Consider the following 43,552-nt stretch of genomic DNA (forward strand, 5'->3'; position numbering starts at 1 on the left):
GTGTGACGAACCGGTCTAGATTTTGGAGAGAGACCGATGAAATATTCACCACTACTCGCTGTAGCGATTTCAGCACTGTTCATTGTTGGGTGTGACGACGATGACGAACCCACAACGCAACTTCAAGCCGTCCATGCATCTCCTGATGCTCCACTAGCGAATGTGTTAATTGACAACCAAGCTCGTTGGAGCGGTGTGGATTATGCACAAGCCTCTGGTTATGCGGCGGTTAACCAAGGTCAGACATCTGTCCAGGTCGATGTACAACTCCCCGGTGATGCAGTGGCTACTGTTATCCCACAAAGCCAATTCGACTTGAGCGGTGATTTGGATTATACCGTTATGGTCGTTGGTGACGCTGATGGTTCGAACAACCCTGTGGAGGCCTTAGTAGTGACTCGTCCTGCTGAAGGGACCGCAACGAGTTCGACCCTAGACGTACAAGTAGTTCACGCTGCGACGGGTGTTGGCGATGTAAATCTGTATGTGACAGGACCGACTGATCCACTAGGTGCACCACTGGGGACCTTAGCGTACAAAGATTTCACCGATGTTCTAAATATCCCTGCAGGGCAATACCGTGTGAGACTGGAAACGGTCAGTGGTAATGCTATCGCATTCGACTCAGGGGAGATTACTTTACCCGCAGGCAGCGAATTGACGATTGCCGCTGTGCCGAGAGCTGATTCGAATAGCGCCTCACCTGTGAAGTTAATGGTTATGGACGGTAGTGGATCTTCGTTAATCTATGACATGGCTGAAACCGCAGAAGTAAGAGTAGGGCATTTAGTAGATGGCGCTCCAGATGTAGATGTTTTTGTCAACGGAGCAGCATTTGCACCGCTAACTGATTTGATGTTCAAGGAGATCCGTGGGTTTCTCGATTTAGCAGCTGGAAGTTATGACATTGACATCTTCGCTGATGGCACAACGACTAATGCATTGATTGATGCAGATGGGGTGGCTGTGTTTGCTGGCATGGATTACAGCATTTATGCGGTAGGGACCGTAACACCGCTGAATCTAGAGCCTTTGGTAGTTCCTGAAAACCGTCGTCCGGTGGCGACCAGTGCAGTGTTAAATATTACTCACGCTGCTGCTAACCCAATTGCTGCATCTGTGGACATCTACTTAACAGAAAATGTAGGCATCGCTGGAAGTACGCCAGCGCTGAGTAATGTGAAGTTTAAAGACTATGCTAATGGTATCTATGTGGCAGCAGGCTCTTACTTTGTGACGATTACCGTTGCGGGCCAACCTTCGGTGGTGGCTATTGATTCTGCGCCTGCTACTTTAGCTGATGGTGTTGTATATCAAGTCGTGGCGATAGATGACTCGGCTGGCACGGGCTTTAACCTTATCGTGAGTGACACAACAGACTAGTGTTTCCAAGGTTACTAGTGACAAAGAAAAAGAGGGTAGCTTGATGCTACCCTCTTTCTACTCTGTTTTCTTTTTCTCTTATTCGTGGTTGTTTTTCGCTTTTTCTAGTAAATCTGTGAAAAAGTGGCGCAGCGAATAGAGCATGATCAGACTTGGTATCACCATAAGTGCAGTCAGTATAAAGAAGGTTGACCAATCATTGAGGTAATCAACCAACTCACCACTGAAGGAAGCTAAAGTGGTACGGCCGAAGTTTCCAAGTGAAGCTAGCAAGGCGTATTGTGTTGCTGAAAACGCTTGGCCTGTTAATAACGTTAGGAAAGAGACAAACGCAACGGTAGAAAAGGCCGTTGTGAAGTTATCGACAATGATGGTTGCCAAGAATAAGGTTTCACTTGGGCCAGTCTGAGCGATCCACGCAAACATTAGATTGCTTGCCGCCATTGCCACGCCGCCGATCATTAGTCCGCGTACAATGCCGAACTTCACATTGAAGACACTGCCTACCAAAGTGAAGAATATCGTCGCACCCCAACCAATTAATTTGGAGTAGTGGCCGATCTGTTCGTTACTGAAACCTATCTCTTTATAGAAGGTGATCGACATTCGACCTAAGAAGGCTTCGCCTATCTTAAACAGGAATACAAACAGCAATAGAGTAATGGCAACTTGAACTCCGTTTCTTTTGAAGAAATCATAAAACGGTTCAATTACCGTTACACTGAACCAAGCGACAAGCTTTGAGCCAACTACTTTATTGTGTCGCTGCTGTGCTTGTTCTTGTAGGGCTTCACGTTGTGTATTTGGCTCTCCGACAAAAAGAGTAAACAGCATTAACACGACAACGACACCTGCCATACCGTAGTAAACACCATTCCAACCGATTGAGTCTGCGTTAATAAAGGCCAGGTAGCCTGGTAGAGAATAGCCCGTCCACCAACCAACTACTGCCATTGCAGAAGCTTGTGGCAGTTTTGAAGCTTCAGATTTTGGGAAGGTATCAATACGAAATGCATCAATTGCGATGTCTTGCGTGGCTGAGGCAATGGCAATCGCGAGCGCTAACATTGAGGTAAACGCTAAATTCTCAGCCGGATTGACGCCTGCGATAAATAAGGTGCCGATCAAAACAATGCTTTGGCAGAAAAAGATCCAACTGCGGCGCTGGCCAAGTATTGCATGAAGCAGCGGCAGTTTTACTCGGTCTACCAAAGGAGCCCATAAAAAGTTAATGGCATACACAGCAAATACACTACCAAAGTAGCCAATAGCAGCACGGGTTAAACCTGCGTCTTTAAGCCAACCAGACATGTTGGAGCCAATAAGAACCCACGGAAAGCCGCTTGAGCAACCGAGCATGAACACCCACAGTAGGCGCTTATCGAGATAGCTACGGAAAGTCTGCATCCAAGAAAGAGAGGGAGTGCCTGATGACATAGGGCGTCCTTGTATAGAAAAACGCCCTTAAGAAATAAGGGCGTTACTTTAGATTACTTAAGAAGGGTCACTTTCGTGATGACGATTGGATCGACAGGGATATCTGACATACGGCCCATTCGCTTAGTTGGTATGGTTGCCATCTTTTGAATAACGTCAAAACCGTCGGTGACTTTACCAAATACCGCGTAACCTGGATTACCGCCTTTTGCGTTCAGGAAGTCGTTGTCTGCGTAGTTAATGTAGAACTGACGAGTTGCAGAGTCTGGCGCGTTAGTACGAGCCATCGCGATGGTTGCTGTGTCGTTCTTCAGACCATTACTGCCTTCATTCTTGATAGGTGCATACGTTGCTTGTTGCTGCATGTCTTGGTTGAAGCCGCCACCTTGCGCCATAAAACCAGGAATAACACGGTGGAAGATAGTACCTTCGTAACTGCCGTCTGCTACGTATTTTAGAAAGTTCTCAGAACTAATTGGTGCTTGCTCTTGGTTTAGCTCGATCGTGAAGTCACCTAGCGTCGTTTCCACGTTTACTTTAGGACCAGCCCACACGCTTACGCTCACTAACATGAGTGCGATAGAAGATAGAATACGACCCATTAGAAACGTTCCTTCATGTAAGTTTGTAGTTCTTGGTCATTAGCGATCTCTTTAAGCACTAAGTCGATAACGTCGTTAAGTACCATTGCGATATCGTCGTTTGATGCACTTAATGCACCAGTGCGAGTTGCTGTACCATTGAACGTCTTAACCAGTTTGCCTTCTGGTGTTTCAGCCGTAATTTCAAGTGTTACTTTACCGTCCATTTGGTTTTCCATAATGGTGTGTTCTACGGTAACTAGTGCTTCTTGAATCTCTAAAACAACAGAGTTTTCGCTGTTTACGCTGGCACGAAAGCCTTGAGACTCAAATTGCTGTGCGATAGCGTTTTCTAGAGAAATACGCATGTTCTGCTTAGCGTGAATTGGTTGAATGTTAGCGCGGCCGCTATCAACAAGTGCAACATACTGAGCAGCACGAACATCTTTACTGGTTAATGTGTATGTTTTGCCTTGTACTAGGTTGCTTGAGCTTAGTGAAGCTTCTGGCATTACATTTATCTGTTCTTGCTGAGGGGCTGAACATGCTGTCAAAGCCATAATAGAAGCAGCCAAAATCAGTTTTTTCATTCCTTTATCCTTTCTAAATTCACACCAGAAGCTCGGTATCTTAAATTCTTGTGAAGCAGTCTCCTGCTTATTTGTTAAAATTCGCAGGTTCTCTTGTTGCTTGTAATATCTCAAATTTTTGGTTTAGTTCAAGCGTTTCAACGTTAGCTTCACCAAATAATCTTGCGAGTTTGACATCGTATCCGAGGTGTCGGTTGCCAATAACAATTAATTTGCCTCCATTGCTAAGAACATGCTTTGCATCACAGAACATTTGCCATGCAATGTGATCAGTAATTGCCTGTTGTTGATGGAATGGAGGGTTACACATGACTAGGTATGTGCTGTTTTTCTTAAAACCGTCTAAACAGTTGTTAGCAATGAACTGGAAGTTGCCATCTTCACCAAGGTTATCTTTTATGTTTTGGCGTGCTGATTCTACGGCCATGAAGCTCTCATCAACACAAGTGATGCGAGCTTGAGGGTTCAACTGGCCTGCTTTAACACTTAAAACACCATTACCACAGCCAAGGTCGATAATATGACGTAGCTCAGGATCTTGAGGTATATGCTCTAGCATATAGCGCGCGCCTTGATCGAGTGCTTCCCCTGAGTAAACATTTGGTAAATTCTTTAGTCGGATATCTTCACCGTCGACATCCCATTCTACAAAAGGCTCAACTTTGTGAATTGGCTGGCAGCTTGGTGATGAGAACACCAAGCGGTGCTTTTTCTTCGCCAGTGACGTTTTGGTTTCACCCAAGTATTTTTCAAACAGGTTCAGCGTTGATGTGTGAATCTCTTTTACCTTGTTGACACCGATCACTTGGCAACCTTCTGGTAAAGCTTGGCGCAACTGACTCAGTTGCCACACTAAATGGCGGTTGGTCTTTGGTAGCTGCATCAGTACCAGATCAATACCGTGAGGGATATCATCCATGGTGTTTAAAAAGTTGACTCGATTACACTGATTGCGCTGTAAGTTTTTCAGGCCGCCACGATGAGAGATAAATGAGTCGCTCATCATGGTCACATCGTGATCTTTTGAGAACCAAGCGGATAGGGCACCAAAGCTGTCGTTTAAGATCAGAATGTGTTTGCCAGGTTCAAGGTTCATCTCTTCAACATGGTTAATAATGTATTCGTCGCCCGCATCCCAAGCTTGAAGCGTTTCATTTGAACGTTTAGGGAAACGATGTAAGGTCAAAGTTCTATCGTGAAGGGTAAGTTCAGTTTTCATTACTTGGGATACTTATATGAGAAATAACAAAGATATTGTCTCAAATGCGGGCTGAACAAGATAGAGAAAACTCGCCCAAACCTATGCTGTTCGCGATTAAATACTCAGACAGTAGCCTTGTTAGGGTTTATACTCACCCCACAGATAATGCCAACCCGTTATTAAGGAATCACAATGATCCAAGAAGTTATCGAAACAAAATTGCACAATGAGTTTTCACCAAGTCACTTGAATGTGGTTAATGAGAGCTACATGCACAATGTTCCGGCCGGTTCTGAGAGTCACTTTAAAGTGATTGTTGTGAGTGATGCGTTTGAAGGCTTGCGTCTTATTGCTCGTCACCGAGCGGTAAATAAAGCACTTTCAGAAGAGCTAGCGAACAATATTCACGCTTTATCTATTCATACTTATACAAAAGATGAATGGTTGAAGCAGCTCGATAACGTGCCAGACAGCCCAATGTGTATGGGTGGGGGCAAGTAATAAATTTAATACATATAAAAAGAGGTGGCCATGCCGCCTTTTTTATCGCCTAAATCATCTGTTTTTTGCCGTTATATCACTCAAACTGATGGTAAGTTAAACGTCTAAAAATACCTACAATGAGTAATGTTTTTATTAACAGTGTTTCAACATAACTCATAAAATAATAGTTTGTGACAGAGTGTTAATCTCTTGTTTAAAACACCTTTCAAAAGCCAATTTATCTGTGCGGCTCGTCAAATTTATACATATTTAAGAGTCCATATGCTTCAAATCTCACCAAATAAACGCGCTATTCAAGTTATTGGTCATGGCATCAAGATGTCAAAAAATGCTAGAATACGGCACCTGATAAATCTCACATGATTTGTGTGAGAATTTTATTAAGATAATGTTGCGATTTTGGTATCTCAAATTTACCAAGACCGGACACTGTAATGTCGTGTCTAAGGGCGATCTTAAAACGTCCTGAATTTACGCAATTAAAAGAATCTTTTTCCCGATAAAGTAGTGCAAGTGCGTATGATTACAATAAAGAAGGGTTTGGATCTTCCTATCGCAGGAACTCCATCCCAGGTGATTAATGATGGTAAGTCCATCACTAAAGTCGCCTTGCTTGGCGAAGAGTACGTTGGTATGCGTCCTACGATGCATGCTCGCGTTGGTGATGAAGTGAAGAAAGGCCAAGTTCTTTTTGCTGATAAAAAGAACCCAGGTGTTGTATTTACTTCTCCAGCAAGCGGTAAAGTTATTGAAGTGAACCGTGGTGCTAAGCGTGTTCTTCAATCTGTAGTGATTGAAGTAGCAGGCAATGAGCAAATCACGTTCAATAGCTATGAAGCTAACCAACTAGCAGGTCTTGACCGTGAAACGGTTAAAGCTCAGTTAGTTGAGTCTGGCGCATGGACCGCTTTGCGAACTCGTCCGTTCAGCAAGGTTCCAGCAATCGATTCTGAAACTCAGGCTATTTTTGTAACTGCTATGGATACTAATCCGCTAGCAGCTGAGCCAGAATTAATCATTAACGAGCAGTCTGATGCTTTCGTTGCTGGTTTAGATCTTCTTTCAACTCTGACTAACGGTAAAGTGTACGTTTGTAAAAAAGGTACTAGCTTACCTCGTTCAGCTCAGTCTAATGTTGAAGAACATGTTTTTGATGGCCCACACCCTGCAGGTCTTGCAGGCACGCATATGCATTACCTATACCCGGTAAATGCAGAAAACGTAGCGTGGAGCATTAACTACCAAGATGTTATCGCATTCGGTAAGCTTTTCCTTACTGGTGAGCTTTATACCGATCGTGTTGTTTCTCTGGCTGGTCCAGTGGTAAACAACCCGCGTCTAGTTCGTACTCAAATTGGTGCTAGCCTTGAAGAGTTGACAGACAGCGAGTTAATGCCAGGCGAAGTTCGTGTGATTTCTGGTTCTGTACTAACTGGTACACAAGCAACCGGTCCACATGCTTACCTTGGTCGTTACCATCAGCAAGTTTCTGTTCTACGTGAAGGTCGTGATAAAGAGCTATTCGGCTGGGCTATGCCTGGTAAGAACAAGTTCTCTGTTACTCGTTCATTCCTTGGTCACCTGTTTAAAGGTCAGTTGTTCAACATGACAACGACTACAAATGGTAGTGATCGCTCAATGGTTCCAATCGGTAACTACGAGCGCGTAATGCCTCTAGATATGGAACCTACATTGCTGCTTCGTGATCTATGTGCAGGCGACGTTGATAGTGCACAAGCACTAGGTGCGCTAGAGCTAGATGAAGAAGATTTGGCATTGTGTACCTTTGTATGTCCAGGTAAGTACGAGTACGGTCAACTACTTCGTGAATGCCTAGATACGATTGAGAAGGAAGGGTAATTTTCATGGGCCTTAAAAAGTTTCTTGAAGACATCGAGCATCATTTTGAGCCAGGTGGCAAACACGAGAAGTGGTTCGCGCTTTACGAAGCAGCGGCTACAGTGTTCTACACGCCAGGTCTTATCACAAAGAAAAGCTCGCACGTTCGTGATAGCGTTGACTTAAAACGTATCATGATCATGGTTTGGTTCGCGGTATTCCCAGCAATGTTCTGGGGTATGTACAACGCGGGTGGCCAAGCTATCGCTGCACTTAACCACATGTACGCAGGCGCTGAACTAGCATCTGTTATTGATGGTAACTGGCACTACTGGCTGACTCAAATGCTTGGCGCCTCCTTAGGAGCCGATGCTGGTGTTGGCAGTAAGATGCTACTTGGTGCGACTTACTTCCTACCTATCTACGCGACGGTATTTATCGTTGGTGGTTTCTGGGAAGTTCTGTTCTGTATGGTGCGTAAGCACGAAGTAAACGAAGGTTTCTTTGTTACTTCTATCTTATTCGCGCTTATCGTTCCGCCAACACTTCCTCTATGGCAGGCAGCTCTAGGTATTACCTTTGGTGTTGTTGTTGCTAAAGAGATCTTCGGTGGTACGGGTCGTAACTTCCTAAACCCTGCGCTTGCTGGCCGTGCGTTCCTATTCTTTGCATACCCTGCACAGATTTCAGGTGACGTAGTTTGGACTGCTGCAGATGGTTTCTCTGGTGCAACTGCTCTTAGCCAATGGGCTCAAGGCGGCGGTAGCGCACTAATGAACGTGACATCTGGTGAAGCAATCACTTGGATGGACGCATTCATTGGTAACATCCCAGGTTCTATCGGTGAAGTATCGACTCTAGCACTTATGATTGGTGCTGCGATGATCGTTTACATGCGTATCGCTTCATGGCGCATCATTGCTGGTGTAATGATCGGTATGATCGCTGTATCTACGCTATTCAACGTGATCGGTTCTGATACTAACGCAATGTTCAGCATGCCTTGGCACTGGCACCTAGTTCTAGGTGGCTTCGCATTCGGTATGTTCTTCATGGCGACAGACCCAGTATCAGCGTCATTTACCAACAAAGGTAAGTGGTGGTACGGCATCCTAATCGGCGCAATGTGTGTAATGATCCGTGTAGTTAACCCTGCATACCCAGAAGGCATGATGCTTGCGATTCTATTCGCAAACCTATTTGCTCCTCTGTTTGACCACGTTGTAATCGAGAAGAACATTAAGCGGAGACTAGCTCGCTATGGCAAGTAATAACGATAGCATTAAAAAGACGCTGTTTGTTGTTATCGCATTGAGCCTAGTGTGCTCAATCATCGTTTCAACAGCTGCAGTTGTTCTTAAACCTAAGCAACAAGCTAACGCGGTTCTGGATCAACAAACTAAGATCTTAGAAGTTGCAGGTGTTGACCTTGAAGGTGACATCCCAGCGCTGTACGCAGAGAACATCGAACCTCGTCTAGTTGATTTCGCTACTGGTGATTTCGTTGACGGTGATGCTGCTGCATACGACCAACGTAAAGCGGCAAAAGATCCAGCTCAGTCAATCAAGCTTTCTGCTGAAGATGACATTGCTAAGATCCTTCGTCGTGCTAACACAGGTACTGTATACCTTGTGAAAGACGGTGCTGAAACTACTAAAGTTATCATCCCTGTTCACGGTAACGGCCTATGGTCAATGATGTACGCATTCGTTGCGGTAGAAACTGATGGCAACACAGTTTCTGGTATCACTTACTACGAGCAAGGTGAAACTCCTGGACTTGGTGGTGAAGTTGAGAACCCAACTTGGCGTGCTCAATTCGTTGGTAAGAAATTATTCGACGAAAACCACAAGCCAGCTATCAAGGTAGTTAAAGGTGGTGCTCCTGAAGGTACTGAGCACGGTGTTGATGGCCTTTCTGGTGCAACACTGACCAGTGTTGGCGTTCAACATACATTTGACTTCTGGTTAGGTGATATGGGCTTTGGTCCGTTCCTAGCAAAAGTTCGTGACGGAGGTCTGAACTAATGTCTAGTGCAAAAGAAATTAAAAAGAGCATTTTAGCGCCAGTATTGGATAACAACCCAATCGCGCTACAGGTTCTTGGTGTGTGTTCTGCTCTTGCGGTAACCACTAAGCTAGAAACAGCATTTGTTATGACTATCGCGGTAATGTTTGTTACTGCTCTGTCTAACTTCTTCGTTTCTTTAATCCGCAACCACATTCCTAACAGTGTGCGTATCATCGTTCAGATGGCAATTATCGCATCATTAGTAATCGTGGTAGACCAAGTGCTAAAAGCATACCTATACGATATCTCTAAGCAGCTATCTGTATTCGTAGGCCTAATCATTACTAACTGTATTGTAATGGGTCGTGCTGAAGCATTCGCAATGAAGTCTGCACCAATCCCATCTCTAATCGATGGTCTTGGTAACGGTCTTGGTTACGGTTTCGTTCTTATCACTGTTGGTTTCTTCCGTGAGCTTCTAGGCTCTGGCAAACTATTTGGTATGGAAGTACTACCTCTAGTGAGCAACGGTGGTTGGTATCAGCCAAACGGCTTGATGCTTCTAGCACCTTCTGCATTCTTCCTAATTGGTTTCTTGATTTGGGCAATTCGTGTGTTCAAACCAGAACAAGTAGAAGCGAAGGGGTAAGGTAGTCATGGAACATTATATTAGTCTGCTAGTTAAATCGATTTTCATCGAAAACATGGCGCTTTCTTTCTTCCTAGGTATGTGTACATTCCTAGCGGTATCTAAGAAAGTTAAAACTTCTTTTGGTCTTGGTGTTGCGGTAGTTGTAGTACTTACAATCGCTGTTCCTGTGAACAACCTTGTTTACACAAACATTCTGAAAGAAAACGCGCTTGTTGAAGGTGTCGATTTAAGTTTCCTTAACTTCATCGCATTCATCGGTGTTATCGCGGCACTTGTACAAATCCTAGAGATGGTTCTAGACCGTTTCTTCCCACCTTTGTACAACGCACTAGGTATCTTCCTTCCACTGATCACAGTTAACTGTGCAATCTTTGGTGGTGTATCTTTCATGGTAACTCGTGACTACAACTTTGCTGAATCTGTTGTTTACGGCTTCGGTTCTGGTGTGGGTTGGATGTTAGCTATCGTTGCTCTTGCGGGTATCCGTGAGAAGATGAAGTACTCTGACGTACCTCCAGGTCTACGTGGCCTTGGTATCACGTTCATTACTGTTGGTCTGATGGCGTTAGGCTTTATGTCTTTCTCTGGTGTTCAACTGTAGGGTAAGCACCCAGTAATAAGGAATAACAAATGCAAAGCATTATTCTTGGCGTAGCGATGTTTACCATTATTGTATTGGCTCTAGTGCTAGTGATTCTATTCGCTAAATCTAAGCTAGTACCATCAGGTGACATCACTATTTCAGTAAACGGCGACCCTGAAAAGGCGATCGTTACTCAACCTGGTAGCAAGCTACTTGGTGCCCTAGCTGGCGCTGGTATCTTCGTATCTTCTGCTTGTGGTGGCGGTGGCTCTTGTGGTCAGTGTCGTGTAAAAGTTAAGTCTGGCGGTGGCGACATCCTACCAACTGAACTTGATCACATCACTAAAGGCGAAGCTCGCGAAGGCGAACGTCTTGCATGTCAAGTTGCTATGAAAACTGACATGGAGATTGAACTAGACGAAGATATCTTTGGTGTTAAAAAGTGGGAATGTACTGTTATCTCGAATAACAACGAAGCTACTTTCATCAAAGAACTTGCGCTAGCAATCCCTGAAGGTGAAGAAGTTCCGTTCCGCGCGGGTGGTTACATTCAGATTGAAGCTGAACCACATCACGTGAAATACGCAGATTACGATATTCCTGAGGAATACCGTGGTGACTGGGATAAGTTCAACCTATTCCGTTACGAGTCTATCGTTAAAGAACATTCAATCCGTGCTTACTCAATGGCTTCATACCCAGAAGAGAAAGGCATCATCAAGTTGAACGTTCGTATCGCGACTCCGCCGCCAAACAACCCTGATGTTGCTCCTGGTGTGATGTCTTCATACATCTGGTCTCTTAAAGAAGGCGACAAGTGTACTATTTCTGGTCCATTTGGTGAGTTCTTTGCTAAAGACACAGACAATGAAATGGTATTCATCGGTGGTGGTGCAGGTATGGCGCCTATGCGTTCTCATATCTTCGACCAACTTAAGCGTCTTAAGTCTACTCGTAAGATGTCTTACTGGTATGGCGCACGTTCTAAGCGTGAGATGTTCTACATTGAAGATTTCGATGGCCTAGCGGCTGCAAACGAAAACTTCGTATGGCACTGTGCACTGTCTGATCCTCAACCAGAGGACAACTGGGACGGTTACACTGGTTTCATCCACAACGTACTGTACGAAAACTACCTGAAGGATCACGAAGCTCCTGAAGATTGTGAGTACTACATGTGTGGTCCACCGATGATGAACGCTGCTGTTATCGGTATGCTGAAAGATCTTGGTGTAGAAGATGAAAACATCCTACTAGATGACTTCGGTGGTTAATCCACTTAAGTGATTGATATTATGGCTGACTCCTACGAGTCAGCCATTTGTTTTTCTAAGACAGCTTTTGACAACATACTGGCTTATATAAGAAAGAGTAAGGCATTCAAAATACCTATTTTTTACTCTTATTTTTCCTTATATAAATCCTCAACATTAGACAGGAGTAAGCAAGTGAGAATTTGGCTTGTTGCATTAACTTCTTTGATTTTTCTTGCGGGCTGTGAGCAGTCAAGAGAGCAAGTGCATTTGAGTGGCCCAACGATGGGCACGAGTTACAATATTAAATACATCAATGGTGATGAATTTCCTGAGTCTAATGAAGTTCATACAGAGATCGATCGCCTGCTTGAAGAAGTAAACGACCAGATGTCGACTTACCGTAAAGATTCCGAATTAAGCCGTTTCAACCAGCATAAAGGTGCAGATGCGTTCGAAGTATCTGAGCAAACAGCGACGGTTGTGAAAGAAGCGATTCGTTTGAACGGTCTTACTGAAGGAGCACTGGATGTAACGGTTGGTCCATTAGTTAACTTATGGGGCTTTGGTCCTGAAGCCCGTCCTGAAGTTGTGCCATCAGATGAAGAGCTGGCGGCTCGCAAGGCTAAGATTGGTATCCATCACCTTAGCGTTGAAGGCAACATGTTGAAGAAAGACCTACCTAACCTGTATGTCGATCTATCCACGATTGCAAAAGGTTGGGGCGTTGACGTCGTCGCTGACTACCTTGATTCTATTGGTATTCACAACTACATGGTTGAAGTCGGTGGCGAAATTCGTCTGAAAGGTTTAAACCGTGAGAACGTGGGCTGGCGTATCGCGATTGAGAAACCAAGCGTTGACGAGCGTAATATCCAAGAGATCATCGAGCCGGGTGATATGGCTATCGCAACCTCTGGTGATTACCGTAACTATTTTGAACGTGATGGTGTTCGTTACTCACACATCATCAACCCTGAAACAGGAAAGCCTCTTCACCATAAAGTGGTTTCTGTAACTGTTTTAAACCCGTCTTCAATGACTGCAGACGGCTTATCTACAGGCCTTATGGTCTTAGGTGAAGAGAAAGGAATGGAAGTCGCAAACCAACATAACATCCCTGTGTTCATGGTGGTAAAAACAGCAGATGGCTTTAAAGAAGTTGCTTCTGAAGCATTTAAGCCATACTTAGGTAAATAAGGTAAGCGAGATAATTATGAATACATTTCTGATTACATTTGGTGTTTTTCTAGCTGTGATTACAGCAATGTCTATTGGCTACATCATTCAAAAGAAAGTAGTTAAAGGTAGCTGTGGTGGCTTAGGTGCAGTTGGTATTGATAAAGTATGTAACTGCCCAGAACCTTGTGATGCGCGTAAAAAGCGTGAAGCCCGTGAAGCTTACCGCGAAGAGAAACTGGCCGAGCGTCAGCAAAAAGAAGCTGCTTGGAATAAAGATCGTATTGCTTAATCAGCGATATTGATTGGGAGCGAATTAAGCTTTCCAAGAACAGAAGCCCAAGGTATGTGCCTTGGGCTTTTTTTGTTTTTCGCTAATTGGATTCATGCTTAGAAAGGTTCAGCTACTCGTTAACTAACTGAAGATTATTGCGAGCGCACACTAGCTGGTTTCGACCTTGTTCTTTAGCGGTATAAAGCAGTTCGTCGGCGGCTTTAATCTGTTCATCTAAAGAGCCCACTTGATCGGTTACCCCAATGCTCATGGTCACTTTAATGATTTGTGAATCATGCTCCACTTGGTGACTTTCAATTGCGTCTCTCATGGATTCCAACGCTTCCACAAACTGTTCAAATGGGCCGCATGATTGAATGCAAAACTCTTCTCCGCCAAACCTAACGGGCAAGTCGTCTTTAAAGTGTTGTTTGATAATTTTTCCAACTTCAATCAACACCGCATCACCACCATCGTGACCATAGGTGTCGTTCACTTTTTTAAAGAAGTCGATATCCATCATTGCAATATTGCGTTCTTCACAACCCTTGCACGTCTGGTTAAATAGATAACGACGGTTCCACAGGCCAGTAAGTGCATCCTCGTTTGCATGGCGAAACAGTTCGCTCGTCGCTTCTTTCATATCGAGGAGTTGATGAATTCGGCAGAAGAATTCTTCTTGATTAAAGGGCTTATAGAGGAAGTCATTGGCGCCAGCTTTAAGGAAACGAGCGGTCATGGTGCGGTCATCACTGCCTGATAAGCCAAGGATAGCGAGTTGGTTACGGTCGTGGTGCACTCGAATGTCACGAGTCATCGAAATACCGTCTTTATTTGGCATATCGTGGTCAGTGACCACAACGGTGATATCAGGATCGTTGTGCAGCAGTGCGAGCGCTTGCTCTCCATCTTCTGCCTGAACGGTTTGAATATATTGGTGTTCAAGAAGTTGAACGACATATCGGCGAACCACAGCAGAATCATCAACAACCAGAGCTTTATGGTGTCGATTATTCGAGATTCGTTTTACAAGCGGTAGCAAGTAACTGACCGATGACATGCTGTCTTTGAGGATGTAATCCAACACACCTTTAGCCAGAACTTGTTCTCGTAGGGTGTTGTTGAACATGCCGGTAAGCACGATGATTTTTTGTTGATAGCCGAGCACTAAATCAATGATCTCACCATCTTGGCCGTCAGGTAGGCAGTAGTCGAGCACGGCGCACAAGAAATCCGTCTCTTGCTCTAAGATAGCTTTGGCTTCAGCCACAGATTCTGCGAGCGCAACTTCATAACCATCGTTTTTAAATTGCTGGTAAAGGTAGTTTCTGAATGCGCGACTGTCCTCTACTACTAGTATTTTTTCACTCAAAAGCTATCCCTACTTATAGACTAAATACTCCTAACAATACTATCAGAAGAGTAGGTGGCGATTGAAGCTAAACCTGTTGAGCTGGACTCCAGATCATTTTAAAACCAACAATTATCCATTATACTGTTCATAGATACAGTTGTAAGGTTGAGTTACTGGTTGATGTGTAGTGCGGACCAAGAGAAAGTGAGAAAAATAATCCATGTCGATATGGACTGTTTTTACGCGGCTGTAGAAATGCGAGATAACCCGGCCTACCGTAACCGACCGTTAGCCGTCGGCGGGCATGAAAAGCAGCGTGGTGTGCTCAGCACATGCAATTACGAAGCGCGTAAGTTTGGTGTTCGTTCGGCCATGCCGACAGCTAAAGCGCTACAACTCTGCCCTAACTTGTTAGTGGTGCCGGGAAGAATGTCGGTTTATGTCGAGATATCTAAAAAGATCCGTGAGATTTTCTCTCGGTATACTGCCGTGATAGAGCCGTTGTCGTTGGATGAAGCATTTCTTGATGTGACGGACTCAAAGCAGTGTCATGGCTCTGCAACACTTATCGCTGAATCTATTCGTCGTGATATCTGGAATGAACTCAATCTAACAGCGTCTGCCGGTATTGCTCCGATAAAGTTCTTGGCGAAAGTGGCTTCGGATATGAATAAGCCTAACGGGCAATTCGTTATCCCTCCACAAGACGTGCAAGCGGTGATCGATGAACTACCACTTGAAAAGATCCCTGGCGTCGGCAAGGTGAGTATTGAAAAGCTTCACCAAGCGGGCTTTTTCACCTGCAAGGATATAAAAGAGTCTGACTATCGCGATCTACTACTTAAATTTGGTCGTCAGGGCGCCTCACTGTGGAAGCGCAGTCATGGTATCGATGAGCGAGAAGTCATTGTCGAGCGTGAGCGAAAGTCTGTTGGGGTTGAAAGAACCTTTACCCAAAACATATCGACTTACGCTGAGTGTTGGCAGGTTATAGAAGACAAACTGTTTCCTGAACTTGAAACTCGATTGGAAAAGGCTAGCCCAAGTAAAGCGATCATCAAGCAGGGTATCAAACTCAAATTCGCTGATTTCCAGCAAACCACTATTGAGCACATTCATGCTTCTCTAGATCGCGAGCACTTCAAAGAGCTGTTAAGTGAAATACTCAAAAGGCAGCAAGGGCGAGAGATACGCTTACTGGGTTTGAGTGTGATGTTGCAGCCTAAAGACCAAATGCGTCAGCTGAGCTTTTTCTAAAGACAGAGGTTGGCGAGTGCTTTTCATTAAGACCGACTAAGCTTCACAGCCTAGTCGGTTTTTATCGTTTTGAGTTATCTTGGAAGCTGTTTTACGCGCGCTAAGGTGTCGGCGAAAGGTTGTTGCTCTAGCTTTCCGTAGCCAGCCATTTTGCTGGCTTTAAGCTTGGTTGAAAGTGGGGTGGCGATTCCACAGAGAAAGCGAGTGATGGCTTCATCGGTAATCAGTTGTTGGCTTGCAGAAATAAACTCATGAATCCATGTCATGACTGTCTCATCATCGACCGATTCAACATCAACGCTTGGTAAGGTTGCTACTTGACCGCGGCATACAGAGCAGTGACCGCAGGCTTTTGGCGCTTCATTGTCTGCAAAGTAGCTTGCTAGGCGAGAGCTTAGGCAGGTGTCAGCCTCAAAGAAGCTCAGCATTTGATTGAGACGATTTATCTCGCTGTTCTCTTTTGCTTTAAACAACTCTGTAAGCCGCTCAGATAACTGCATCATCTCTTCAGAAGTATTGTGGATCGCGTAAACGTCGGTGATCTGTTTACTTTCCAACTCAATCCAGCCTTGCTCATTAAAGTAATCGATAGCGGCAATCACGCGTTGACGATCAGCTTGGAAGTGAGTCCAAAGTGCTTCGAAGTCGACTTGGCACCAGACTCTCGCTTGTGGTGAGCATTGAAAAATCGCTTCAACAAAGTTACGACGTTCGCCTTGGAATTGCTCGCAGATCTGCTGCTTAGGGCGAATGAACTTAAATTTGTAATCCGCAAAGTAGCTGTATTTAGGTTCAATGACGCCTTCAATCTCAAGGTAAACCAGTAACGTTTTGAGTGGCAACTGGCGAATGTTAGATTCACGCGAAAGCTGGTTAAGCATGATTTCCCATTGATTTGCGCCAGACGGCCCAATATTTTGGTTTTCGTAGATCTCTCTCAATACTGCTTGGATGGATATGTTGTCCGGCGTATCGCCAAACACGAAGTTCTCAAGCGTGCTCAAGCCGTGTTTGTTAGCCAGTAAAATACACTCAGAAGCTTGTCCATCACGGCCAGCTCTTCCTATCTCTTGGGAGTAGTTCTCTATCGATTTTGGTAAGTCAAAATGAATCACTCGGCGGATATTTGATTTGTCCACGCCCATGCCAAATGCAATCGTCGCCACAATACAGTGTACGTCATCATTCATGAATTGCTGTTGAATAGCATCTCTGTTTTCTGGTTTAAGACCGGCGTGATACGCCACAGCATTAACCCCGGCATTACGGAGTTGTTGAGCAACCATCTCTGCCGTTTGCTGCAGAGTAACATAGACAATGGTGGGTGCTTGCGCCGCTTGGTTGACCACATTACACAAGCTTTCTAACTTGTTAGCTTGTTCGCATGGCTGAATAGATAGGTCGAGGTTTTTACGGTAGAAGCCTGTCACCACAACACGATCTTCATCGATATCGAACTTAGACTTCATATCTTGAATAACGGATGTTGTGGCTGTCGCTGTGAGCAGCAGTACCTGAGGAATGTTAAGCTGCTTTTGATATTGAGGCAGCTTGAGGTAGTCTGGTCTGAAGTTGTGGCCCCATTCAGAAATACAGTGTGCTTCATCGACCACAAGTAACGAGATAGGCACTTGGGAAATAAACTGGCGAAAGCGTTCGTTCTTCAGTCGTTCGACTGAGATCATCAGGATCTTTGTGTCTCCGTTGCGTACGGATTGCATCACTTGCTGGGTGGTTTGTCTGTCTTGGCTCGATTCGATTGCAGCCGCGCTGATGCCTTTGCTGTGTAGGAAAGCGAGTTGATCTTTCATCAAGGCGAGCAGTGGCGATATCACTAAGGTTAAATGGGGCAACTCTAGAGCGGGTAGCTGATAACAGAGTGATTTTCCGGAACCTGTCGGGAATATCGCCGCTGTCGAGTGACCAGATAGAACATTATCAATGACTTGCTTCTGTCCGTTTCTCAGTGAATCGAATCCGAATACTTGTTTTAGCTTCTGCTCAATCATTTGTGTTCTACCTGAATTAATAAGTGTTGTCTTGATGCTAAAGCGAGCGCTGATTGACGATAGCGTCGCTTGAGGTATCAAATCTCTTGCACCTGATTGTACCTAATTCTATTCTGTAGCTCCTATAGAAAAGCACCCCAATAGTATGAATAAGTCTGAGCTCCGCCAAATAATCTTAGAGCAACTTGAATCTCGATTACGTATCGCGCAGTCCGCTACACAGCGTGCCATTGATGCTGCGACTGATGAAGAGACAGTTCCTGAACACAAGTACGACACGTTGGCGTTGGAAGCCTCGTACCTTGCTCACGGACAAGCGGTGAGAGTGCAAGAGTGCGAAGAGGATATTCAGTGTTACCGAAACCTAGTTTTACGTGACAGTGAGAAGGTAACAGTGAGTAGCTACGTTGTGGTGATTGACGAGCACGATCAATATAAGCATTTTTTCATGGGGCCAAGAGTCGGTGGGCTGTCTGTTACCTGGAACGGTAATGAGGTCTCTATAGTGACTTCGAATGCGCCGTTTGGTCGGGCTCTTATGGGGAAAGAAGTCGGCGACGAGATTGAGTTTAGCGTCGCTGATAAACCGTTTTGTTATGAAGTGGTTTCTATTGATTGAGCTCTGAGTGAATTGATATAAAACCTTGCCCTGACAAAGAAGCATAAACTCGGGGTATAGTAATCTGGCAGATTGATGAGAGGATGTTATGAAAAGCAATGTATTTATGAAAAACAGTGTATTAATTGCATCGTTAACAGCGGCGATCTCTGTTGTGAGCCTGCCAACGTTTGCAGCTCAATGTCGAGTTGATCTAAAGAATGAGTTGCGAATCGATGACCAAAAAGTCGAAATTCATCAGGTAAATGGTGATACCGCCGTGTTCGATGATAATAATAACCTCTATATTCATGGCGAGAAAGTTGAGCTTGATGCTGACCAACAAGCAGCGATTGAAAAATATCGCGAGAGTATGAGTGAGTACATACCGCGAGCTAAGCAGATGGCGAGCGAAAGTCTCGCATTAGCCAATGATGTGATTGACGATATTGCTGTCAGCTTGGACTCCCCAGAGTCGTTTGATAACGTAAAAGAGTCGATGAAAACGTTTTTCGCAGACCTAGAAGCCCGTTACTACAAAGATGGCGAGCTGGTTTTGCCTGCAGACAGCTTTGAGTCGATGGCCAATGGTTGGTCTGAAGACTTCGAAAAAGCTAAAGAGATCTTTAACCAAGAGTTTATCTCTAGTGCTTTTAATGCCATGTCAGAAAAGATGAAGCAAGAAGGTGGGCTCAACCTGACGGAATTGACGGACAGCATGGCTGAACTCAAGCTGAAAGTTGAAGAGCGAATGAAGCAGCATGCTAAGCAGATGGAAGAAGAAAGCGCAGAGTTCTGTGATTCTCTTGATGAGATGGCAGAACAAGAGCAAGAACTGCATGAAATCATTCCGAACCTAAAAGATTATCAAGTATTCACGATTTAATTCGAGTCTAGTGATGAATAGCAAGAGCACCAGTTGGTGCTCTTTTTGTTTGTATTGTTCACCCAATGATAAGTATCAATTTTGCGGTCTAATTCTGTTGATAATCCTTTGGTGTCTATATTTGTGGAATTATTGAACTGGAGTTTTGTTAATTTTGTGGTTCTAAATAGCGCATTGATTGTAAAAATTAGAGAATTGTTCATTTATTGGTTGTGTCTATCATTGCTTTTCATTACTGTACTTCTCAACTAGTTCACTGATTCTTTGTGCGAGCAATATGGACCAACAATCTTCCTCTTCAAGAGAGCTGTTTAGTTCTCGTTTAGGCTTTATTTTAGCTGCGGCAGGTGCTGCTGTTGGCTTGGGTAACATTTGGGGTTTTCCAACTCAGGTAGCGAGTAATGGCGGTGGTGCCTTTCTACTTGTTTACCTAATCATGATTTTCGTGGTTGCGTTCCCTATGCTGGTGGTTGAAATGGCGATTGGTCGTCATGGTCAAGCCAACCCAGTTGATAGTATGCGTTCACTAACGGCTAATCCGCTAGGCAAAAAAATCGGTGAATTTGTTGGTTGGATTGGATTAAGTGTCCCAAGTGCCGTACTGGCGTTTTACAGCATTGTTGGTGGTTGGTTAATCTGCTTCCTAATTGGTGCTGTCGCTGATCTTATTGGTCTAGAGGCTGCTGCTGATTGGTTCAAAGGCTTCAGTGTTGAGCGTAATGTATTTGGTACTGTAGCGTTCTACGTACTGACCATTCTTATTGTTCAGGGTGGTGTTAAACAAGGTATCGAGAAATGGTCGACGCGTTTAATGCCAGCACTGTTTGTTTTGTTCGGTTTATTGTTCGTGTACATCATGACTCAAGCTGGCGCAATGGAAGGCTTGAAGCATTACCTAGTGCCTGATTTTGAAAAGGTGTGGGATAGAAAGCTGATTCTAGCGGCGATGGGACAAGGCTTCTTCTCGCTAACGATTGGTGGCTGTTCAATGTTGGTTTATGGATCTTACTTAAGTAAGAAAGAGAACCTGCCAAAAATGGCGATGAACGTGACGCTGGTTGATACCGCAGTGGCTTTTATTGCCGGTTTAGTGGTAATGCCTGCAATGTTTGTTGCGATGCAAAAAGGCGTTCAAATCTATGCAGAAGATGGCTCGCTGTTAAGCTCTGACACGCTAGTATTCACGGTTCTACCTTTGATGTTTGATAGCTTAGGTGTGCTTGGTCAGATATTCGCAATTGTTTTCTTCTTGTTGCTAACCATTGCCGCGCTGACTTCTTCTATCTCAATGCTAGAAGGTCCGGTAGCGCTAGTGAGTGAGCGCTTCAATACCAGAAGAACGTCAACAAGTTGGGTGATTGGTGGTGCAATCGCACTGTTCAGTGTGGTAATTGTTTACAACTTTGCTGCGATGTTTGGCATGGTGGCGATGATAGCGACACAGTACCTGCAACCAATTGCTGCATTGATGTTCTGCCTATTTGGTGGATGGGTGTGGAGCCGAGCGTCAAAAGTAAAAGAGCTTGAACAAGGCTGCCCTGATTTTCAGCTGGGTTGGTTTGGTAAGGTTTGGCCGATGTATGTGAAGTTCGTGTGCCCAATCTTAGTGGCAACGGTAATCTGGGCTTCTTTCGGCTAATTAGACATTATTGTTCACTTGTTTATCGTCTAGACATCTGAATTTAACAAAGCCGCTCTCATTGAGCGGCTTTGTTGTTTTTGTGTAGAACAAGTTTGCTTTACTCGATAGAAAAAAGGCGCTGAACCGTTAGTTCAGCGCCTTTTCAATCTTGGTTTAAGCAATCAAGGTTACTTGATTTCCATACCTTGTGCTTGCAAGTCTGCATGGTAAGAAGAACGTACAAACGGACCACATGCTGCGTGAGTGAAGCCTAGCTCTAGAGCAATCTCTTTCAGCTCGTCGAACTCTGAAGGTGGCACGTAGCGTTCTACTGGTAAATGGTGACGGCTTGGCGCTAGGTATTGACCAAGAGTCAGCATAGTTACGCCGTGCTCACGAAGGTCTTTCAATACTTGAATGATCTCTTCTTTAGTTTCACCAAGACCCATCATAACGCCAGATTTTGTTGGGATGTCTGGGTGCTGCTCTTTAAACTTTTTCAGTAGATCAAGAGACCATTTGTAGTTCGCACCTGGGCGCGCTTTACGGTATAGGCGTGGCGCTGTCTCAAGGTTGTGGTTGAAAACATCTGGTGGATTGTCTTTCAGTAGCTCAAGTGCAACGTCCATACGACCACGGAAGTCTGGAACCAGCGTTTCGATGCGAATATTTGGGTTGAGCTCGCGGATCTCACGGTTACAGTCTGCAAAGTGTTGAGCACCACCGTCACGCAAGTCATCACGGTCAACTGAAGTGATTACTACATACTTCAGTTTCATGTCTTGAATTGTTTTCGCCAGTTTCTTCGGCTCTTCTGCTTCAGGAGCAACAGGACGACCATGGGCAACATCACAGAACGGGCAGCGACGAGTACAGATAGCGCCAAGAATCATAAACGTTGCCGTACCGTGGTTGAAACACTCGGCTAGGTTAGGGCAAGACGCTTCTTCGCAAACTGAGTGCAGGTTGTTTTTGCGCATTGCTGATTTGATTTCTTGGATACGATGGCTGTCAGAAGGAAGTTTAATCTTCATCCATTCTGGCTTACGTAGTACTTCTTTCTGTTCAGCAGGCATATTCTTTACGGGAATTAATGCCATTTTGTCAGCGTCACGATATTTAACGCCTTTTTCCATTTGGATTGGTTTGCTCATGATTTTATGCTTCTGCTGTAATGTTACTGGTGGCTTGAATGTCTACTTGGTCATAGCCGAGCAGCTCTACGAGCTCTTGTATTAACTGTTGCTCAACGTTCTCTAATTCACTTGGTCCGCCTAGTTGGCTTACCTGTGCCATCTCCATACCTTGGTAGCCGCATGGGTTAATGCGTAGGAATGGGGACAGGTCCATATCGACGTTCAGTGCTAGCCCATGGAATGAGCAGCCACGCCGAATTCGTAATCCGAGTGAACAGATTTTCTTGCCATCGACGTAAACACCAGGAGCGTCAGGTCGGGCCGCTGAATCTATATTGTAAGCTTTCAGAGTGTTGATTACGAGGTTCTCGATATGAGTAACCAAATCGCGTACTCCGAACTTCTTGCGGCGGATGTTAATCAGAAAGTAAGCCACTAACTGACCTGGGCCGTGGTAAGTCACTTGGCCACCGCGATCGCTTTGTATCACAGGGATATCGCCAGCATTTAATACATGCTCAGCTTTGCCTGCTTGTCCTTGAGTGAAGACAGGGTTGTGTTCAACCAACCATACTTGGTCTACGTCTTCTTCTGTGCGTTCGTCTGTGAACTTATGCATGGCTTTCCATACAGGTTCGTAATCCTGACGGCCTAATTTTTTTACGATTAGCTTGTTTTGCAAAGCGGCACTCCCTCAAGGATTAATAAAGTGAACGCATTATAAACGCGAAACATGATTCTAACTACAGACGGACTGCAAGGTTTTTCAACTTTCTTCGTATTTATTGAAAATTAAGTTGAATGAATTTGACCACGATAGGATGCTTTAAACAAAAACAGCGGCAATAAGCCGCTGTTTTCCATGCGCAATCGAAGATTACAGAACCATACGAACGATTTCGATCTCGCCTAGTTCTTTGTATAGCGTTTCTACCTGCTCAATTGAAGTCGCAGTGATATTGATAGAAACAGAGTGGTAGTTACCCTTTGCACTTGGTTTTAGTGTTGGGCTGTAGTCACCAGGAGCATGACGCTGGATCACTTCTAGCACTAGTTCAGTCAGTTCTGGCTTAGCGTGGCCCATTACTTTGTAAGTGAATGAACAAGGGAACTCTAAGAGGTCTTTTAGTTTTGCATCAGAATTGATGTTCATGATTAGCTCCAAAAGGCTAGACTCTCGCAAATTGGCGGAAGTCGATAAAAAGCGTGTTCGGTCAGTAGACTCGAGTAATAAGGCGGAATATTACGTGTAAATATCACTGAACTCAAGATCAACAAAAGCCGCACATGGCGGCTTTTGTTTCGCTAAAGAGTAAATAATGAACTTACTCATTAGGTTAGCTTTCCAACAAGCTAAGGTTTCGTTTAGAGCAAAACCTTGGACTTACTTAGAATAAGCCTTTGAATAGCAGTACTAGGTAATCCCATAGGCGGCTAAATAGGCTGCCTTGCTCTACGTCTTCAAGTGCTAGTAGTGGGTATTCCGCAACATCTTCACCATCAACTTGGTAGAAAAGTTTACCAACGACATCACCTTTGCTGATTGGCGCTTCTAGCTCTTTCTCAAGTACAAAGCTTGCTTTAAGGTCTTTAGCTTGGCCACGAGGTAGAGTTACGAAAGTATCTTCGTCGACACCTAGCGCTACTGTGTCTTTGCTACCCATCCAAATTTTCTCTTCTACGAAAGTCTCACCAGCGGTGTGTGGTGCCACTGTCTCGAAGAAGCGGAAGCCGTAGCTAAGCAGCTTTTTGCTTTCTGTTTTACGAGCGTTCGCATTTTTAGTACCCATCACAACCGCAACTAGGCGCATTTTGCCTTCTGTTGCTGAGCTTACTAGGCTGTAACCTGCATTGCTTGTGTGACCTGTTTTAATGCCATCAACGTTCATGCTCTTATCCCACAACAGACCATTACGGTTGTACTGAGTGATGCCGTTGTAAGTGAATTTTTTCTGTGAGTAGATACGGTACTCATCAGGAACATCACGAATTAGCGCCTGACCAAGCAGTGCCATATCGTAAGGCGTTGAGTATAGGTTTGGGTTGTCTAGGCCGTGCACGTTAGCAAAGTGCGTGTCTTTCATGCCGATCGAGCTTGCCCATGCGTTCATTAGGTCAACGAATGCGTCTTCTGAACCTGCAATGTGCTCAGCCATTGCAACACAAGCATCGTTACCTGATTGAATGATGATACCGCGGTTCAGTTCTTCAACTTTAACCGTTGTGCCAACTTCAACGAACATTTTAGATGAGTCTGGGAAGTTTTTAGCCCAAGCATTTTCACTGATTACAACATCGTCGTTTAGGTTGATGTTACCACGCTCAAGTTCTTGACCGATTACGTAGCTCGTCATCATCTTGGTTAAACTTGCTGGAGAAAGTTGAGTATTCATCTCTTTCTCTGCTAGTACTTTGCCTGAATGGTAATCCATCAGAACAAAACCTTTAGCGGCGATTTGTGGTGCATCAGGAACAACAATTGGAGCAGCGAATGACGATGTAGCTATTGTTGCTGAAAGCGCAACAGAAGTAGCAAAAATCGTTTTAACAAGTTTATTAGATTTAATCATTTTGAATGCAATTATTTGGTGAACTATTCATATCTTACCAGAATCACTCTGTCACACCAGAGCGCTGATTACCAGAGGTTACTATCAGATTAATTAGCGAGTTAGCGAGTGCTTCTTGATATAAGCAGAAGGGTAACCCATCAGCTTAACCTGTTCTAATTTCTCTTGAGTCAGAGCATAGTCATGAAATGGCCCAAGCATTAGTCTGTATTGACCATCATTTGGCTGCAAGAAGCTTGCTACTGCTAGCTTTTCGCTGAGATCTTTGGCTAACTTCTCCGTTCTGTCTTCATGTTGCGATGTTGCGACTTGAATAATAAATTGTGGCAAAGCTGCCTTTTTCTTAGCGTCAGTTGGCATCGCCACTTTGATTACTTCAATTTCAACATTTGCAGTGCCAGTCCTTAAGACATCAAGCTTGTAAGCTGCCGCATAACTGAGGTCAATGATTCGGCCTTCATGGAATGGGCCGCGATCATTAATACGCACAATCGTTGTTTTGTTGTTGTCGGTATTAGTGACTTTGACATAGCTCGGAATAGGTAATGTTTTGTGTGCCGCCGACATCGAATACATGTCGTAAATCTCGCCGTTAGACGTCAAATGACCATGAAATTTTTTGCCATACCAAGACGCTTTGCCTTTCTCGGTGAAGCCTTCGGTTTCTTTTATGATTTTGTAATCTTCACCACGCAGAGTGTAGTCACTGTTACCACCTAGGCTGTAAGGTTCATATTGAGGATGTGCGTCCTCTAGATGCTCGACCGAGATAGGGGCATCAGGCGCGATATCTGAATCGATATCGTAGCGACCAGTTGGTTTCTGAGAAGCACAGCCATTGATTAAGATCGCTAAACCCAGAATTGAGACTATTTTTTTGATTGGCAGCTCATCAACCAAGGATGCTTTTTTTGAAAACGTTGTAATAGACATCGATTAGGTCGCCTTTGAGAATGCTTTTCTATGTGTGTGGATCGACATTAAAATACCAAAACCAGCCATTAGGGTAACCATAGAGGTACCGCCATAGCTCACTAAAGGAAGAGGTACACCTACAACCGGTAGAATGCCACTTACCATGCCAATATTTACAAAAATATAAACGAAGAAGCTCAGTACAATACTGCCGCCCATCATTCGACCAAAGGCCGTCTGCGCTTGGCTTGCTAAGTACAAGCCACGTCCAATAATGAATAGGTAGATCGCAAGTAAGAACAAGATACCTATCATGCCCCATTCTTCAGCGATAACCGCAAAGATGAAGTCAGTATGGCGCTCTGGAATGAACTCTAGTTGAGATTGAGTCCCTTGTAGCCAGCCTTTCCCTGATATACCACCTGAACCTATCGCAATCTTACTTTGAATGATGTGGTAACCCGCACCTAATGGATCTGATTCAGGATCAAAAAGGGTTCTAACACGTACCTTTTGGTATTCACGCATTAAGAAGAACCACAGAATTGGGATAAATGCGCCTAAGGCGACAGCTGCACTGGCAATGATCTTCCAGCTAATACCCGCTAGGAATATCACGAAGATACCCGATGCCGCGATAAGGATAGAGGTGCCTAAATCGGGCTGCTTAGCGATCAGAATGGTTGGTACAAATACCATAACCAGCGAGATTGCCAAGGTTTGGAATGTCGGTGGTAGTGAACGCTTACCAATAAACCTCGCTAGCATCAAAGGCACGGCTAGCTTTAAGAGCTCTGAGGGCTGGAATCGAACAAAACCAAAATTCAGCCAACGCTGTGCACCTTTAGAGGCTTCGCCAAAGAAGAGTACGCCTAATAGCAGAATAACGCCGCCAGCGAATAGCACTGGGGCTAGAGTCTCGTAGGTACGTGGTGATATCTGAGCTAAGAAAATCATTACGCCCAAAGACAGTGCCATACGCATCGCCTGGCGATCCATCATCGCTAAGCTCTGTCCACTCGCGCTGTACATGATTAATAAGGCAAAGCCCATTAAAACTAGAATGCCGAGTAAGAGTGGCAGATCGATATGGAGCCTTTCAAATAAGGCTCTGTTTCGTCCTGTTGAAGGATCAAGTTTCATTATTTTATTGGCTCGCTTTGATAATCTTCTGCAAGGATAATGTGGTCTAGAATTCGTCTTACTACTGGGCCGCCATTCGATGAACCACCGCCAGCATTTTCGAGAACGATAGTGACAACGGCCTCTGGATCTTCAAGCGGTGCATAGCCAGTAAACAATGCGTGGTCACGTAGGTGCTCAGCGATTTCATCGGCGTTGTACTCTTCATCTTCTTTCAGACCAAAGACTTGTGCTGTACCTGACTTACCTGCGGTAACGTAAGACATATTTTGAAATGAGCGTCTTGCTGTCCCTTTTTTACCGTGGTTAGCCAGCTTCATACCTTCTTGAGCGATATCCCAGTACTTCTTCTTAACGCCTGTTAGTGGCGGGTAAGTTTCAATGTCCGACATAACTTGCTCGTCGAATGGGTGACCGTTTTCAATGGTGGCACGCAATAGGTGAGGTGCTGTTACCTCGCCCTTATTGACCAGCACAGAGGTCGCTTTTGCAATCTGCATTGGTGTGGCCGTCCAGTAGCCTTGGCCGATACCTACAGGGATTGTGTCACCTTGGTACCATGGCACACGGTGTCTGGCCATTTTCCAGTCTCGGGTTGGCATGTTGGCTTTACTTTCTTCGTAAATATCGATGCCCGTGTAATCGCCAAATCCAAACATCATCATCCATTTGGATATGCGATCTATACCTAGGTCATAAGCGATCTGGTAGAAGAAAGTGTCCACCGACTCTTCGATGGCTTTTACGATATCGACTTTACCGTGTCCCCAACGTAACCAATCTCTGAATGGTCGAGTTTTAGAGTTCGGGATCTTCCAGTAGCCAGGGTCGTTACGTGTGGTATTCGGTGTGATGACACCTTCTTGTAAAGCTGCAACGGCCATGAAGGGTTTGATCGTTGATGCTGGTGGATAGATGCCAAGTGTGGTTCGGTTTACTAGAGGACGGTTCTTATCCTGAAGCAGTGCGTTATACCCTTTAGAGGAAATGCCATGCACGAACGCATTCGGGTCATAGCTCGGGCTTGAAACCATCGCTAATACGCCGTTGTCTTTTGGATCCAATACAACTGCTGAGCCACGGCGTCCATCGAGTAGCTTATGAACGTAAAGCTGAAGGTTGATATCCAGGTTCAATACAATATCTTTACCCGGAACAGAAGGAACAAACTTTAGCGTGCGAATAACACGTCCACGGCTGTTTACTTCGACTTCTTGGTAGCCGGCTGTACCGTGTAGCAAATCTTCGTAATAGCGCTCAATACCTAGCTTACCAATATCACGGGTTGCTTGGTAATTGGCGTCTTTTTCTTCTCGCACCAATCGCTGCATGTCACGGTCGTTGATACGAGAGACATAACCGATAACGTGGGTAAGCACATCACCGTATGGATAAAAGCGCTTTAAGGTACCTGTAACCTCAACACCTGGGAATTTGTGTTGATTCACCGAGAAGACAGCTACCTGTGATTCTGTCAGCTGATTAAGAATGGGTACTGATTTAAAGCGTCGTGAATTACGGCGCTCACGGTTAAATCGTTCAATACGCTCTGGTGGGATCTCAATTAACTCTTGTAGACGGACAAGTGTATCGTCCATATCTTTGATTTTTTCGGGGGTGATTTCTAGGTTGAAAACCGGACGGTTCTCGGCAAGAAGTACACCGTTTCGATCGTAAATCAAACCACGGTTTGGTGCGATTGGCACCACTTTAATACGGTTATCGTTAGAGCGAGTTTTATAGTCTTGATATTGATTGACCTGAATGTTGTACAGGTTAACAACCAACAATGACATCATGACTATGATGCCTGCAAACGCAACAAAAGCACGACTAGTAAATAGTCGTGCTTCTGCTTTGTAATCACGGATTTGGCTACGTTTACGTAACATTAACGCTTATTCTCGATGATAAGGGTGGTTAGCAGTGATGCTCCAAGCTCGATACAAGCTTTCAGCCATGATAACGCGTACTAATGGGTGAGGGAGAGTAAGCGCAGACAGAGACCAACTTTGGTCTGCAGCCGCTTTACATGCAGGTGCTAATCCTTCAGGCCCGCCAATCAGGATAGAAACATCACGTCCATCCAACTTCCAGCTTTCCAATTGCTCAGCAAGTTGTGGTGTGTCCCATTTTCTTCCTGGGATATCTAGAGTCACAATTCGGTTGCCTTTTGGCACCGCAGCCAACATGGCTTCGCCTTCTTTCTGAAGAATACGAGCGATATCAGCGTTCTTACCACGCTTACCTGCCGTGATTTCAACGAGTTCTAACGGCATGTCGTGAGGGAAGCGGCGTTTATATTCGTTAAACCCTTCTTCAACCCACTTCGGCATTTTCGTGCCAACCGCGATTAACTGGATCTTCAACGTTTAGCCCCAAAGTTTTTCTAGTTGGTACAGTTCACGATGCTCTTCTTGCATAACGTGAAGCATGCTTGTACCCATATCTAGTACAACCCATTCGCCTTCTTGCTGGCCGTCCATACCAAGTGGTTCAAGACCGGCTTTCTTTACTTCGTCAGCAACATGCTGAGCAATTGAAGCTACGTGGCGCTTAGAAGTACCAGTACAAACGATCATGTAATCCGTCACACTTGATTTGCCTTCTACATCGATGGTCACAATAGATTCTGCTTTCATGTCGTCAGCTTTGTCTGCAAGAAAGTCTTTTAGTTCTTCACGTAACACTGGGTGTTCCTTAAATCTGAATTTGGTTCTACTAAGATCATAACACGCTTTTATGCGTGAGATGGTATTGAAGCTGAAGGGATACAAAACTCAACGCTCAACTGATGGATTAGTGGCCAAGGCGACTGCTCATACTGCGTTTTTGTTATCAATTCTGCTTGGGTCAGCAACGCAAACAGTGAGTGTAATTGAGAAATTGAAACTCTTGTTAGCGCGGCGTTATAAAGCGGCTTTTTCGATTGCCAGATACGATGTCTTTCGAAAACCTGACCGATCGGCATGAGTTTCATTTGTTGTTGCATTTGCAGTAGCAACGCAAGCTCTCTTTGCACGCTTCGCAGCAGAATAACTGGTTCGACACCCTCAGCTTCGAGTTGTCTTAGGATTCTCTGTGCTCGATTCCCTTTCCCTGCCAATAGGGCATCACTCCAATGGAATGGAGTGAAGTGGTTGTGTCGGCTCAGTGACTCTTCTAAGCGTACTAAGGTTAGCTTTCCATCTGGATACTGAAGCGCCAGCTTTTCGAGGCTTTGTGTGAGTGCAAACAGATTGCCTTCATGCCACTGCGCCAGCATTTGAATAGCTTCAGGGTCTGGTGATAACCCGACTTGACGACAGCGTGCTTGAACAAACTGAGGTAGCCTGCTGACATCAGGTGTCAGGCAACTTACCCAATGTCCCTGGCTAGAGAGCGATTTAAACCACTTAGCGTTTTCTTGGGCTTTTGTCAGTTTGGTGCCAACAAGAATTAGCAAGATATCGCTGTGGATATGCTCAGAGATAGCCAACAGTTCTTTGGCTATTGCGGCATTCACGCCTGACTCTGGTAGTTCAAGCTCAATGATTTGACGGCTAGAAAACAGGCTTAGCGCTTGAGTACAGTCATAGACTTGGTTCCAGTCCATACTATTATCAATCGCAAAGCGGTGACGTTCCTCGAAACCTTGTTGTTTAGCCGCTTTTTGAATCGCTTCTCGGCTTTCTTGCAATAGCAGTGGTTCATTACCAAAGATCAGGTAAACATTGCTCAGCTGTTTAGCAAGTTGTTCTGGTAAGCGGTCAGCAAAAATACGCATCAAATCAACCTATTATTGAGCAGATTCGCTGAGCTCTGGTTGCTGTTCTGTGCTTGGTTCGATTTCAACGTCGTCAATCTCAACATTCTTGATGTTGTATTGCTTTTCAAGCTCTTTAACTTGAACGTGTTCTAGTGCTTCTAGGTCCATACTGTCTGCAGCGATGTTCGCTTTTAGTCGAGCCATTTGACGTAGGATTTGGCTTGTTGCCAGCTTACGCATCTCATCTTCAATCATGTCGCGTTCAACCGATTTTGCAAGAGCTGTTAATGGGTTATCTAGGTAGCTGCGGGTAACACTGGTTGAGAACGTTTTTGAGCCAAGATCTGGAATCGTTACACGGTATGAAGCGTAGAACGTGAGCTCAATTTCTGCGGCACGAGTATTCTGGTATAGCGATAAAGTACGCTCACTAACACTCTCGCTAATGATATGCAGGTTAGGGGTATTTTCAGCTGGTGGCACAATTTCTACATCATTCATACGCAGTTGACCTTTCATCATACGTGTAAACGTACTGTATTGGTCGTAACTGGTTACCGAGATCTTGTTGAGCTCCTCCGGTACAGAGTAGTCACCACGTAGGTGAAAACCACAGGCACTAAGTAGGCTAACGGTTAGAACAACAATAGTAACTTTCAATGAAGATAGTGAAATCAGGCGCATTATTTGATGGCTCTCATGAAGGTAGAATACTTATTTAAATGCTTTAGTTTGTTGGCGTGAGGTTAGTCACTGAAAGTAAAGCGTTTAAATAAGTAGACAGGGTAATTTAATTACCCTGTCTAAAGACTGCCAAAAACGAATTAAGTTCGTTTTAGTCTACAGCGATTAGTTAGCAACGATGTTTAGAAGCTTACCTGGTACAAAGATGACTTTACGGATCGTTAAGCCATCTAGGAACTTCTTAGCGTTCTCATCGTTCAGACCAAGCTCACGAACCTGCTCTTCTGTTGCATCAGCTGCCACAGTTAGCTTCGCACGCAGCTTACCGTTGATCATAACAACGATAGTCTTCTCGTCTTCAACCAGTGCTTTCTCATCGAAAGTCGGCCATGTTGCTGAGTCAACATCTGATTCACCAAGAGCAATCCACATTTCGTAAGAGATGTGTGGCGTCATTGGGTAAAGCATGCGAACTACTGCTTTCAGTGCTTCGTCAAGGATTGCACGATCTTGTGCTGATTCTTGAGGCGCTTTCGCTAGTTTGTTCATCAGTTCCATGATCGCAGCGATCGCCGTGTTGAACGTTTGGCGACGGCCGATATCGTCCGTTACTTTCGAGATAGTCTTGTGAACATCACGACGAAGTGCTTTTTGGTCACCAGAAAGTGCTGCAACGTCAACAGATTCAGCTGCGCCCTTAGAAGAGTGAGCGTGAACCAGTTTCCAAACACGTTTAAGGAAGCGGTTTGCACCTTCAACACCAGATTCTTGCCACTCAAGTGTCATGTCTGCAGGTGATGCAAACATCATGAATAGACGTACTGTATCAGCACCGTACTTGTCTACCATCTCTTGTGGGTCGATACCGTTGTTTTTCGACTTAGACATCTTGATCATGCCTGAGTGAGCAACGTCACGGCCTTGGTTGTCTTTCGCAGACGTAATACGGCCTTTACCGTCACGCTCTACAGCAACATCAGTAGGAGCAACCCACTCTTTAGTGCCTTTCTCGTTCTCATGGTAGAACGCATCTGCTAGTACCATGCCTTGACATAGTAGTTGCTTGAATGGTTCGTCAGACGTCACGTAACCTGCATCACGTAACAGTTTGTGGAAGAAACGAGAGTACAGAAGGTGCATACAAGCGTGCTCGATACCACCGATGTACTGATCTACAGGTAGCCAGTAGTTCGCTTTTTCTGGATCTAGGATATCGTCAGCTTGTGGTGAACAGTAACGAGCGTAGTACCAAGAAGACTCCATGAACGTATCGAACGTGTCTGTTTCACGTAGAGCAGGTTCGCCGTTGAATGTTGTTTCTGCCCAAGACTTGTCAGCCTTGATTGGGCTAGTAACACCATCCATTACCACATCTTCAGGAAGAATCACAGGTAGCTGGTCTGCTGGTACTGGGTGAACTTCACCGTCTTCAGTGGTTACCATTGGGATTGGAGCACCCCAGTAACGCTGACGAGATACCCCCCAGTCACGTAGACGGAAGTTTACTGTTTTCTTACCTTTGCCTTCGGCTTCTAGCTTCGCAGCAATTGCGTCGAATGCTTCCTGGAAAGCAAGACCATCGAACTCACCAGAGTCGAACAGTACGCCTTTCTCGGTGTAAGCTGCTTCAGATACATCTAGCTCACAACCATCTTCTGGCTTGATTACTGGAATGATATCGATGCCGTACTTAGTTGCGAACTCGTAGTCACGCTGATCGTGAGCTGGAACCGCCATTACCGCGCCTGTGCCATAATCCATAAGTACGAAGTTTGCTACGTATACAGGAACAACACGACCGTTAAGAGGGTGGATAGCCGTTAAGCCAGTATCCATACCTTTCTTTTCCATCGTTGCTAGTTCAGCTTCAGCAACTTTAGTGTTGCGGCACTCTTCAACGAATGCAGCAAGCTCTGGGTTATTCTTTGATGCTTTCTCTGCAAGAGGGTGACCTGCAGCGATACCAACGTAAGACACACCCATCAGCGTATCAGGACGAGTTGTGTACACTTCTAGTGGCGCTTCTTCACCGTTAACAGCGAAAGATAGCTCAACACCTTCAGAGCGACCGATCCAGTTGCGCTGCATGGTTTTAACCATTTCAGGCCAACCTTCAAGGTTGTCTAGGTCATCTAGTAGCTCTTGAGCGTACTCAGTGATTTTAATGAACCACTGTGGAATTTTCTTTTGCTCTACTGGAGTATCACAACGCCAGCAGCAACCATCTTCTACTTGCTCGTTCGCTAGTACAGTTTGGTCGTTTGGACACCAGTTAACAGAAGAGGTCTTCTTGTACACTAGGCCTTTTTCGTAAAGCTTTGTGAAGAATTCTTGTTCCCAGCGGTAGTATTCAGGTGTACATGTTGCGAATTCACGATTCCAGTCGTAACCAAAGCCAAGAAGCTTAAGCTGGTTTTTCATGTATTCGATGTTTTCGTAAGTCCATGGTGCAGGTGCTGTGTTGTTTTTTACAGCTGCGTTTTCTGCAGGTAGGCCGAATGCATCCCAACCGATTGGTTGCATTACGTTTTTGCCTTGTAGACGTTGGAAACGAGATACCACATCACCGATGGTGTAGTTACGCACGTGACCCATGTGCAGTCGGCCACTTGGGTACGGGAACATAGAAAGACAGTAGAATTTTTCTTTGTTTGGGTCTTCACTCACAACGAAAGTTTCGCTGTTATCCCAGTGTTGTTGAACCTTTTGTTCAATCTCTTGCGGGTTATATTGTTCTTGCATCGATGGTATCCGGTTATCTTGGAATTTGTGAGTTCGGTTAGAACAGAATCTTACAGATCGTCATAGAATACCTAAAGGAGCTTAGTACAACAATAGTTATACCCTTCATACTTGCAGTTGCTGACTTGTAGATGGCGTAATTTTCACTGAATTTCGCAGGGCAACTATACTTAAGAGTATGAATTGCATTTGTTTGTGAGCGAGGGAGCGTTGTAGCACTTCGTTTACTCGCTATAACGTTGGTTATCTTAAGGAGGTTGTTATGCCGAAGAAAAAAGCACTCTATGAAGAAGTGGTTGAAGAGGTTATCGAAACGCTGAAGCATAGTCCTGAAGAGCTCAACAACAAAATCGAAACATCAGGCAAATATGCGAAAGCCGCCAATGACATGACTAAAGATGAGCTATCGCTGATCTCGGCCTACGTGAAGTCAGACTTGAAAGAGTTTTCTGAGAGCTACGAAGAGAGCAAAAGCGGTCCATTTTATCTGATGATTGCAGATTCTATTTGGCAGGGGCTTCTCGATATTACCGATCGCACTAAAGTAGAGTGGGTTGAGCTGTTCCAAGATTTAGAACACCAAGGCTTGTATCAAGCTGGTGAAGTGATTGGGTTGGGGACGCTTGTCTGTGATGAGTGTGGTCATCAAACTGAATATAATCATCCAACGACCATCATCCCGTGCATTAAGTGCGGCTCGAAAGGGTTTAGTCGCAAAGCACTGAAGCCGTAAATCTCCTCAAATACGACAAAAACAAAAAGGGTTGACCAAACGGCCAACCCTCCAAGTTACTTTATGTTGAATCTCTAACCTAGTTCTTTGGTTTTCTCACACTCCAGCCAATAACTAAGCTTAGTAGCACCCAAACATACAATGGCCAAGTACCGACCACGCGGTAAGGGGTTTGGCCATCTGTTGAAACAAGCTCGGCTTTCAGAACTGCCGTTTCAAACTGAGGTATTTGCTTGATGATATTGCCTTTGTAGTCCGTCACCGCTGTCACACCGTTGTTGGTTGAGCGAATTAGCGGCTTACCAAGCTCTAAGGCACGCATTTGCGCGATTTCCATATGTTGTAATGGACCAATTGAACGGCCAAACCACGCATCGTTAGAGAGCGTTAGAATAAAGTCCGTATCGTCTGTCACATTCTGTCTTACTTGATCATTAAAGATGATCTCATAACACAGAGCTGGCGCTAGATGACGACCGTTAGCAACAATGTTTGGCTGGATGAAATCGCCACGACTGAACGATGACATTGGCAAGTTAAAGAACGGTGCTAATGGACGCAATATATCTTCAAAGGGTACAAACTCACCAAATGGTAATAGGTGATGTTTGTGGTAGCGCTCGTCTGGGTCATAGCTGTATTCACCATATGGGTTAACACCAAGAGAAAGAATACTGTTGTAGTATTTCTTATCTTCAGACTGGTTCAGTACACCTGTGATGATGGAATTGTTGTTCATCTTAGCTGCGCTATCTAAGTTACGTAGGAAAGACGGTATCTCGACTTCAAAAGCAGGGATCGCGGCCTCTGGCCAGATGATGATATCTGCATCCCAGTTTTCCCTGCTTAGGTCAGTGTATTTCATCATAGTCGGCCAGCGGTGACTTGGCAGCCATTTGCTGTCCTGGTCGACATTACCTTGAATCAACACCACTGAGGTGGTTTTTTCAGGATTCGGTGTTACCCAATCGATGTTGCGAATACCAAAGCCAGTACTAAATACGACTGCAGGAATAACAACGATGCTCCAGGCTCTGTTTATAACCGCATAAGCAAACGCTGATGCTGAAACGATAATGGCAAGAGTCACTAGCTCGACACCACCAATTGGTGCGAAAGAGCCTAACGGAGAGTCGATTTGGCTATAGCCCAACCACAGCCATGGGAAGCCTGTCATTACCCAGCCGCGTAGCCAATCACTGATCAACCATAGTGCCGGAGCGGCTAGGAAGAATCGGCTTAAATTATTAGTGGGGAAGAACTTATTTAAGCTCCAAGTAAAGAGCCCTGAGTATACGGCTAAATAGCCAACGAGGAGTGCCATCAAAAATAGATTGGCCGCTAGTGGCATACCGCCAAAGCCGTCAATACTGACATATACCCAGCTGATTCCTGTGGTGAACTGACCTAGGCCCCATGCATAACCAATCCAAAGTGCACTCTTAGGTGAACGATTGTGGATCAGTAGCAGTAATAAAGCTGGGCTGAGAATGGCAAGAGGCCATATTGAGTATGGAGCGAATGAGAGGGTGGTTATAGCGCCAACAAAAACGGCCGCAAGCGGCCGTAATAGGCGATGAATAAAAGTATTAGTCATCTAATTTCTGTCATCTCTTTAGAGAGAAGTGGTTATTCTTCGATAGTCGGAAGAGGTTGCTCGTCAGGAATGGTTACCTGTAGCTGAATCACGCGACGATTATCTGCTGATGTTATTTTGAAATGGTAGTTTTCGATTTCTACAATTTCGCCACGAACTGGCAGATGACCGAGTGCTGTCATAACCATGCCGCCTACTGTATCCACTTCATCATCACTGAAAGCAGTATCAAACGTGTTGTTGAACTCTTCAATGGTGGTTAAAGCTTTAACAGAGAAGGTATGCTTGCTCAGCTTACGGATATCTAACTCTTCTTCATCGTCGAACTCGTCTTCAATTTCACCAACGATTTCTTCGAGGATATCTTCAATGGTTACTAGGCCAGAGACACCGCCAAACTCATCAACAACGATAGACATGTGGTAACGCTCTTCACGGAACTCCTTGAGTAGGCGATCAACACGCTTACTTTCAGGAACAACAACCGCAGGGCGAATCACTTGTTCGATATCAAATGGGGCACTGTCTGAACCCAAGTACTTAAGTAGGTCCTTCGCTAATAGAATGCCTTCAACATGGTCTTTATCTTCACTGATCACTGGGTAGCGAGAGTGTTGAGCATCAGTAATCAACGCAATCAATGTATCTAAATCATCGGTGCGTTCTACTGTAACCATTTGAGAGCGAGGTAGCATGATGTCGCGTACTCGCATCTCTGAAATCTCCATAACACCTTCGAGCATGTCGCGAGTGTCGTGGTCAATTAGGTCATTAATTTCTGAGTCGCGGATTACGTCTACGAGCTCTTGGCGGTCTTTTACCTCGCCTTGAAATAGTTGGCCTAGGCGTTCAAAGAAGGACTTTCTACTCGGACCTTCAGATTTTTTACTTCCCTCAGAAGTGGGGGGGTTACCTTCGTTCATGATTTCTCAAAAAATAACGCTATCAGAAGTGTGATAGCACACATCACAACTCAGATTCCTGAACATTACAGGTTCGATGAGTTATTGTTTCTCTGCAATCTACTTAACTAGAATCGATTTACTTTTCTAGAATATATGGGTCTTCAAACCCCATAGCTTGCATGATTTCTGTCTCGAGTGACTCCATCTCTTCAGCTTCATCATCTTCGATATGATCATAACCTAGCAGATGCAGACTGCCATGTACAACCATATGAGCCCAGTGTGCTAGCAGAGGCTTATTTTGCTCTTCTGCTTCTTTTTCGACAACTTGGCGACAGATAATGAGGTCACCTAGAAGATCTAACTCGATCCCAGGAGGAGCCTCGAATGGGAAAGATAGCACGTTAGTTGGCTTGTCTTTACCACGATATTCATGATTTAGCTGGTGGCTTTCCTCTGTATCTACGATACGGATAGTAAGCTCAGCGCTCTTTTGAAACTGAGGTATGGTCTTGTCCAACCAAAGCTGAATGTCCTGCTCTGTTGGAAGACCTTGCTCATTTTCGACCGCTAATTGTAGGTCTAGTTCAATAGACATCTATTTATCACCTTGTTCTGCAATCACAGAACTATTTTGTGTTGCTAATTGTGTCGTAACCGCTTGCTGAGTCTCAAGAAGTTTCGCTTCGCGCTCTTCACGTTTACGTTTCTCAAACTCTTTACGCTCTTTCTGGTCTTTCGCTTCCCATTTCTCGTAAGCGTTAACAATACGAGCAACCACTGGGTGACGAACCACGTCTTCAGACATAAAGAAGTTAAAGCTGATGTCATCGACTTCACTTAGAACTTCGGTCGCATGACGTAAGCCAGATTTTGCCCCACGAGGTAAATCGATTTGAGTGATATCGCCTGTGATTACCGCACGAGAGTTGAAACCAATACGAGTTAGGAACATCTTCATCTGTTCAACAGTCGTGTTTTGGCTCTCATCAAGAATGATGAAGGCATCGTTCAGTGTACGACCACGCATGTACGCAAGAGGTGCAACCTCAATCACGTTACGCTCAATCAGCTTCTCAACACGTTCAAAGCCCAGCATTTCAAAAAGTGCATCGTAAAGTGGACGCAAGTATGGGTCTACTTTTTGGCTTAAGTCACCAGGCAGGAAACCTAACTTTTCACCCGCTTCAACCGCAGGACGCGTCAATAGAATGCGACGAATCTCTTGGCGCTCTAATGCGTCTACGGCAGCAGCGACAGCTAAATACGTTTTACCGGTACCAGCAGGACCGATACCAAAGGTGATGTCATGCGTCACCATATTCATTAGGTATTGTGCTTGGTTTGGTGTACGCGGCTTAATGACGCCTTTTTTGGTCTTAATGAACACTTCTTTGCCGTGTTCAATATCAGATTCTACATTCTGTTCTAAAACACCAGACTCTTTGATAGCCAAGTGAATTTGTTCTGGCTCGATGTCTGGAATCGTGCCTTTGACCGGAGCAGATTCAACATACAGGCGCTTAACAATATCGAGTGCAGCAGCAGCCGTGTGAGGCTTACCAACAATAGTGAAGAAGTTGCTGCGGTGGTTAATCTCGACACCTAAACGGCGCTCAAGGTGTTTGATGTTGTCATCGAATGGGCCACAAAGGCTTGCAAGGCGATGGTTATCTGCGGGTTCTAGATTGATTTCTAGGGTAACGATTTTATTGCTCAAATTAGCCTCTCATTTTGTGCCACCCACTCTTTTCAACAAACAAAGAGCAAGAAGCCCGATTGGGACCGGGCTTCTAGTGGCGATTTCCCTATCTCTAAGATGGTCACTTAGTTAGGTAATTTCAAGCTTTGTTGGTCAGCTTTTTGCTGAACCTAGATGTTTCGCTTATGGCGTAAATGTCGCTACACCTAGCTCGTCTTCGCGTTTTGTGTTCGCCATCATTTGAGTTGGCGAGATCACGCTGCGAAGATCCATGTCTTTCTCAGTACGCACTACTTCACCACGTAGTGAGTTAGCAAATACTTCTGTGATTTTCACGTCTACGAACTGGCCGATAAGATCAGCAGAACCTTCAAAGTTAACAACACGGCTGTTTTCAGTGCGAGCACGTAGCTCCATAAGGTTCTTCTTCGATGGACCTTCAACCAATACGCGTTGCTCTGTACCAAGCATTAGGCGCGAGTAGCGCATTGCTTGCGTATTCACCGTTTGTTGTAGTTCGTATAGGCGATCTTTCTTCTCTTGCTCAGGCACGTCACATGGGTAGTCTGCAGCAGGTGTACCCGGACGAGGAGAGAAGATAAAGCTGAAGCTCATATCGAAATCAACGTCTTTGATCAATTTCATCGTGTCTTGGAAATCTTGGTTAGATTCACCAGGGAAACCAACGATAAAGTCAGAACTGATTTGAATGTCAGGACGCGCTTTACGAAGTTTACGAATAATTGACTTGTACTCGATAGCAGTATGAGGACGCTTCATCATCGTAAGGATACGGTCACTACCACTTTGTACTGGTAGGTGAAGGAAGCTTACAAGCTCAGGTGTATCTTCGTATACTGCGATGATGTCATCACCAAACTCAAGCGGGTGGCTTGTGGTGAAACGAATACGATCGATACCATCGATAGAAGCCACAAGACGAAGCAGCTCTGCGAATGTGCAGATATCACCTTCGTGAGTTGGACCACGGTATGCGTTTACGTTTTGACCTAGCAGGTTAACTTCACGTACACCTTGCTCTGCAAGTTGAGCAACTTCGAACAGTACATCGTCCATTGGACGGCTAACTTCTTCACCGCGAGTGTAAGGTACAACGCAGTAAGTACAGTACTTAGAACAGCCTTCCATGATAGAAACGAATGCCGTTGCACCTTCAGCACGAGGCTCAGGTAGGCTATCGAACTTTTCGATCTCAGGGAAAGAGATGTCCATCACTGGCGCTTCGTTAGATAGAGAAGATTTGATCATCTCTGGAAGACGGTGCAGTGTTTGAGGGCCAAAGATAACGTCTACGTATGGCGCACGTTGACGAATGTGGTCGCCTTCTTGAGTCGCTACACAGCCACCCACACCGATTACCACACCTTCTTTTTTATCTTTTAGCGTTTTCCAACGACCAAGCTGGTGGAATACTTTCTCTTGTGCTTTTTCACGGATAGAACAAGTATTCAGTAGTAGTACATCTGCTTCCTCAGGTACTTCAGTTAGCTCATAGCCATTTGCGGCATTTAGCAGGTCAGCCATTTTTGATGAATCGTATTCGTTCATCTGACAGCCCCAAGTTTTAATTAGCAGTTTCTTACTCATTTTTTGTTCGCTCGATCGTTAGTTTAATTTAAGGGAGCAAATCGCCCGGTATCTATCCGCGAGAGTTGATGGCCATAATTAGGTATTCATTTTATGGCTCACCCTAGCGGCAAGCGGCGTATTGTACTGGTTTCAAAACCGACTGACTAGTGGTCTGATAAAATCTCTTCGGAAGTGGTTTTTATTCTCGTTAACACTAGATGTAGCAAGGGGTAACCCATTTTTCAAATAAGGTTTTTGGTTACAAGTTCGTTGTGAAAACGTACAATCGAAAACAGTCAAAGAATCAAACTGATAAGTACAAAATATGAACAGTTACGATATTGTGGTCGTCGGTGGCGGCATGGTTGGTGCGGCAACAGCAATCGGTTTTGCTAAGCAAGGACTGAAGGTTGCTGTGATCGAAGGTTTTGCGCCCCAAGCATTTGATGAGTCGCAAGCGATGGATATTCGAGTGTCAGCGATTTCTCAGGCGTCAGTCGATTTACTTGACGATCTTGGTGCATGGCAGAACATAGCAGCAATGCGAGTTTGCTCCTACAAGCGCTTAGAGACTTGGGAACACCCAGAATGTCGTACTCGATTTGATGCTGCGTCTCTTGATTTACCGCGTTTAGGCTACATAGTTGAAAACCGACTAATTCAATTGGGCTTATGGTCTCAGTTTGATGCTTATGACAATTTAGAACTGCTGTGTCCCGAAAAGTTGGATTCTATCGAATTTGGCGAAACTAATATCGTTAAACTTCAATCTGGTATCGAGTTATTAGCTAAGTGGGTGGTTGGTGCCGATGGTGCGAATTCTGCGGTTAGACAGCAAGCGGGGATTGGTATCACTGCTTGGGACTACCGCCAGCACTGTATGCTTATCAATGTAGAAACTGAGCTTCCTCAGCAAGACATTACTTGGCAACAGTTTTTGCCGAGCGGTCCGCGTTCATTCCTCCCTTTATGTTCTGTTAGTTCAGGAGACCAGGAAGTCGGGCAGGGCTCGTTAGTTTGGTATGACTCGCCATCTCGCATTAAGCAACTATCGGCAATGAGCCCAGACAAGCTCCGCAATGAAGTACTTGCTAACTTCCCTGCGGAGTTAGGGGACATCAAAGTACTCAACTCTGGTTCTTTCCCTCTTACTCGACGCCATGCGCAATCTTATTTTAAGAACAACTGCATTCTGGTTGGAGACTCAGCACACACGATTAATCCATTAGCAGGGCAGGGTGTTAATTTAGGCTTCAAAGATGTTGCAGCTCTATTGGATGTAACCAAAGAAAAAAGCGAGCTGAATCATTCTGTAGTAAGACGCTACGAGGTGATGAGAAGAGGTGACAACCTAGTGATGCAAAGCGGTATGGATTTCTTCTATAAGACGTTCAGTAATGATATTGGTCCACTTAAGTTTGTGCGTAATGCTGCACTCAAGCTAGCAGAGAACTCAGGGCCGATTAAAACTCAAGTTTTGAAGTATGCTCTGGGCCTTTAATTGAGTATTACAGACACTTTATAAAGAGAAGGAGAGCGAATGCTCTCCTTTTTTGTATTCGACGATGTCTATCGCTGCTGTGTCACACAAACTGGCGCATCTAGCTCTAATGAGTAGCCTGTGTAAACCAGAGAGCCGTCTTCTGTATTTCGTTTGAATGACGTGATGTTATTAGTGTGCTGGTTTGTGGCGATAAGCCATTCACCATCATGAGTAATATGAAAATCACGAGGGAAGTTGCCTTCAGAACTATAGCTATCAATAAAAATAGGCACTTTCGTTGTCGATTCGATTCTGAAGCAACTGATCATCGATTGATGTCGACAAGAGACATAGATAAATTGCTCATCCGGCGATAGTTTTATTGCAGCCGTTGCTTCTCCTTTTTCCATATTTGGAAGTGCGTCGATCTCTTCGACAATACTCCATTTACCAAGAGTTTTCTCCATCATCAGTATTGTTTCAGAGAGCTCACAGATTACATAGGCTTTATCTTCGTCTTTGTTGAAGACGAGATGACGAGGTCCATTGCCCGCAGGGACTTTAATGGATTGCATTGGTTCGTCTAGAAACTCTTCCTGTTCTTCATCAAAGCAATAGAAATTGATTCGATCAGCGCCAAGGTCGATAGTGACAAATTGTGGTGAGTTTTGTAAGAACAGACATTGATGAGCATGTGGAGCGGTCTGACGCTCTTTGTTTGGTCCTGACCCCACCATCGCTATTGTTTTAAGTCGTTTATCGATATTGCCATTGATACTTAAACTAAAAATATCGAATGAACCTGATGAGTATTGAGAAGTAATAGCAAACTTATGGCTAGGATCTATGGTGACATGACAAGGATGATCGCCAGAGATGGCACCTGAATTACTAGCGGTCTTTGAGCTAGCATTAGCGATATGAATCAACTGTGGCTGTTTGGGTTGGTCCACTTCAGACGCGGTATAGATACCAAGCTCGGTCGCTACGACAAAAGATGGGTTAGTACAATCTGTAATGAGTTCTAAAGGTAATAGTTGACCGTTTTCCAAGTCTAACTGAGCCTGATACACGCCTTGGCTTTTACTGGGAGTGTCTGTGTAGCAACCGATCGTTAAAGTGAGGTTTTTCATAAGGCGTCATACTCAATTAGAAAGTGGAGCAGACATTGTCTTATAAAAAAGTCATGAAGTGATTAAATAGGGAGAAATACTTGGTGACGGGGTTATCAGATTTACATATTCCAGATAAAACAAAACCCAGCTAAAAAGCTGGGTTCTATTTAATGATGGTGCGGTCGGAGAGACTTGAACTCTCACACCTCTCGGCGCCAGAACCTAAATCTGGTGCGTCTACCAATTCCGCCACGACCGCAGCAAATCTTTGTAGTCA

At 44.7% G+C, this 43,552-nt stretch carries 40 protein-coding genes and 1 tRNA gene; 16 read left to right on the plus strand and 25 right to left on the minus strand.

All coding sequences use genetic code 11. The features are described from left to right. Nucleotides 1–36: 36 nt before the first annotated feature. A complete protein-coding gene (locus F0232_RS18935; protein WP_171750956.1) occupies nucleotides 37–1,383 on the plus strand; it encodes a DUF4397 domain-containing protein in 1,347 nt (448 codons plus the stop codon). 78 nt (nucleotides 1,384–1,461) lie between these two features. Here the strand turns inward: F0232_RS18935 and F0232_RS18940 are convergent, their stop codons facing one another. The 4 genes from F0232_RS18940 to F0232_RS18955 form a co-directional block, all read right to left on the minus strand. Continuing rightward, on the minus strand, nucleotides 1,462–2,820 hold the full coding sequence (locus F0232_RS18940) for an MFS transporter (protein WP_061033233.1): 1,359 nt from the start codon (nucleotides 2,818–2,820) through the stop codon (nucleotides 1,462–1,464). 53 nt (nucleotides 2,821–2,873) lie between these two features. After that, nucleotides 2,874–3,422, minus strand: coding sequence for a peptidylprolyl isomerase (locus tag F0232_RS18945; RefSeq protein ID WP_105059122.1), 549 nt, complete (start codon nucleotides 3,420–3,422; stop codon nucleotides 2,874–2,876). Next, nucleotides 3,422–3,991 carry a YajG family lipoprotein gene (locus tag F0232_RS18950; protein WP_105059123.1) on the minus strand — a complete coding sequence of 190 codons (570 nt, stop codon included), beginning with the start codon at nucleotides 3,989–3,991 and terminating at the stop codon, nucleotides 3,422–3,424. The genes F0232_RS18945 and F0232_RS18950 overlap by 1 nt, the downstream gene beginning before the upstream one ends. 67 nt (nucleotides 3,992–4,058) lie before the next feature. After that, nucleotides 4,059–5,210: a methyltransferase gene (locus tag F0232_RS18955; RefSeq protein ID WP_105059124.1), complete on the minus strand. Its 1,152-nt coding sequence runs from the start codon at nucleotides 5,208–5,210 to the stop codon at nucleotides 4,059–4,061. 174 nt (nucleotides 5,211–5,384) lie between these two features. Between F0232_RS18955 and bolA the strand changes: the two genes are divergently transcribed. From bolA to nqrM, 9 genes are all read left to right on the plus strand, one after another. After that, a complete protein-coding gene (bolA, locus tag F0232_RS18960; RefSeq protein ID WP_008223074.1) occupies nucleotides 5,385–5,693 on the plus strand; it encodes a transcriptional regulator BolA in 309 nt (102 codons plus the stop codon). Between the two features lie 522 nt (nucleotides 5,694–6,215). Beyond that, nucleotides 6,216–7,556, plus strand: a complete 1,341-nt coding sequence (locus F0232_RS18965; RefSeq protein ID WP_032498707.1) for a Na(+)-translocating NADH-quinone reductase subunit A — start codon at nucleotides 6,216–6,218, stop codon at nucleotides 7,554–7,556. 5 nt (nucleotides 7,557–7,561) lie between these two features. Then, nucleotides 7,562–8,806, plus strand: a complete 1,245-nt coding sequence (locus F0232_RS18970; protein ID WP_061033231.1) for an NADH:ubiquinone reductase (Na(+)-transporting) subunit B — start codon at nucleotides 7,562–7,564, stop codon at nucleotides 8,804–8,806. Continuing rightward, nucleotides 8,796–9,563, plus strand: coding sequence for a Na(+)-translocating NADH-quinone reductase subunit C (locus F0232_RS18975; RefSeq protein WP_061033230.1), 768 nt, complete (start codon nucleotides 8,796–8,798; stop codon nucleotides 9,561–9,563). The genes F0232_RS18970 and F0232_RS18975 overlap by 11 nt, the downstream gene beginning before the upstream one ends. Then, on the plus strand, nucleotides 9,563–10,195 hold the full coding sequence (locus F0232_RS18980; protein WP_008223083.1) for an NADH:ubiquinone reductase (Na(+)-transporting) subunit D: 633 nt from the start codon (nucleotides 9,563–9,565) through the stop codon (nucleotides 10,193–10,195). Before F0232_RS18975 ends, F0232_RS18980 begins: the two co-directional genes overlap by 1 nt. 7 nt (nucleotides 10,196–10,202) lie before the next feature. Beyond that, nucleotides 10,203–10,799: an NADH:ubiquinone reductase (Na(+)-transporting) subunit E gene (gene nqrE / locus F0232_RS18985; RefSeq protein WP_004737621.1), complete on the plus strand. Its 597-nt coding sequence runs from the start codon at nucleotides 10,203–10,205 to the stop codon at nucleotides 10,797–10,799. Nucleotides 10,800–10,828: 29 nt separating this feature from the next. After that, on the plus strand, nucleotides 10,829–12,055 hold the full coding sequence (gene nqrF / locus F0232_RS18990) for an NADH:ubiquinone reductase (Na(+)-transporting) subunit F (protein WP_008223085.1): 1,227 nt from the start codon (nucleotides 10,829–10,831) through the stop codon (nucleotides 12,053–12,055). A 174-nt stretch (nucleotides 12,056–12,229) separates the two neighbouring features. Continuing rightward, nucleotides 12,230–13,234 (plus strand): FAD:protein FMN transferase, encoded by a 1,005-nt coding sequence (locus F0232_RS18995; RefSeq protein WP_105059125.1) that lies wholly within the window; start codon nucleotides 12,230–12,232, stop codon nucleotides 13,232–13,234. Between the two features lie 16 nt (nucleotides 13,235–13,250). Continuing rightward, entirely contained in the window at nucleotides 13,251–13,505 is a 255-nt protein-coding gene (nqrM, locus tag F0232_RS19000; protein ID WP_004737624.1) for a (Na+)-NQR maturation NqrM, read from the plus strand. A 112-nt stretch (nucleotides 13,506–13,617) separates the two neighbouring features. On the opposite strand, the gene F0232_RS19005 is transcribed toward nqrM, so the two are convergent. Next, nucleotides 13,618–14,859, minus strand: coding sequence for a diguanylate cyclase (locus tag F0232_RS19005; RefSeq protein WP_105059126.1), 1,242 nt, complete (start codon nucleotides 14,857–14,859; stop codon nucleotides 13,618–13,620). Nucleotides 14,860–15,021: 162 nt separating this feature from the next. On the opposite strand from F0232_RS19005, the gene dinB reads away from it, so the two are divergent. Next, a complete protein-coding gene (gene dinB, locus F0232_RS19010) occupies nucleotides 15,022–16,098 on the plus strand; it encodes a DNA polymerase IV (protein ID WP_061033228.1) in 1,077 nt (358 codons plus the stop codon). Between the two features lie 74 nt (nucleotides 16,099–16,172). Here the strand turns inward: dinB and F0232_RS19015 are convergent, their stop codons facing one another. Then, a complete protein-coding gene (locus F0232_RS19015; RefSeq protein WP_105059127.1) occupies nucleotides 16,173–18,107 on the minus strand; it encodes an ATP-dependent DNA helicase RecQ in 1,935 nt (644 codons plus the stop codon). 145 nt (nucleotides 18,108–18,252) lie between these two features. On the opposite strand from F0232_RS19015, the gene F0232_RS19020 reads away from it, so the two are divergent. The 3 genes from F0232_RS19020 (at nucleotide 18,253) to F0232_RS19030 (ending at nucleotide 21,230) form a co-directional block, all read left to right on the plus strand. Next, nucleotides 18,253–18,726: a GreA/GreB family elongation factor gene (locus F0232_RS19020; RefSeq protein ID WP_061033226.1), complete on the plus strand. Its 474-nt coding sequence runs from the start codon at nucleotides 18,253–18,255 to the stop codon at nucleotides 18,724–18,726. Between the two features lie 88 nt (nucleotides 18,727–18,814). Then, nucleotides 18,815–19,591, plus strand: coding sequence for a YggN family protein (locus tag F0232_RS19025; protein WP_102425976.1), 777 nt, complete (start codon nucleotides 18,815–18,817; stop codon nucleotides 19,589–19,591). Between the two features lie 277 nt (nucleotides 19,592–19,868). Then, nucleotides 19,869–21,230 carry a sodium-dependent transporter gene (locus F0232_RS19030; RefSeq protein ID WP_105059128.1) on the plus strand — a complete coding sequence of 454 codons (1,362 nt, stop codon included), beginning with the start codon at nucleotides 19,869–19,871 and terminating at the stop codon, nucleotides 21,228–21,230. Nucleotides 21,231–21,400: 170 nt separating this feature from the next. Here the strand turns inward: F0232_RS19030 and lipA are convergent, their stop codons facing one another. The 12 genes from lipA to leuS all read right to left on the minus strand — a co-directional run bounded on the left by lipA (nucleotide 21,401) and on the right by leuS (nucleotide 34,150). Beyond that, on the minus strand, nucleotides 21,401–22,366 hold the full coding sequence (lipA, locus tag F0232_RS19035; RefSeq protein WP_017068511.1) for a lipoyl synthase: 966 nt from the start codon (nucleotides 22,364–22,366) through the stop codon (nucleotides 21,401–21,403). A gap of 4 nt (nucleotides 22,367–22,370) precedes the next feature. Continuing rightward, complete coding sequence (gene lipB, locus F0232_RS19040) at nucleotides 22,371–23,030, minus strand: lipoyl(octanoyl) transferase LipB (RefSeq protein WP_004737632.1); 660 nt, start codon at nucleotides 23,028–23,030, stop codon at nucleotides 22,371–22,373. Nucleotides 23,031–23,225: 195 nt separating this feature from the next. After that, nucleotides 23,226–23,504 carry a DUF493 family protein YbeD gene (gene ybeD, locus F0232_RS19045; protein WP_026084358.1) on the minus strand — a complete coding sequence of 93 codons (279 nt, stop codon included), beginning with the start codon at nucleotides 23,502–23,504 and terminating at the stop codon, nucleotides 23,226–23,228. Nucleotides 23,505–23,736: 232 nt separating this feature from the next. Then, nucleotides 23,737–24,918 (minus strand): serine hydrolase, encoded by a 1,182-nt coding sequence (locus F0232_RS19050; RefSeq protein ID WP_081090352.1) that lies wholly within the window; start codon nucleotides 24,916–24,918, stop codon nucleotides 23,737–23,739. Nucleotides 24,919–25,011: 93 nt separating this feature from the next. After that, entirely contained in the window at nucleotides 25,012–25,851 is an 840-nt protein-coding gene (locus F0232_RS19055) for a septal ring lytic transglycosylase RlpA family protein (RefSeq protein ID WP_061033223.1), read from the minus strand. 3 nt (nucleotides 25,852–25,854) lie between these two features. Further along, nucleotides 25,855–26,976 (minus strand): rod shape-determining protein RodA, encoded by a 1,122-nt coding sequence (rodA, locus tag F0232_RS19060; protein WP_105059129.1) that lies wholly within the window; start codon nucleotides 26,974–26,976, stop codon nucleotides 25,855–25,857. After that, the gene (gene mrdA / locus F0232_RS19065; RefSeq protein ID WP_105059130.1) at nucleotides 26,976–28,868 is read right to left on the minus strand and encodes a penicillin-binding protein 2; all 1,893 of its coding nucleotides are present in this window, start codon (nucleotides 28,866–28,868) and stop codon (nucleotides 26,976–26,978) included. Before mrdA ends, rodA begins: the two co-directional genes overlap by 1 nt. A 6-nt stretch (nucleotides 28,869–28,874) precedes the next feature. Further along, the gene (gene rlmH / locus F0232_RS19070; protein WP_004737638.1) at nucleotides 28,875–29,345 is read right to left on the minus strand and encodes a 23S rRNA (pseudouridine(1915)-N(3))-methyltransferase RlmH; all 471 of its coding nucleotides are present in this window, start codon (nucleotides 29,343–29,345) and stop codon (nucleotides 28,875–28,877) included. A 3-nt stretch (nucleotides 29,346–29,348) separates the two neighbouring features. Continuing rightward, complete coding sequence (gene rsfS, locus F0232_RS19075) at nucleotides 29,349–29,666, minus strand: ribosome silencing factor (RefSeq protein ID WP_008224165.1); 318 nt, start codon at nucleotides 29,664–29,666, stop codon at nucleotides 29,349–29,351. Between the two features lie 50 nt (nucleotides 29,667–29,716). Further along, complete coding sequence (gene holA / locus F0232_RS19080) at nucleotides 29,717–30,742, minus strand: DNA polymerase III subunit delta (RefSeq protein WP_102425034.1); 1,026 nt, start codon at nucleotides 30,740–30,742, stop codon at nucleotides 29,717–29,719. Between the two features lie 12 nt (nucleotides 30,743–30,754). After that, entirely contained in the window at nucleotides 30,755–31,408 is a 654-nt protein-coding gene (gene lptE / locus F0232_RS19085) for an LPS assembly lipoprotein LptE (RefSeq protein WP_105059131.1), read from the minus strand. 165 nt (nucleotides 31,409–31,573) lie between these two features. Continuing rightward, nucleotides 31,574–34,150 (minus strand): leucine--tRNA ligase, encoded by a 2,577-nt coding sequence (leuS, locus tag F0232_RS19090; protein WP_105059132.1) that lies wholly within the window; start codon nucleotides 34,148–34,150, stop codon nucleotides 31,574–31,576. Between the two features lie 262 nt (nucleotides 34,151–34,412). On the opposite strand from leuS, the gene F0232_RS19095 reads away from it, so the two are divergent. Then, nucleotides 34,413–34,883 (plus strand): zinc ribbon-containing protein, encoded by a 471-nt coding sequence (locus F0232_RS19095; RefSeq protein ID WP_061033217.1) that lies wholly within the window; start codon nucleotides 34,413–34,415, stop codon nucleotides 34,881–34,883. A 79-nt stretch (nucleotides 34,884–34,962) separates the two neighbouring features. Here the strand turns inward: F0232_RS19095 and lnt are convergent, their stop codons facing one another. From lnt to miaB, 5 genes are all read right to left on the minus strand, one after another. Beyond that, nucleotides 34,963–36,480 carry an apolipoprotein N-acyltransferase gene (gene lnt, locus F0232_RS19100; protein ID WP_105059133.1) on the minus strand — a complete coding sequence of 506 codons (1,518 nt, stop codon included), beginning with the start codon at nucleotides 36,478–36,480 and terminating at the stop codon, nucleotides 34,963–34,965. 32 nt (nucleotides 36,481–36,512) lie between these two features. Beyond that, nucleotides 36,513–37,403 (minus strand): CNNM family magnesium/cobalt transport protein CorC, encoded by an 891-nt coding sequence (gene corC / locus F0232_RS19105; RefSeq protein WP_004737645.1) that lies wholly within the window; start codon nucleotides 37,401–37,403, stop codon nucleotides 36,513–36,515. A 118-nt stretch (nucleotides 37,404–37,521) separates the two neighbouring features. After that, entirely contained in the window at nucleotides 37,522–37,983 is a 462-nt protein-coding gene (gene ybeY / locus F0232_RS19110) for an rRNA maturation RNase YbeY (RefSeq protein WP_061033215.1), read from the minus strand. Continuing rightward, entirely contained in the window at nucleotides 37,984–39,105 is a 1,122-nt protein-coding gene (locus F0232_RS19115) for a PhoH family protein (RefSeq protein ID WP_105059134.1), read from the minus strand. A 165-nt stretch (nucleotides 39,106–39,270) separates the two neighbouring features. Next, nucleotides 39,271–40,695: a tRNA (N6-isopentenyl adenosine(37)-C2)-methylthiotransferase MiaB gene (gene miaB, locus F0232_RS19120; protein ID WP_105059135.1), complete on the minus strand. Its 1,425-nt coding sequence runs from the start codon at nucleotides 40,693–40,695 to the stop codon at nucleotides 39,271–39,273. 307 nt (nucleotides 40,696–41,002) lie between these two features. Here miaB and F0232_RS19125 point away from each other — a divergent pair, with 307 nt between their 5' ends. Then, a complete protein-coding gene (locus tag F0232_RS19125) occupies nucleotides 41,003–42,178 on the plus strand; it encodes a 2-octaprenyl-3-methyl-6-methoxy-1,4-benzoquinol hydroxylase (protein WP_105059136.1) in 1,176 nt (391 codons plus the stop codon). A gap of 68 nt (nucleotides 42,179–42,246) precedes the next feature. Here F0232_RS19125 and F0232_RS19130 read toward each other — a convergent pair whose 3' ends face one another. Together F0232_RS19130 and F0232_RS19135 are read right to left on the minus strand one after the other, a co-directional pair. Beyond that, nucleotides 42,247–43,293, minus strand: a complete 1,047-nt coding sequence (locus F0232_RS19130; protein WP_105059137.1) for a lactonase family protein — start codon at nucleotides 43,291–43,293, stop codon at nucleotides 42,247–42,249. Nucleotides 43,294–43,449: 156 nt separating this feature from the next. Further along, nucleotides 43,450–43,534 (minus strand) — tRNA-Leu (locus tag F0232_RS19135). Between the last annotated feature and the right edge of the window lie 18 nt (nucleotides 43,535–43,552).

This window comes from Vibrio sp. T3Y01 (assembly GCF_013114525.1).
Classification (GTDB): domain Bacteria; phylum Pseudomonadota; class Gammaproteobacteria; order Enterobacterales; family Vibrionaceae; genus Vibrio; species Vibrio chagasii_B.

Coding starts and splice junctions, on each gene's coding strand:
- F0232_RS19125 (WP_105059136.1), top strand. CDS start 41,003: ATGAACAGTTACGATATTGTGGTCGTCGGTGGCGGCATGGTTGGTGCG.
- holA (WP_102425034.1), bottom strand. CDS start 30,742: ATGCGTATTTTTGCTGACCGCTTACCAGAACAACTTGCTAAACAGCTG.
- F0232_RS19015 (WP_105059127.1), bottom strand. CDS start 18,107: ATGATTGAGCAGAAGCTAAAACAAGTATTCGGATTCGATTCACTGAGA.
- F0232_RS19095 (WP_061033217.1), top strand. CDS start 34,413: ATGCCGAAGAAAAAAGCACTCTATGAAGAAGTGGTTGAAGAGGTTATC.
- lipA (WP_017068511.1), bottom strand. CDS start 22,366: ATGAGCAAACCAATCCAAATGGAAAAAGGCGTTAAATATCGTGACGCT.
- dinB (WP_061033228.1), top strand. CDS start 15,022: ATGTGTAGTGCGGACCAAGAGAAAGTGAGAAAAATAATCCATGTCGAT.
- lptE (WP_105059131.1), bottom strand. CDS start 31,408: ATGCGCCTGATTTCACTATCTTCATTGAAAGTTACTATTGTTGTTCTA.
- F0232_RS19055 (WP_061033223.1), bottom strand. CDS start 25,851: ATGTCTATTACAACGTTTTCAAAAAAAGCATCCTTGGTTGATGAGCTG.
- mrdA (WP_105059130.1), bottom strand. CDS start 28,868: ATGTTACGTAAACGTAGCCAAATCCGTGATTACAAAGCAGAAGCACGA.
- nqrE (WP_004737621.1), top strand. CDS start 10,203: ATGGAACATTATATTAGTCTGCTAGTTAAATCGATTTTCATCGAAAAC.
- F0232_RS19130 (WP_105059137.1), bottom strand. CDS start 43,293: ATGAAAAACCTCACTTTAACGATCGGTTGCTACACAGACACTCCCAGT.
- F0232_RS19050 (WP_081090352.1), bottom strand. CDS start 24,918: ATGATTAAATCTAATAAACTTGTTAAAACGATTTTTGCTACTTCTGTT.
- F0232_RS18945 (WP_105059122.1), bottom strand. CDS start 3,422: ATGGGTCGTATTCTATCTTCTATCGCACTCATGTTAGTGAGCGTAAGC.
- leuS (WP_105059132.1), bottom strand. CDS start 34,150: ATGCAAGAACAATATAACCCGCAAGAGATTGAACAAAAGGTTCAACAA.
- F0232_RS18940 (WP_061033233.1), bottom strand. CDS start 2,820: ATGTCATCAGGCACTCCCTCTCTTTCTTGGATGCAGACTTTCCGTAGC.
- F0232_RS18965 (WP_032498707.1), top strand. CDS start 6,216: ATGATTACAATAAAGAAGGGTTTGGATCTTCCTATCGCAGGAACTCCA.
- rodA (WP_105059129.1), bottom strand. CDS start 26,976: ATGAAACTTGATCCTTCAACAGGACGAAACAGAGCCTTATTTGAAAGG.
- miaB (WP_105059135.1), bottom strand. CDS start 40,695: ATGAGTAAGAAACTGCTAATTAAAACTTGGGGCTGTCAGATGAACGAA.
- F0232_RS18950 (WP_105059123.1), bottom strand. CDS start 3,991: ATGAAAAAACTGATTTTGGCTGCTTCTATTATGGCTTTGACAGCATGT.
- lnt (WP_105059133.1), bottom strand. CDS start 36,480: ATGACTAATACTTTTATTCATCGCCTATTACGGCCGCTTGCGGCCGTT.
- F0232_RS19030 (WP_105059128.1), top strand. CDS start 19,869: ATGGACCAACAATCTTCCTCTTCAAGAGAGCTGTTTAGTTCTCGTTTA.
- nqrF (WP_008223085.1), top strand. CDS start 10,829: ATGCAAAGCATTATTCTTGGCGTAGCGATGTTTACCATTATTGTATTG.
- F0232_RS18980 (WP_008223083.1), top strand. CDS start 9,563: ATGTCTAGTGCAAAAGAAATTAAAAAGAGCATTTTAGCGCCAGTATTG.
- bolA (WP_008223074.1), top strand. CDS start 5,385: ATGATCCAAGAAGTTATCGAAACAAAATTGCACAATGAGTTTTCACCA.
- corC (WP_004737645.1), bottom strand. CDS start 37,403: ATGAACGAAGGTAACCCCCCCACTTCTGAGGGAAGTAAAAAATCTGAA.
- F0232_RS18955 (WP_105059124.1), bottom strand. CDS start 5,210: ATGAAAACTGAACTTACCCTTCACGATAGAACTTTGACCTTACATCGT.
- F0232_RS18970 (WP_061033231.1), top strand. CDS start 7,562: ATGGGCCTTAAAAAGTTTCTTGAAGACATCGAGCATCATTTTGAGCCA.
- F0232_RS18935 (WP_171750956.1), top strand. CDS start 37: ATGAAATATTCACCACTACTCGCTGTAGCGATTTCAGCACTGTTCATT.
- ybeY (WP_061033215.1), bottom strand. CDS start 37,983: ATGTCTATTGAACTAGACCTACAATTAGCGGTCGAAAATGAGCAAGGT.
- nqrM (WP_004737624.1), top strand. CDS start 13,251: ATGAATACATTTCTGATTACATTTGGTGTTTTTCTAGCTGTGATTACA.
- F0232_RS18975 (WP_061033230.1), top strand. CDS start 8,796: ATGGCAAGTAATAACGATAGCATTAAAAAGACGCTGTTTGTTGTTATC.
- F0232_RS19025 (WP_102425976.1), top strand. CDS start 18,815: ATGAAAAGCAATGTATTTATGAAAAACAGTGTATTAATTGCATCGTTA.
- F0232_RS19020 (WP_061033226.1), top strand. CDS start 18,253: ATGAATAAGTCTGAGCTCCGCCAAATAATCTTAGAGCAACTTGAATCT.